44 protein-coding genes and 1 rRNA gene (1 of these 45 running past the window's edge) are annotated in these 57,671 nt (G+C 74.2%); 10 read left to right on the top strand and 35 right to left on the bottom strand.

The genetic code is table 11. The annotated features are described in order from the left end of the window. Positions 1 to 1,784, top strand: partial view of a type VII secretion protein EccCa gene (eccCa, locus tag AB0R04_RS29995; protein ID WP_363376706.1) — the final stretch only. It extends 2,161 nt beyond the left edge of the window; the window shows 1,784 of its 3,945 coding nt (coding positions 2,162-3,945); its start codon lies off the left edge, out of view; it ends in the stop codon at positions 1,782 to 1,784. A 481-nt stretch (positions 1,785 to 2,265) separates the two neighbouring features. After that, positions 2,266 to 3,678, top strand: coding sequence for an APC family permease (locus AB0R04_RS29990; RefSeq protein WP_363376704.1), 1,413 nt, complete (start codon positions 2,266 to 2,268; stop codon positions 3,676 to 3,678). A gap of 70 nt (positions 3,679 to 3,748) precedes the next feature. Here AB0R04_RS29990 and AB0R04_RS29985 read toward each other — a convergent pair whose 3' ends face one another. The 6 genes from AB0R04_RS29985 to AB0R04_RS29960 all read right to left on the bottom strand — a co-directional run bounded on the left by AB0R04_RS29985 (position 3,749) and on the right by AB0R04_RS29960 (position 9,694). Next, on the bottom strand, positions 3,749 to 5,026 hold the full coding sequence (locus tag AB0R04_RS29985) for a hypothetical protein (RefSeq protein ID WP_363376702.1): 1,278 nt from the start codon (positions 5,024 to 5,026) through the stop codon (positions 3,749 to 3,751). 79 nt (positions 5,027 to 5,105) lie between these two features. Next, positions 5,106 to 5,648, bottom strand: a complete 543-nt coding sequence (locus AB0R04_RS29980) for a SigE family RNA polymerase sigma factor (protein ID WP_363376701.1) — start codon at positions 5,646 to 5,648, stop codon at positions 5,106 to 5,108. Positions 5,649 to 5,777: 129 nt separating this feature from the next. Next, positions 5,778 to 7,010: a type VII secretion-associated serine protease mycosin gene (mycP, locus tag AB0R04_RS29975; protein ID WP_244293356.1), complete on the bottom strand. Its 1,233-nt coding sequence runs from the start codon at positions 7,008 to 7,010 to the stop codon at positions 5,778 to 5,780. 100 nt (positions 7,011 to 7,110) lie between these two features. Beyond that, positions 7,111 to 7,407, bottom strand: coding sequence for a WXG100 family type VII secretion target (locus AB0R04_RS29970; protein WP_063351107.1), 297 nt, complete (start codon positions 7,405 to 7,407; stop codon positions 7,111 to 7,113). A gap of 102 nt (positions 7,408 to 7,509) precedes the next feature. Then, on the bottom strand, positions 7,510 to 7,815 hold the full coding sequence (locus AB0R04_RS29965) for a WXG100 family type VII secretion target (protein WP_063347614.1): 306 nt from the start codon (positions 7,813 to 7,815) through the stop codon (positions 7,510 to 7,512). Between the two features lie 181 nt (positions 7,816 to 7,996). Next, the gene (locus AB0R04_RS29960) at positions 7,997 to 9,694 is read right to left on the bottom strand and encodes a type VII secretion protein EccB (protein WP_363376699.1); all 1,698 of its coding nucleotides are present in this window, start codon (positions 9,692 to 9,694) and stop codon (positions 7,997 to 7,999) included. Between the two features lie 179 nt (positions 9,695 to 9,873). Here AB0R04_RS29960 and eccE point away from each other — a divergent pair, with 179 nt between their 5' ends. The 3 genes from eccE (at position 9,874) to AB0R04_RS29945 (ending at position 14,426) form a co-directional block, all read left to right on the top strand. After that, entirely contained in the window at positions 9,874 to 11,304 is a 1,431-nt protein-coding gene (gene eccE, locus AB0R04_RS29955) for a type VII secretion protein EccE (protein WP_363376697.1), read from the top strand. Next, entirely contained in the window at positions 11,304 to 12,071 is a 768-nt protein-coding gene (locus tag AB0R04_RS29950; RefSeq protein WP_063347616.1) for a hypothetical protein, read from the top strand. The genes eccE and AB0R04_RS29950 overlap by 1 nt, the downstream gene beginning before the upstream one ends. A gap of 129 nt (positions 12,072 to 12,200) precedes the next feature. Beyond that, positions 12,201 to 14,426 carry a MinD/ParA family protein gene (locus tag AB0R04_RS29945; RefSeq protein ID WP_363376696.1) on the top strand — a complete coding sequence of 742 codons (2,226 nt, stop codon included), beginning with the start codon at positions 12,201 to 12,203 and terminating at the stop codon, positions 14,424 to 14,426. Between the two features lie 55 nt (positions 14,427 to 14,481). Here AB0R04_RS29945 and AB0R04_RS29940 read toward each other — a convergent pair whose 3' ends face one another. The 10 genes from AB0R04_RS29940 to rimP all read right to left on the bottom strand — a co-directional run bounded on the left by AB0R04_RS29940 (position 14,482) and on the right by rimP (position 28,031). Continuing rightward, positions 14,482 to 15,426, bottom strand: coding sequence for a bifunctional riboflavin kinase/FAD synthetase (locus AB0R04_RS29940; RefSeq protein ID WP_063347618.1), 945 nt, complete (start codon positions 15,424 to 15,426; stop codon positions 14,482 to 14,484). Between the two features lie 65 nt (positions 15,427 to 15,491). Continuing rightward, positions 15,492 to 19,112 carry a serine protease gene (locus AB0R04_RS29935; RefSeq protein WP_363376695.1) on the bottom strand — a complete coding sequence of 1,207 codons (3,621 nt, stop codon included), beginning with the start codon at positions 19,110 to 19,112 and terminating at the stop codon, positions 15,492 to 15,494. Between the two features lie 314 nt (positions 19,113 to 19,426). Then, a complete protein-coding gene (truB, locus tag AB0R04_RS29930) occupies positions 19,427 to 20,356 on the bottom strand; it encodes a tRNA pseudouridine(55) synthase TruB (protein ID WP_363376693.1) in 930 nt (309 codons plus the stop codon). 34 nt (positions 20,357 to 20,390) lie between these two features. Continuing rightward, positions 20,391 to 21,494, bottom strand: coding sequence for a bifunctional oligoribonuclease/PAP phosphatase NrnA (locus AB0R04_RS29925; protein WP_363376691.1), 1,104 nt, complete (start codon positions 21,492 to 21,494; stop codon positions 20,391 to 20,393). Between the two features lie 2 nt (positions 21,495 to 21,496). Beyond that, positions 21,497 to 21,937 carry a 30S ribosome-binding factor RbfA gene (gene rbfA / locus AB0R04_RS29920; protein ID WP_063347621.1) on the bottom strand — a complete coding sequence of 147 codons (441 nt, stop codon included), beginning with the start codon at positions 21,935 to 21,937 and terminating at the stop codon, positions 21,497 to 21,499. 153 nt (positions 21,938 to 22,090) lie between these two features. Next, positions 22,091 to 22,387, bottom strand: a complete 297-nt coding sequence (locus tag AB0R04_RS29915; protein ID WP_063347622.1) for a DUF503 domain-containing protein — start codon at positions 22,385 to 22,387, stop codon at positions 22,091 to 22,093. A 183-nt stretch (positions 22,388 to 22,570) separates the two neighbouring features. Next, a complete protein-coding gene (gene infB, locus AB0R04_RS29910) occupies positions 22,571 to 25,765 on the bottom strand; it encodes a translation initiation factor IF-2 (protein WP_363376689.1) in 3,195 nt (1,064 codons plus the stop codon). Between the two features lie 249 nt (positions 25,766 to 26,014). Then, complete coding sequence (locus AB0R04_RS29905; protein ID WP_079135592.1) at positions 26,015 to 26,314, bottom strand: YlxR family protein; 300 nt, start codon at positions 26,312 to 26,314, stop codon at positions 26,015 to 26,017. A gap of 94 nt (positions 26,315 to 26,408) precedes the next feature. Continuing rightward, complete coding sequence (gene nusA, locus AB0R04_RS29900; RefSeq protein WP_063347626.1) at positions 26,409 to 27,419, bottom strand: transcription termination factor NusA; 1,011 nt, start codon at positions 27,417 to 27,419, stop codon at positions 26,409 to 26,411. Between the two features lie 57 nt (positions 27,420 to 27,476). Further along, on the bottom strand, positions 27,477 to 28,031 hold the full coding sequence (rimP, locus tag AB0R04_RS29895; RefSeq protein ID WP_363376686.1) for a ribosome maturation factor RimP: 555 nt from the start codon (positions 28,029 to 28,031) through the stop codon (positions 27,477 to 27,479). A gap of 305 nt (positions 28,032 to 28,336) precedes the next feature. Between rimP and AB0R04_RS29890 the strand changes: the two genes are divergently transcribed. Together AB0R04_RS29890 and AB0R04_RS29885 are read left to right on the top strand one after the other, a co-directional pair. Next, positions 28,337 to 29,431, top strand: a complete 1,095-nt coding sequence (locus tag AB0R04_RS29890) for a ferritin-like domain-containing protein (protein ID WP_363376684.1) — start codon at positions 28,337 to 28,339, stop codon at positions 29,429 to 29,431. An 87-nt stretch (positions 29,432 to 29,518) separates the two neighbouring features. Further along, entirely contained in the window at positions 29,519 to 30,442 is a 924-nt protein-coding gene (locus AB0R04_RS29885) for an aminoglycoside phosphotransferase family protein (RefSeq protein ID WP_363376682.1), read from the top strand. 20 nt (positions 30,443 to 30,462) lie between these two features. Here AB0R04_RS29885 and AB0R04_RS29880 read toward each other — a convergent pair whose 3' ends face one another. The 8 genes from AB0R04_RS29880 to AB0R04_RS29845 form a co-directional block, all read right to left on the bottom strand. Continuing rightward, positions 30,463 to 31,014, bottom strand: a complete 552-nt coding sequence (locus AB0R04_RS29880) for a GNAT family N-acetyltransferase (protein ID WP_063347629.1) — start codon at positions 31,012 to 31,014, stop codon at positions 30,463 to 30,465. A 70-nt stretch (positions 31,015 to 31,084) separates the two neighbouring features. Next, positions 31,085 to 31,960: a GNAT family N-acetyltransferase gene (locus AB0R04_RS29875; protein ID WP_350885688.1), complete on the bottom strand. Its 876-nt coding sequence runs from the start codon at positions 31,958 to 31,960 to the stop codon at positions 31,085 to 31,087. Between the two features lie 179 nt (positions 31,961 to 32,139). Further along, positions 32,140 to 33,300 (bottom strand): flavodoxin-dependent (E)-4-hydroxy-3-methylbut-2-enyl-diphosphate synthase, encoded by a 1,161-nt coding sequence (gene ispG, locus AB0R04_RS29870; protein ID WP_063347631.1) that lies wholly within the window; start codon positions 33,298 to 33,300, stop codon positions 32,140 to 32,142. Between the two features lie 143 nt (positions 33,301 to 33,443). Next, complete coding sequence (locus tag AB0R04_RS29865) at positions 33,444 to 34,748, bottom strand: M50 family metallopeptidase (RefSeq protein WP_107452864.1); 1,305 nt, start codon at positions 34,746 to 34,748, stop codon at positions 33,444 to 33,446. A 119-nt stretch (positions 34,749 to 34,867) separates the two neighbouring features. After that, on the bottom strand, positions 34,868 to 36,097 hold the full coding sequence (dxr, locus tag AB0R04_RS29860; protein WP_063347633.1) for a 1-deoxy-D-xylulose-5-phosphate reductoisomerase: 1,230 nt from the start codon (positions 36,095 to 36,097) through the stop codon (positions 34,868 to 34,870). Positions 36,098 to 36,387: 290 nt separating this feature from the next. Further along, the gene (locus AB0R04_RS29855) at positions 36,388 to 37,830 is read right to left on the bottom strand and encodes an aldehyde dehydrogenase family protein (protein WP_063347635.1); all 1,443 of its coding nucleotides are present in this window, start codon (positions 37,828 to 37,830) and stop codon (positions 36,388 to 36,390) included. A gap of 199 nt (positions 37,831 to 38,029) precedes the next feature. Then, entirely contained in the window at positions 38,030 to 39,595 is a 1,566-nt protein-coding gene (locus AB0R04_RS29850) for a PucR family transcriptional regulator (protein ID WP_363376679.1), read from the bottom strand. Positions 39,596 to 39,782: 187 nt separating this feature from the next. Beyond that, positions 39,783 to 41,861, bottom strand: a complete 2,079-nt coding sequence (locus AB0R04_RS29845) for an ATP-binding protein (RefSeq protein ID WP_363376677.1) — start codon at positions 41,859 to 41,861, stop codon at positions 39,783 to 39,785. 240 nt (positions 41,862 to 42,101) lie between these two features. Between AB0R04_RS29845 and gabT the strand changes: the two genes are divergently transcribed. Together gabT and AB0R04_RS29835 are read left to right on the top strand one after the other, a co-directional pair. Continuing rightward, positions 42,102 to 43,442 (top strand): 4-aminobutyrate--2-oxoglutarate transaminase, encoded by a 1,341-nt coding sequence (gene gabT, locus AB0R04_RS29840; protein ID WP_363376675.1) that lies wholly within the window; start codon positions 42,102 to 42,104, stop codon positions 43,440 to 43,442. Positions 43,443 to 43,932: 490 nt separating this feature from the next. Further along, entirely contained in the window at positions 43,933 to 44,601 is a 669-nt protein-coding gene (locus tag AB0R04_RS29835; RefSeq protein WP_363376673.1) for a phosphatase PAP2 family protein, read from the top strand. Here the strand turns inward: AB0R04_RS29835 and AB0R04_RS29830 are convergent. After that, entirely contained in the window at positions 44,574 to 44,906 is a 333-nt protein-coding gene (locus tag AB0R04_RS29830; RefSeq protein ID WP_063347639.1) for a DUF2218 domain-containing protein, read from the bottom strand. The genes AB0R04_RS29835 and AB0R04_RS29830 overlap by 28 nt on opposite strands. A 167-nt stretch (positions 44,907 to 45,073) precedes the next feature. Between AB0R04_RS29830 and AB0R04_RS29825 the strand changes: the two genes are divergently transcribed. Next, positions 45,074 to 45,688 (top strand): MarR family transcriptional regulator, encoded by a 615-nt coding sequence (locus AB0R04_RS29825; protein WP_363376671.1) that lies wholly within the window; start codon positions 45,074 to 45,076, stop codon positions 45,686 to 45,688. A 78-nt stretch (positions 45,689 to 45,766) separates the two neighbouring features. Here the strand turns inward: AB0R04_RS29825 and AB0R04_RS29820 are convergent, their stop codons facing one another. From AB0R04_RS29820 to rrf, 10 genes are all read right to left on the bottom strand, one after another. Then, entirely contained in the window at positions 45,767 to 46,495 is a 729-nt protein-coding gene (locus AB0R04_RS29820) for a ZIP family metal transporter (RefSeq protein ID WP_063351112.1), read from the bottom strand. A 328-nt stretch (positions 46,496 to 46,823) separates the two neighbouring features. After that, positions 46,824 to 48,560: a restriction endonuclease gene (locus AB0R04_RS29815; RefSeq protein WP_363376669.1), complete on the bottom strand. Its 1,737-nt coding sequence runs from the start codon at positions 48,558 to 48,560 to the stop codon at positions 46,824 to 46,826. Positions 48,561 to 48,674: 114 nt separating this feature from the next. Then, complete coding sequence (locus tag AB0R04_RS29810; protein WP_363376667.1) at positions 48,675 to 50,573, bottom strand: hypothetical protein; 1,899 nt, start codon at positions 50,571 to 50,573, stop codon at positions 48,675 to 48,677. 268 nt (positions 50,574 to 50,841) lie between these two features. Then, positions 50,842 to 51,156, bottom strand: coding sequence for a cupin domain-containing protein (locus tag AB0R04_RS29805; RefSeq protein WP_079135597.1), 315 nt, complete (start codon positions 51,154 to 51,156; stop codon positions 50,842 to 50,844). Between the two features lie 124 nt (positions 51,157 to 51,280). Then, positions 51,281 to 51,937 carry a YigZ family protein gene (locus tag AB0R04_RS29800; RefSeq protein WP_363376665.1) on the bottom strand — a complete coding sequence of 219 codons (657 nt, stop codon included), beginning with the start codon at positions 51,935 to 51,937 and terminating at the stop codon, positions 51,281 to 51,283. 167 nt (positions 51,938 to 52,104) lie between these two features. Next, complete coding sequence (locus tag AB0R04_RS29795) at positions 52,105 to 53,394, bottom strand: aldolase/citrate lyase family protein (RefSeq protein WP_363376664.1); 1,290 nt, start codon at positions 53,392 to 53,394, stop codon at positions 52,105 to 52,107. 152 nt (positions 53,395 to 53,546) lie between these two features. Continuing rightward, positions 53,547 to 55,154 carry a DUF2637 domain-containing protein gene (locus AB0R04_RS29790; protein ID WP_363376663.1) on the bottom strand — a complete coding sequence of 536 codons (1,608 nt, stop codon included), beginning with the start codon at positions 55,152 to 55,154 and terminating at the stop codon, positions 53,547 to 53,549. 201 nt (positions 55,155 to 55,355) lie between these two features. After that, positions 55,356 to 56,021, bottom strand: a complete 666-nt coding sequence (locus AB0R04_RS29785; protein WP_063347646.1) for a response regulator transcription factor — start codon at positions 56,019 to 56,021, stop codon at positions 55,356 to 55,358. After that, positions 55,973 to 57,382, bottom strand: coding sequence for a histidine kinase (locus tag AB0R04_RS29780; protein ID WP_363376662.1), 1,410 nt, complete (start codon positions 57,380 to 57,382; stop codon positions 55,973 to 55,975). The genes AB0R04_RS29785 and AB0R04_RS29780 overlap by 49 nt, the downstream gene beginning before the upstream one ends. Positions 57,383 to 57,584: 202 nt before the next feature. Continuing rightward, positions 57,585 to 57,671: ribosomal RNA gene (gene rrf, locus AB0R04_RS29775) — 5S ribosomal RNA — on the bottom strand; the annotation flags it as partial.

Raw genomic sequence — 57,671 nt, 5'->3', positions numbered from 1 at the left:
CGGTGGAGGAGGAGGCGCCGCTCGCCCCGGAGCAGGACGACGCGCTGGTCGACACCGTGCTGGACGTGTTCGTGCAGCGGATGACGGGCCAGGGCCCGGCCGCGCACCAGGTGTGGCTGCCGCCGCTGGAGGAGGCGCCGAGCATGGACCACCTGCTGCCGCCGCTCCAGGTGGTGCCGGAGCGCGGGCTGACCGCGCCCGGCTTCCCAGCGGGCCGGCTGCGGGTGCCGATCGGCATCGTGGACAAGCCGCGCGAGCAGAAGACCGACGTCCTGGAGGTCGACTACGCGGGGGCGGCCGGCCACGGCCTGGTCGTGGGCGGCCCGCGCTCGGGCAAGTCGACGGTGGTGCGCACCACGGTGGCCTCGTTCGCGCTCACCCACACCCCGCGGGAGGTGCAGTTCTACCTGCTGGACTTCGGCGCGGGCAGCTTCCAGTCACTGGCCGGGCTGCCGCACGTCGGCGGGGTGGCCGGGCGCCTGGACGTCGACAAGGTGCGCCGGATGGTCTCCGAGGTGCACGGGGTGCTGAACCGGCGCGAGGAGCTGTTCCGGGCCGCCGGGATCGACACCATCGGCACCTACCGGGCCCGCCGGGCGGCCGGGCAGCTGCCGGACGAGGCGTTCGGCGACGTGTTCCTGGTGATCGACGGCTGGAACACCTTCAAGCAGGAGTTCGAGGTGCTGGAGGCGGTGATCGGCGACATCGCCCAGCGCGGCCTCGGCTACGGCGTCCACCTGGTCATCACCGCGGCCCGGTACGCCGAGGTGCGCCCGGCGCTGAAGGACCTGCTGCAGAACCGGACCGAGCTGAAGCTCGGCGACCCGATGGAGTCCGAGGTGGACCGCCGGGTGGCGCAGAACGTCCCGTCGCTGGCCGGGCGCGGCATCACCCCGGAGCGGCTGCACTTCCTGTCCGGCCTGCCGCGGCTGGACGGCTCCTGCGCGGTGGACGACCTCCAACACGGGGTGGCCGGCCTGGTCGCCGCCGTCGACGGGGCCTGGAGCGGCCCGCGCGCGCCGCAGGTGCGGATGCTGCCGGCCGTCCTGGACGGGAACTCGCTGCCGAAGGGCTCCGAGCGCCCGGAGCGCGGGATCGCCTTCGGCGTGGACGAGGCCGAGCTGGCACCGGCCTTCGTGAACTTCGAGACCGACCCGCTGTTCATCGTCTTCGGCGACACCGAGTCGGGGAAGTCGGCGCTGCTGCGGATGCTGATCAAGCAGATCACCGAGCGGTACACCCCGGACCAGGCGGGCATCGTGGTCGGCGACTACCGGCGCGCGCTGCTGGGCACCGTGCCGCCGGAGTACCTGGTGGAGTACGCGGCCGCGCAGCCGGCCATGGCGGCCATCGTGGACATGCTGCGCGGGGCCTGCGCGCGCCGCCTGCCCGGCCCGGACGTCACCGCCGAGCAGCTGCGCAACCGCAGCTGGTACAGCGGCAAGGACATGTTCGTGGTCGTGGACGACTACGAGCTGGTCGCGACGAGCTCGGGCAACCCGCTGGCGCCGCTGGCGGAGTTCCTGCCGTTCGCCCGGGACATCGGCCTGCGGGTGATCGTGGCCCGCAGCGCGGGCGGCGCCGGCCGCTCGCTGTACGAGCCGGTGCTGCAGCGGATGCGCGAGCTGGGCGGGCAGGGCGTGATCCTCTCCGGCAACCGGGACGAGGGCGCGCTGCTGGGGACGGTCAAGCCGATGCCGCTGCCGCCGGGGCGCGGGGTGTACGTGTCGCGCCGGGCGACCGGTGGGCAGATGGTCCAGACGGGCTGGCTGCCGCTGGTGTGAGGGCGCCGGCGCACCGCGCCGGCGGCTACGGACAGTGATCGAGGGGTCGGGCTCACGGGAGCCCGGCCCCTTTCGCGTCCCAGGTGTCGAAACGTTACCTAGATCTTTCCGGGGCGGGGCTGCGGTTCCCGCACCCCGCCCGGGGGTTGCGGCCGCACAAAGGGGCGCCTGGGCGTATCGCCGTCCGACTCCACGGACACCTTTGAAAGGCGGCTTGCAACACTCTGTTTACCTTGGATTCAGTTGCAATGTGGCAGAGGTAACAAGTCGGGCAAAGCTCACAATGACCGTACGTGATCATCGGATCGCATGTCCATACCCTTCCGCGCAACGGATTCCGAAGCATTTCGGCCATTGACGCAATCAATACGCCCAGGTTCCATTGCGACCCAGGAGCGACCCCACCAGAACCCGAGCAGACAGCCAGCGGAGGCGATACCGCTCCCACCCACAGGACCGCACAGAGCCGATCGGAAGCCACATGACCGACACGCTTCGCCCGCCACGCGCCGCGACCCCCGCGACGGCCGACACCGCCGCCGCCGCAGCGCCCCAGCAACTCAAGCGCTCGATCGGCGTGGTGGGCGGCACCCTGCTCACACTGTCCTGCGTCACCCCGGCCTCCACGCTCTTCGTGATCGTCCCGGAGCTGTTCTCCAGCATCGGCAGCGCCACCGCCCTGGCCATCGCCATCGGCACCGTGCTGTGCGTCGCCGTCGCGTTCTGTTACTCCGAGCTCGGCACCCTGATCCCCAGCGCCGGCGGCGAGTACGCGATGGTCGGCACCCTCGCCGGGCGGCTGGCCGGCTGGCTGGTCTTCGTGCTCTCGCTGATCGTGGTGATGATCGTCCCCTCGGTCATCGCCCTCGGCACCGCCGACTACCTCGCCCCCGTGCTGCACCTCGACAAGGCCATGACCGGCGCCGCCGTGATGCTCGCCGCCACCCTGGCCGGCCTGCTCGACCTGCGCGCCAACGCCTGGATCACCGGCGTCTTCCTGGTCCTGGAGGTCATCGCGGCCGGCGTCGTCTCGGTGCTCGGGTTCTCCCACGCCAACGCCGACGCCCCCAGCCTGCTGCACGGCGTGGTCACCGGGGACGGCGGCGCCACCACCACGGTGAGCATCGGCGCCATCGTCGGCGCGCTCGGCATCGCCCTGTTCATCACCCAGGGCTTCTCCACCGCCGTCTACCTCTCCGAGGAGCTGGAGAACCCCCGCCGCAACGTCTCGCGCACCGTGCTGTGGACGCTCGGCATCTCCTCCGCCGTCATCCTGGTCCCGGTCGTCGCCATCACCATGGGCGCCCCCGACCTGCAGACCCTGAGCTCCGGCGACATCTCCGGCATGGTCACCGCCTGGAGCAACTCCGCGGTCGGCACCTTCATCAGCCTCTGCGTCGCGCTGGCGATCATCAACGCCGGCATCGTCATGGTCATCCAGAACTCCCGGGTCCTGTTCGCCTCCGCCCGCGACAAGGCCTGGCCCGAGCCGGTCAACAAGGCCTTCGGCACCCTCGGCCGGTTCGGCTCCCCGTGGGTCGCCACCCTGGCCGTCGGCCTGCCCGGCGCCGCGCTCTGCTTCGTCAAGGGCGCGCTGCTCAGCAACATCACCGGCGTCGCCGTCACCGGGATGTACCTGCTGGTCGCGATCGCCGCACTGCTCTCCCGCCGCGCCCACCACAAGCACGCCGCCGCCTGGCGGATGCCGCTGTGGCCGGCCGTCCCGGTGGTGCTGATCGCCGTCCTCGTCTACGTGATGACCCAGCTGGACGCCGAACCCCTGCTGTGGACCGGCGGCATCACCGCCGCCGCCACCCTCTACTGGCTGTTCTACCTGCGCCCCCGCCAGGACACCCGCTGGGTGATCAGCCTCCCCGAGGACCAGCAGCCCTGACCCCCACCCCTCCCCCACACGGCAGTGCCCCGGGCTCCCCCTAGCCCGGGGCACTGCCATGTCCGGACCGCTACTTCCTCAGCTTCCACACCGGCGCGGTGGCGATCGCCTTCAGCTGGTCGGTGCTCAGCGCCGGGGTGCTGCGGGTCGCCGGGGTCTGCTGGGTGCCGCTGTTGAACGCGCTGATCACCACCCGCAGGCCGTCCGCGTGCAGGGTGTCGACGGTCCACATGCCCGGGTTGGAACCCCGCTTGCCGACCACCACCCTGGTGCCGTCCGGCTGCACCTGGGCACTGCCGAACAACTCCTCCTTGGTCTTGTCGTCACGGGACCAGTCCTGCACGTTGATCTCCACCAGGGACTTGCCCTTGCCGTCGTTGACCACGAAGTTCGCGTAGCCCGGCTGGCCCCCGGTCTCCGTCTCGGTCAGCCCGGACGGCAGCAGCTTGGCGACGATCGCCAGGATCTCGTCCTCGCCGTACTCCTTGCCGTTGTCCCGCGGCTTGACCGGCACCGGGTCCGGGATCGAGGCGATGACCCGGTCCCAGGACTTGTCCGTGACGATCGCCTTGAGCTGCTCGGGGGTCAGCGGGGGCTTCGGGCGGCTGTCCGGCGAGCCCTTCTCCGCCGGGGAGTTCCACTCGGACAGCTCGACCTGGCGGCCGTCCTTGCCGATCAGCTTGGCGTTCCACCACTTGGTGGTGGCCCGCTTGTCCGGGTACTCGTAGCCCTGGAGGACGGTCAGCGTGCCGCCGTCCGGCAGGGTGGTGGCACTGCAGGCGTCGTACTGGACGAGCTTCTTGTCCGGGCAGTCGTTCTCCACCCGGTTCGGGTCGCCGTCCGCCAGGCGGCCGAGCGAGATGCCCATCGCGGACTTGCCCTTGCCGTCGTCGAAGACCAGCGAGGCGGTCGCGGCGGTGCCGCCGCCGTACGGCCGGCCCGGCTCGGCCCCCGTGCCGGTGCCGGTGCCGCCGGTGGTCTCGCCCTTGGGGAGCAGGGCCTGGAACATCGCCAGCACCTCGTCGCCGGAGACCGCCGGCGGCGCCGAGGCGGAGGCGGACGCCGAGGAGGCCGGGGCCGCCGAGCCGCTGCCGCCGGCGGTACTCGGGGCGGCCGCGGGCACCGTACTCGGGCGCGGCGAGGAGCCGGTGAGGTACACCGCACCTGTGCCCACCAGGGCCAGCGCGGCCGCGCCGCCCACCACCGCGGCGGTCGAACGGCGGCGCCAGCGGCGGCGGCCGCGCCGGTACCCGCCCGCGAGCAGGTCGGACGGCTCGGTGCGGAAGCCCTCACCCGTACGGGTGAGGGCGTAGAGAAGATCGTCCTCGAACTTGTCCGGTTCGGACATGGGTGGTCACCGTCTCCTTGCATCACGAAATTGCGTCACGGGGAGCGTCACGGGTTGCGTCACGGACTACGAGCAGTGGTCAGCGGGCGGCGAGCTCGGCCAGCGAGTCGCCGAGCAGGGTGCGCAGCCGGGCCAGCGCCCGGGTGGTACGGGTGCGGACCGCCCCCGGGGAGGAGCGCAGCATCTCGGCGGTCTCCGCGACGCTGCGGTCCTCCCAGTAGCGCAGCACCAGGACGGCGCGGTCCTTGGGCGGCATCCGGCCGAGGGCGTCGAGCAGGGTCATCCGCAGCGCGCCGTCCGCCTCCCGCGCCTCCGACTCGGGCACGGCCGCGATGGGGCGCTCGGTGCTGGAGCGGCGGCGCTGCTGGGCGAGGAAGGTGCGCACCATCACCGTGTGGGTGTAGGCGGCCGGGTTGTCGATCCGGTCCCGGCCGCCGGTCCAGGCGCTGCGCCGCCAGAGCACGTACATCCGGCTGAGGGCCTCCTGGACGAGGTCCTCGGCGTAGTGGGTGTCGCCGCTGGTCAGCAGGCAGGCCGAGCGGTACAGGTGGCCGGTGCGGCCGGACACCAGTTCCAGGAACTCGGCGTCCTCGGCCTCCCGGCCCGCCCCGATCCACCCCATGCCTGCCGCCCCCCGTGTCCGCGCTCCCTGACACTTCTTGGATGCGGCGAGCGACCCACGACGTTACAGCCGTTCCGGAGGATTCTCCTACGCACTCCCCGGGCACCGGGCAGGTGCTGCGTACCCGGATCAGTCCGCGGACCTGCGGCGCAGGTCGCGCAGGACGACGCCGCCGCCGATGAGCAGCGCGACCAGCAGCGCCCCGATGCCGAGGACGTACGTCGCGGTGCGGCCGTCGCGGTCGGCCTGGGTCTCGCCGAGGCCGACCGGCCGGGGCACGATCGGGGCGGCGGCCAGTTGGACGGGGGCGTCCGGGGTGGCGGTGAACGGCGCGCTCTCAGGGGCCTTGGTGACGGCCCTGACCGGGTCGACCACGCCCCAGCCGATGAACTGGTTCGGATCGCGCTGGGTGCGCTGGGCGGTCTGCTCGATCCAGGCCCGCACCTGGGCCGGCTTCCAGTTCGGGTGGGCGCCGACCAGCAGCGCGACGAGCCCGGACACGTACGGGGCGGAGAAGCTGGTGCCGTTGTCGACGCACTGGCCGCCCCGGGGGACGGTGGAGAGCATGTCGACGCCGGGTGCGGCGACCTTCACGAAGGAGCCGTACTGGGAGAACGGGGCGCGCTCGTTGTTGCGGTCGGAGGCGCCGACGGCGAGCACGGTCGGGAACGCGCCGGGGTAGGTGTCGCCCTCCTTGCCGTCGTTGCCGGTGGAGGCGACCACCACGACGCCGCTGTCCTCGGCGGCCTGGACGGCGGCCTTCAGCTCCTGGTACCCGCCGAAGCCGGCGGCGCCGGCGCCGCGGACGTCCTGGGAGATGTTGATGACCTTGGCCTTGGCCCTGACCGCCTCGTTGACGGCCTGGACCAGGGTGGAGACGTCGCCGTTGCCGTCGCTGTCGTTCTGGCGGATCGACAGGATGGCGGCGTCGGGGGCGAGCCCGACGAAGCCCGTCCGGTCGTAGCGGCGGGCGGCGATGATGCCGGCCACCTTGGTGCCGTGGCCGACCGGGTCCTCCTTGGAGCTGCCCGGGACCTTCTCCTTGGTCTCCCGGTTGACCACCAGGTTGGAGCCCTCCAGGACCTTGCCGGCCAGCTGCGGGTTCTGGTCGTCCACGCCGGTGTCGATGACCGCGACGGTCACCCCCGCGCCGGTGGTCCGACCGCCCTGCCACAGCTCGTCCAGCAGCAGGCGCTGCAGCGACCACGGCACGGTCGGCACGTCGGGCGCGTTCTTCGGGCAGTCGCCCGCGGCGGCCAGCCCGGGTCCGCTGTCCGCGCGCGCCGGGGCGGCGAGCGGGCCGCCCAGCACGGCGAGCGCGGCCAGTGCCGCGGCCGCCTTCCGGTACCCGCGTCCGGACACCCTGCCACCCCTCATGTCGTCCACCCGTGCCGCGCGCCGAAGGGCGGGTGCCCGGAGTCCGAGCACCCGCCCCCTCACGTTCCCGCTGGGGAACGCGTGGTCAGTTGTTCCCCCACAGCTTGGCGTTGTTGTTCTCGGTCGTCTTGTAGCTCTGCGCGGCGCTGTCCAGCGAGGAGGCGATCTGCGTGCAGACCTTCTGCAGGTCGGCGGCGCGCGCGTCCCACTGGGTCTGGTGGGCCTGGTAGCCCTGCTGGGCCGCGCCCTGCCAGCTGGACGCGATGCGGTTGACGTCGCCCTTGAGGTCGTTCAGCAGGTGGTCGATGCGACCGGCCGAGGCGCGCACTTCCTCGGCCGCGTGGTGGACGGTCTCGAAGTTGACGAGGATGTGGTCGGACACGATGTCTCCCTTGACGAGGATGCGGAGCACCCCGCGCTCAGCCGCGGGCGCCCCACCGAGCGGAAGGTCGGAACAGAACGGTGATCAGCGCGGTGCGGCTGATCAGCCCTGGGCGTTGGAGAACAGCGCCTTCTGCTCTTCCTCGGTGCTCGCGTAGTGCTTGGTGGTCAGCTCGATCGCGTGCTGGATCGCGGTCAGCGACTCCTTCAGCTTCGCGATGTCGGTGTTGACCTGGTCCTGCAAGGCCTTGTAGGCGCTCGCCGCCTGGCCCTGCCAGCCGCCGGTGATGCCATCGACCGTGCTGATGAGCTTCTGCCGCTCAGCCTCGATCTTCCCGATCGCGTCCTCGATCCGCTTGGCGAAAGCCAGCATCTCCTGAGCGGTCATCGTGAACTGACCCTGAGCCATGCTCCACCATCCCCCATGAGACAGACATTGCGTGTACGGAGGGCAGCGCGGCCCGACCGTCCCATCACCCTAGTGATGTCCAGGAGCACTGTAGTCGGCACACGCAGCTCGCCCAACACCGAACTCGGCGCAGTTACCAGACCATGACACGGAGGCCAAGTCCGTTGCCTGGCTTGGCCGATCAGGCGTTCTGCGGCTGGGCGGCGCTCTTCGCCGTCAGCGGCGGGCCGGCCGGGACGAGGTCCGACCACTCGTGCGGCACCGGGAGCGGCTGGAGCTCCTTGTAGCCCAACCGGGCCTGGTTGGCGCCCGATTCGTCCTGCGGCGGCTGCTGGTCCGGCGCGGTGGCGCCCGGCTGCGGGGTGGGCGTCTTCGGGGCACCGCCCTGGCCGGGCTGCCCGCTCTGGCCCGGCTGCGGGGTAGCCGGAGTGGTGGCGCCGCGGCCGCCGTCGCCGTTGGCCGGCACCGAGTAGCGCAGACCGGTCTCGGTGATCAGGAAGTCGGTGCCGGAGCCGCCCGCCGCGTTGTCCAGCGCGCGGTAGAAGAGGCCGTGCCCAGGCGTCACGTACGCGGCGCCCGCGCCGTTGTTGTACGGCGCCGGGTAGGACGTCCCGGCCCAGACGCTGCGCCGGGGCGTGCGGCCGTCCTCGGCGACGCCGTCGAAGGTGCTGCACACGACCAGGCGCGCGTCCTGCCGGTCCTGCCAGTTGTTGGTCGGCGCACCGGACTTCAGCGGCCAGTCGTCCCCGGTGCTCGGCAGCCGGACGTCGTTGCCCAGCTTGGCGTGGTCGGCCGGGGTCATCTCGTCGCTGCGCGGCCGCTTGTCGCCGTCGTACTTGTAGAGGTCCTGGTAGTCCGGGTTCTGCCGGATCAGCTCCGCCTGGAACGGCGTCACCAGGTAGAGCCGGTCCTTGCCGACCACGTAGTGGCGGTCCTGGTAGTGCACCAGCCGGCCGATCCGGCGGTCGGCCTGGTTGCCCAGCTCCACCGAGGAGTTGGGGCTCGGGCTGTCCGCCACCCCGTCGACCTTCGGGAAGGTGATCGGGCTGCCGGTCACCAGGGTGTCCAGCCACTCGCGCTTGACGCGCTGCGGCACCGCGTTGGGCCCGAAGACTGCGGTGATCAGCGACTTGCGCTCCTTGTCGTCCGCCTGCGGCGAGCCGATGCCGTGCTTGCGGCCCTGCGCGTCGACCAGGAACACCTTCGCGTCACCCGGCCTGGCCGCGGGCTGGCCCGGCGCCGGCTGCGCGGAGACCTGCTGCTCGTCCGCCTGCTGCACCAGCAGCAGCTGGTCCTGGCCGAGCATCCGGTCCTTGGCCGCCAGCGCCGCCGCGTCCGGGCCGGCCGCCACGAACACCGCCTGGTTGACGGTCTCCTGCTTGTCGTCCGAGCCCGGGCGGTCGCAGACCGACCACTTCATCGGCTTGTCCGCGTTGTCCCTCGTCGGCAGCTTGTCCGGCGCGTACGGGATGCCGATCGTCGGGCCGTGGTTGGGGTAGCTGTCGAGCACCCCGTCGTCGACCACCACCACCTTGGCCTCGGCCGGCAGCACCAGCCGCGCCGAGGACATGTTGAGCACCTGGTGCAGCCGCCTGGTCCGGCCGTCCGGGTCGGTCAGCACCACGTACCGGGTGGTCGACTTCTTGCCCTGGACGACGTTCTTGCCGTCGTCCCAGTGCAGCGGCGCGCTCGGCTTGAACACCCCCCACAACCCGAACCCGGCGACGATCACCGCCCCGGCCAGCACGCTCGGCAGCACCGCCTTCACCGGGCGCGGCGCGTCCTCGTCGCTGCCACCGCCACCGGGCAGCAGGAACGCCCCCACCGTGCGCTTGCGGGCGAAGGTGTACGCGTTCAGCTCGTCCCGGCGCGATGCCATCCTCGTCGTCCCCCTCGTCAGACATTGTCGGACCGCCCTGCACCGCCCCCCGCACCCGCCGGGCGGGAACCCGCACGAACCCTCTACGATGCGGCAGCAGACGGTGAGTACGGTACGGGTACGGTCCGCGCACCGGCCAGCCGGGCCGCGGCAACTGATCAGAGAGGGTCACCCGGGGGATGCCAAGCCAGACCGCTCCAGGACGCCGCGGACCGGCAACGGGCGGGAGGTCGCGCCGCTCCGGCCGGGCGCAGCGCGGCGGCCCCGCGTCCGGGACCGCGCCCGGGCAGCCGCTGCCGCCCGCCGGCGAGAGCAGTGGCCGTGACGAAGGCGGTCGCGGGCCCGTCCTGCTCCGGATCAACCCCCGGCCCGGGCTGCTCGGCGGCCGGCTGAGGCTCCAACAGCTCGTCCTGGTCGAGGTCGCGGCCGCGCTGGTCGCAGTGGGCTGGACGATCAGCCGACCGGTCACCGCCGGCTTCGGCGCGGTCGCGCTGGTCCTGGTGGTGCTCGCCGTGATCCCGCTGCGCGGCCGGACCATCCCCGAACTGCTACGGGTGCGCGCCGCCCTCAAGTCCCGCCGCCGGCAGGCCCGCAGCACGCTGCCGCCGGCCGGCACCGACCCGGCGCTGGCCCCCGCCCTGGAACTCGAACCGGCACTGCGCACCTGCACCCACGCCACCGAGGCCGACCTGGGCGGCCGCCCCGTCCGCCGGGAGACCGGCATGGTCGGCGACGGCACCTTCCTCAGCTCGGTGCTGCTCGTCCAGGCCAAGGACCAGCCGCTGCGCCCGGTGCGCACCGCGCTGCCGCTGCCCCTGGACGTGATCTGCTCGGCGCTCCAGGTCGACGACATCACCCTGGAGTCGGTGCAACTCGTCCAGCACACCCAGCCGGCCCCGGCCCCGCACCTGCCCGAGCAGTCGCTGGCCGCCCGCGCCTACCGGGAACTGCCGGACGGCACCGCCACCCCCGGGCTGCGGCTGACCTGGGTGGCGCTCAAGCTCGACCCGGAGCGCGCCGCGGCCGCCGTCCGGGCCCGCGGCGGCGGCGAGGAGGGCGCCCGCAAGGCACTGCAACGGGTCACCGACCAGCTGGCCGGGCGGCTCAACAGCGCCGGGTTCAACGCGACCGTGCTGGACGAGCGCGAGCTGATCGCCGCGCTGGCCATCTCCACCTGCGCCAACCCGCTCGCGGTGGCCGGGCGCCAGGGCACCGGCAGCGGCGGCGGCACCACCCGCCGCACCCAGGAGGGCAGCCGGTTCTGGCGGATCGACGACCGCTGGCACAGCACCTACTGGATCTCCCGCTGGCCGCAGCTCAGCCGCCCCGGCGGCTCGCCCGGCCGGATCGCCGCACCCGACCTGGTCAACCTGGTCACCGGCTCCCCCGCGCTGGCCAGCACCTTCAGCCTGACCGCCGGGCGCGGCACCGGCGGCTCGGTGACCGTCAGCGGGCACCTGCGGGTGACCGGGCGCAGCGAGAGCGAGGTGACGCAGGTCGGCCGCCAGGTGGAGGCCCGGGCGCAGGGCGCCGGACTCGGCCTGGTCCGGCTCGACCTGGAGCAGGCCCCCGGGGTGCTCGCCACCCTGCCGCTGGGAGGAGCGTCCTGATGGCGTACCAGACCTATCCGGCCCCCGGCCCGCAGCACGGCGCCGAACAGCCCCGGGCGCGGTCCCGGATCCTGCCCGGCTTCGGGCTGCGCGGCCCGCGCCGGGAGAAGCACGTGCTGGACGCCGCGGACCTCGGGGCGCTGGCCTTCCCGGTCGGCGACGACGGCGTGGTGATCGGCGCCGACCCGCAGGGGCTGCCCGCGGTGCTCGGCCTGTTCCGGCCCAGCGCGTACGACCTGGTGCTGGTCGGCGGCGTGTGGACGGCGCAGGTCATCGCGCTGCGGGCGGCCGCGATCGGCGCCCGGGTCGCGGTGGAGACCGCGCGCGGGCAGCTGTGGGGCCCGCTGGCGCAGGCCGCGGGCGGCGGGCAGCCGTGCGTGACGGTCCACCAGGTCGGCCGACTCGGCCCGCAGGGCGCCTCGGTGGCCTCGCCGGTCCTGGTGGTGCGCGACCTCGGCGCCCGCCCGCCGCGCAGCCGGCTCTCCGCCGCGCCCTGGCAGACCACCCTGACCCTGCTGCCGTACCTCGGCCCGCACGCGGCCCGGGTACTCAACGCGGCCGACCTGGTGGGTGTACAGCGGGTCTCCCCGCAGGAGGCGGAGCTGACCGGCCGGGTGCTGTCGCTCCCGCCGGAGGACGTCGCCGCGCTGCCCACCCTCGGCGACGACCTCACACTGTGGGCCACCCGGATGCGGCGCCAGTACGTGCGGGCCGTGGCCGGGCAGGCCGAGCAGCAGGTTCTCGGCGGTCCGCGCCGGATGGACTGAGCGGCGGCGCCGGGCCCGGGGGGCCGCTCCGGATCCGACGCCGCCTTCAACGGGGGTTGCCGCACGGCCTAGTCTTTGATGCGGCAACGGCACCGCTGAACAAGCGGCGGCGAACACGAGGGAGCCCTAGTGAGCAGCGATCGGGACGGCGTCTACGTCGGCGACAACGCGGCAGAGGACGACGACGACTGGTCCGACGCGCCCGACTACACTCCCCCGTCCTGGTACGTGCAGACGGACGCCTCGGCGGCCCCGGCTCCGGCCCCGGCGGTGCAGGCTCCGACGGCGGTGCAGGCTCCGGCAGTTCAGACTCCGACGGCGGTGCAGGCTCCGCAGGCCACCGCTCCGGCGCCGGTGCCCGTCCAGGCTCCGGCCCCGACGCCGGCTCAGGCGCCCGTACCCGCCCAGCCCGTGCCGCCCGCACAGCCCGCACAGCCCGTCCAGGCCGAGGCGCAGCACGTCCCGTTCCCGGCGTCCGCCCCTGCCCAGGCCCCCGTCCCCGCTCCTGCCCCCGCCCCTGCCCCTGCCCCTGCGTTCGAGCAGCCACAGGCCGTCGCCCCGGGCTGGCCGGCGCAGGCCCCGGCGCAGCCGCAGCCCGCCCCGCAACCGCCGTACCCGGCCCCGGCCCCGCCGCCGGCGCAGCCCGCCCAGCCGGTCCCACCGCAGCCGTACCCGCAGCCGTACCCTCAGCCGCCCGCGCAGCACCTGCCCCCGCAGCAGCCACTGCCGGCGCACGACCCGCAGGCCGCCGCCGCGTGGGCCGCCCAGCAGGGCGCCGCCCAGCCGCAGCCCGCACAGCCGCAGCAGCCGTACCCTCAGCCGCCCGCGCCGGTGGATCCGCGCCAGGGCGGCTGGCCGCAGCCCCCCGCCTACCCGCAGTCGGCCCAGCCCCAGCCGCACGAGTACCAGCCGTTGCTGCCGGGCTCGCCGCACGAGCAGTCCGGCGGGGTGCAGCCGTGGCCGCCGCAGGGCGCCGTAGCGCCGCCGCCGGTCGCGTTCCCGCACTCCGCCGCCCCGCAGCCGCCCGTGGCGCACGGCGCGCCACTCGGCTACACCGCCGCGGTCGAGCTGTCCTCGGACCGGCTGCTGCGCAGCCAGCCCAAGCAGCAGCGCCAGCAGCCGCGGTTCCAGTTCGGCGGCAAGGCGGCGGCCGCCGAGAAGTCGCGCAAGCTGGAGATCATCCGCACCCCGGTGCTGAGCTGCTACCGGATCGCCGTGATCAGCCTCAAGGGCGGGGTCGGCAAGACCACGACCACCACCGCGCTCGGCGCGACCCTGGCCAGCGAGCGCCAGGACAAGGTGATCGCGATCGACGCCAACCCGGACGCCGGCACCCTGGGCCGCCGGGTCAAGCGCCAGACCGGCGCGACCATCCGCGACCTGGTGACGGCCATCCCGCACCTGCGCAGCTACATGGACATCCGTCAGTTCACCTCGCAGGACCTCAACTCGGGCCTGGAGATCCTGGCGAACGACGTCGACCCGGCGGTCTCGACCACGTTCAACGACTCGGACTACCGCCAGGTCATCGACGTGCTGGGCCGCCAGTACCCGATCATCCTGACCGACTCCGGCACCGGCCTGCTGTACAGCGCGATGCGCGGGGTGCTGGACCTCGCCGACCAGCTGATCATCGTCTCCACCCCCAGCGTGGACGGCGCCTCCAGTGCCTCGACCACCCTGGACTGGCTCTCCGCGCACGGCTACGCGGACCTGGTGCAGCGCAGCATCACGGTGGTCTCCGGGGTGCGCGAGACCAGCAAGCTGATCAAGGTCGAGGACATCGTCGCGCACTTCCAGACCCGCTGCCGCGGGGTGATCGTGGTGCCGTTCGACGAGAGCCTGGCGGCCGGCGCCGAGGTCAACCTCGACATGATGCGGCCCAAGGTCCGCGAGGCCTACTTCGAGCTGGCCACCCTGGTCGGCGAGGACATCGTCCGGGCCCAGCAGGCCGCCGCCCAGCAGTCCGGGTGGCAGCAGCAGGTGCAGGCCACGCCGTACCCGCCGCAGCCACAGCCACAGCCGTATCCGGGTCAGGCGGGTCAGGCGGGTCAGGCCGCTCAGCCCGCCCCCGGGGCGCCGTGGGCACCGCAGCCCGGCCAGGCCCCGCCGCCGCCACCACCCGGCTACGGCTACCCGCAGCAGCCGCCCGCCCCCACGGCCTGGCCACAGCCGGGCGCCCAGCAGCAGCCGGCCCCGCAGCCCGCCCCGCAGCCGGGCCCGGGCTACGGCTACCCGCCCGCCCAGGGCCAGCCGCCGCAGCCCGCCCCGCCCGCCTCGCCGTCCCAGCCGTCCCCGCCGGACGGCTACCAGCCGCCGCCCGGCTACGGCCACCCGCCGCAGCCCCCGCAGTGACGCCGAAGGGCCCGCCGACCAGGTCGGCGGGCCCTTCCCCGTGCTGCGGCAGTGCTCAGACGCCGTCGGTCAGCTCGCGGGCCTGCTTGACGTCGTCGGCCATCCGGTCGAGCAGCGCGTCGATGGAGTCGAACTTCTCCATCCCGCGCAGGTAGGCCAGGAAGTCCACGGCCACGTGCAGCCCGTACAGGTCCAGGCCGACCCGGTCGATGGCGTACGCCTCGACGGTGCGGGCGGTGCCGTCGAAGGTCGGGTTGGTGCCGACCGAGATGGCGGCGGGCATGCGCTCGCCGTCGGCGGTCAGCCAGCCCGCGTACACGCCGTCGGCCGGGATCGCGCTGTGCGGCACGGTCTCGACGTTGGCGGTCGGGTAGCCGAGCTCACGGCCGCGCTGCGCGCCGCGCACCACCACGCCCTCGACCCGGTGCGGGCGGCCCAGCACCTCGCCGGCGCCGGCCATGTCCCCGGTCGCGACCAGCCGCCGGGTCAGGGTGGAGGAGAACGGCTCGCCGGACCCGGCGGCGCCGCTCACCTGGAGGTCGACCACCTCGACGTCGAAGCCGGCCGAGCGGCCCAGCTCGGTGAGCAGCGCGACGTCCCCGGCGGCCCGGTGCCCGAAGCGGAAGTTGGGGCCCTCGATGACGGCCCGGGCGTGCAGGGCGTCGACCAGGACCTGCTGGACGAAGGTCTCCGGCGACTCCTGGGACAGCTCCGGGGTGAACGGCAGCACCAGCACCGCGTCCACGCCGAGGCCCGCGATCAGCTCGGCGCGGCGCGCCTGCGGTGCGAGCAGCGGCGGGTGGCTGCCCGGGCGGATGACCTCGCGCGGGTGCGGGTCGAAGGTCACCACCACCGCGGGGAGGCCGAGTTCGCGGGCCCGCTCGACCGCCCGACCGATGATCAGCTGATGCCCGCGGTGCACCCCGTCGAACGAGCCGATGGTGACGACGCTGCGTCCCCAGTCAGCGGGGATCTCCTCCAGGCCACGCCAGCGCTGCACCCTGACCGCTCCTTGTTCCGTACGGCGCGTACCCTCTGTACGCTCAAACGCTCAAACCCGAACCCCTATAGCGTGCCATGCGCCTGCTCCTGCTCCGGCACCGGAATGCGGGTTGGGCGCACCGACGGGTGCGCGGCCCGCCCGGGCACGGTCCGCTCCGCCTCGGCGGCCGCGTACTGCGGGTCGCGGCCGGCCGCCGCCAGGGCCCGCATCCGGGCCAGCCGGGGCCCGTCCGGCGCGGTCGGGGCGGCGTCCCGCGGCCACTGGGCGAGCAGCTGCGCGAACGCCGCCGAGCGGCCGGCCCAGCGCACCAGCAGTTCGTCCGCGGCCGGCAGGCCCGGCGTCGCCCGGGCCAGCACCGCGCGGGCCCGGGCCGGATTCTCGGCCGCGCAGTGCTCGGCCAGCCGCTCCACGGCCGCGGTCAGCACCGCCGGGTCGGTCTCGACGGCGAGCAGGGTGTCCAGCAGTTCGCAGCGCAGCGCGTCCGCCGCCGGGTCGGCCACCGGGACGGACAGCACCTGGGCGAACGGCCGCCGCACGCCCGCCGCCCGGGCGGCCAGCGCGCCGCCGAGCAGCACCCGCAGCTCCAGCCGGGCGGCCGGGCCGCCGGTCGCGGCGCGCTCCAGGCGGCGGCCCAGGTAGTCGACGGCGACCGGGCCGGCCAGCGCCGGGTGCTCGCGCAGCAGCCGGGCGGCGAGTTCGGCGCCCCGCCGGGTGGCCACCGGGGTGCGGGCGTCGGCGAGCATCCGCAGGGTCTCGGCGGCGGCCGCGCCGGGGGCCGCCAGCCGGTCGGCGAGCGCGGCCAGGACGGGTTCCGGGTCGCTCTCCAGGGCGGGGGCCAGCGCCCTGGGGGTGAGGAAGGCGTCGCCGCCCGCCCGGTGCAGGGCCAGCGCGGCGGGGAGGTGCTCGGCCCTGGTCGCCGGGTCGCCGACCAGCAGGGCGAGGGCGGCGCCGTGCAGGCCCGGTTCGTCCTCCCGGGCGAGCAGGGTCAGCGCGGTGAACCGCAGCAGTCCGGCGGCGGCGCCGACGGCGTACGGGGCGGCGTGCAGGGCGTGCACGGCGGCGGCGACGTGCCGCTCGGGCCGCCCGTCGTGGCTCCAGCGGTCCACCGCCCGGCAGAGCGCGGAGGGTTCCTCGGTGGCGAGCACGGTGAGCAGCGCGTCCGCCCTCGGGTGCGCGGCGTCGGCCAGGGCGTCGGCCAACTCGTCCAGGGCGAGCCGGCGGTGGGCGTGCAGCAGGTCGTGGGCGAGGTCGGCGACGGTGTGCCCGGGGCGGCCGGGCAGGCCGCGCGGATCGTCGAACCAGGCGCAGAGCAGCGGGAACACCGCGACGGGGTCGGCGCGCAGCCGCTCGGCCACCGCGCCGAGGAACGGCTGCCCGGGCCCGTCGGCGGCCACCAGGCGGCGCAGCAGGGCGAGTTCGGCCTCGACGGGCAGACCGAGGCCGGTCCAGAACGCCGGGCCGAACGCGCCGAGCCCGTCCGCCGGGAGCGCGTCCAACCCGCCTTCGGCGACCGCCCGTTCGGCGATCCTCCCGGCCAACTGGTCGAGCAGCGCCCGGTGTTCGGCCGGTTCGGGGCTGGCGGCCAGCCCGGCGGTGAGCAGCCGGCCCGCCCACCAGGCCGGTTCGCTGCCGGGCGGGCGCAGGTCCAGGGCGCGCCAGAGCCGGTGCAGCCACGGGTCCAGGGCGGGTGCGCCCCAGGTCTCGGCCAGCCGGCGCAGCGCGGCGGCGACCGGGCCGATCCGGTGCCGGGGGACGCCGCGCGGGGGGCCCTGCGCAGGCGCGCCCTCCAGCCCGTTCGCGGGCGAGGACGGCGTGTCCGCGGCCTCGCCGAGCAGCAGCCGCAGCGCGGCGTCCAGGTCCAGGTGCAGGCCCTGCAGCCAGTCCGCGAACTCCCCGTGCGCGAACCGGAATCCGGGCCCGGCCGGGACGAACAGGCCCTCGGCGAGGACGGCCGTGGCCCAGCCGCCGGCCGCCGGGAACAGCTCCTCGAAGACGGCCCGGCCCAGCCCGCCCGGCCCGGCGCCGAGCATCCGCCGGGCCGCCTCGTGCACCCGTCCGGCCACCGCGGCCGCCAGCCGCCGCACCCGCCCGTGGGAGGGCCCGGCCGGGCGGGCGGAACTCCGGCGGTGGGCACCTGGCCGGCGCTGCCGGCCGTCCTCGGCCAGCCGCCGGGCCACCCGCAGGCAGCGCAGGTCCAGGTAGGCGGCGAACAGTTCGCCCCGGCGGCCCGGCTCCCCGCGCAGGCCCTCCGCCCACAGCTCGCCGGCCAGCCGGACGGCCAGCGGGTGCCGCGCGTCGGCGTCGGCCGGCCAGCCCGGCGGCAGCCCGTAGCGGCGGCGCACCCGCTCGGCCGCCTCGGCGGGGAGCGGGCCGAGCCGGTGCCCGGCGAGGCTGGGGGCGCCCGGGCCGCCGCCGTCCATCCGGACGGTGGGGGCGCTGGCCAGGTCGCCGGCCGGCTCCGGCGGGTCCGGGTACCGGGCGGGGCCGGGGCCGCTGCCCCACTTCTCGGCCGCCAGCCGCACCCAGGCCTCCTCGCCGCAGGCGGTCAGCAGCCGCGCCCCGCAGCCGGTCAGCCAGTCCCCCGCGCCGCGCAGCCAGCGCGGGTCCAGCGGCGCGGGGGCCTCCTCGGGGCCGTCCAGGACCACCAGCAGCGGCCGCCCGGCCGCCGCGCACAGCGCCGCCACCGGTTCCGGCGCGGGCGCCGGGGTGCCCAGCTCGGCCGCGACGGCGGCCAGGGCCCGTTCCACCGGGGCGGCGAGCGAGCGGTCCTCGGCGCGCAGGTCGGCGCCGCGCAGCCAGAGGGTGGGCAGCGGCCGGGCGCCGCCGGCGCGGCGGGCGGCGAGGGCGGCGAGTTCGGTGGAGCGCCCACTGCCGGGGGCGCCGACCAGAGCGGTGACGGTGGCCTGCGGCTCGTCCCCGGCCAGTCCGTCGGGCCGGTCGACCCGGTCGGCGGCGAGCCCGGCGACCCGGTCCGGGCCGGCCCCCGCGGCGGCCAGCTGGGCGGCGGTCAGCCGCAACACGCCGGCCAGGTTGAGCGCGGGCCCGTAGCCGGGCACGGCCGCGCCGTTGCGCGCCAGCAGTTCGGCCAGCGCCGGGGCGACCGCGACCGCGCCGCCGCCGGCCGGCACCGCCGGGAGCGCGCCGCCGTGCCGCGGCCCGCGCAGCGCGGGCACGGCCAGGGCCACCACGGCGCCGCTGCGGGCGTCCAGCACCGGCGAGCCGGCCGGCACCGCGACGCCGGCGACCACCGGCGGGTCGAGCAGCAGCACCCCGCCGACCCCGCCGTACCCGGCCCCGGCGGCACCCAGCAGACCGCAGCGCAGCGCCACCACGCGCCCGTCCTCGCCGGCCAGCGCGGGCAGCAGCACCTCGCGCCCAGCCCCGAGGGCCGCGACGGGCAGCGGCGGCACGGGCAGCCCGCCGACCGCGTCGGTGCGCAGCAGGGCGAGCCCGTGCCCGGGCAGCGGCAGTACGGCGTCCGGGCCCAGCACCCTGGTCTGCCCGCCGGGGGTGTGCAGGACGATCCGGTCCAGGCCGGTGACGCTCTCGTGGGCGGTGAGGACGGTGCCCTGCGGGTCGGCGACGAACCCTAAGCCGTGCAGTCGCCCGTTGAGGTCGCGGATCCGCAGCAGGTACCGCCCCGGGTCTCCCGCCACGCCGTCGCCGTCCAGGAATCCCGGCATTCGCACTGCCCTCCCCGCAGGCCGGACGGCCCGGGAGCGGGCTCGTCACGGCGACCTGCTCGCCGTCGGGGAGCCTGCCCGCCCGGGAGGCGGCCCCACCGCGCCTGCGCCGCTCACCACGGGCGTTCACCTCGCGCGCTCCCCCGGGCGGGTGACCTCTCCCTCGCCGGAACGAGCCTCCGGACCTCACCCGGAACCCCGGACCTCGCCGAAACACCCCCCGAACGAGCGAAACCCCTCCCGGGACGACTCCCGAACGAGCGAAACCCCCGCCGGAAGACTCCCGACGGGGGTGACGCGTGCGCTGCGGGGCGTCAGCCGACGAAGACCGCGACCGGCTTCGCCTGCCCGCCCGTCTCCTCGACCAGCGCGAGGAAGCGCCCGTCCGGCCCGAACACCGCGATCGGCCCGTCCACGCCCAGCCCGGGCGCCTTGAGCCGGGCACCGTGCGACAGCTTCTCCGCCTGCGACTCGTCCAGGTCCCAGCGCGGGAAGGCGGCGGCCGCGGCCTCCCCGATCGGCAGCACCTGCAGCCCCATCGGGGACTCGCCGGTGACCGCGGCCTCCAGCTGCTCCAGGGTGTGCGCCGACTCCACCGAGTACGGCCCGACCCTGGTGCGCCGCAGCGCGGTGAGGTGGCCGCCGACGCCGAGCCCGGCGCCCAGGTCGCGGGCCAGCGCCCGGATGTAGGTGCCGGAGGAGCACTCGACGGTCACGTCCAGGTCGATCACCGGCGTGCCGTCCTCGGCGAGCGCCGCGCGCTGTGCGTGCACGGTGAAGGAGTGGATCGTGGTGGGCCGGGCCGCGAGCTCGAAGTCCTCGCCCTCGCGCACCCGCGCGTACGACCGCTTGCCGTCGATCTTGATCGCGCTGACCTTGGAGGGCACCTGCATGATCTCGCCGGTGAGCACGGCGATCCCGGCGTCGATCGCCTCCCTGGTCACCCCGTCGGCCGGGGCGGACGCGGTGACCTCGCCCTCCCGGTCGTCGGTGACGGTGGTCTGGCCGAGCCGGATGGTCGCCTCGTACGTCTTGGCGGTGAGCATCAGGTGGCCGAGCAGCCGGGTGGCCCGCTCGACGCCGATCACCAGCACGCCGGTGGCCATCGGGTCGAGCGTGCCGGCGTGCCCGACCTTCCGCGTCCCGGCCAGCCATCGCAGCTTGGCGACGACCCCGTGGGAGGTGATGCCCTCGGGCTTGTCGACGATCACCAGGCCGTCCGGGCCGGTGCCTTTGCGCTTCATCAAGTTCTTTCTCTAAAAAGCGGTCAAGAGATGATCAACGTACCGGTCGCAGCGCGCCCCGGAACCGTTCGACCACCGCGGCCACGTCCTCCCGGGCGCTGAACCCGGCCGCGAAGACGTGCCCGCCGCCACCCAGCTCGGCGCAGGCGGCGGCGACGTCCACCGCGCCCTTGGAACGCGAGGAGCCCCGCAGCGTGCCGTCCGGGTCCTGCTTGAGCACCAGCGCCACCTCGGCCTCGGCCGGGCGGCGCAGGATGTCGATCAGCCCCTCGATCTCCTCGACCGTGACGCTGAACAGCACCAGGTCCTGGTACGGCACCCAGGTCCACACCAGGCCCAGCCCGCCGGCCGCGTCCGGCTCGTAGACGGCCCGGTCGAGCGCGCCCGCGAGCACCTTGAGGTAACCGAAGGAGGAGGTGTCCCACAGCTGCCGGGAGATCAGGTCGTGCCGGATGCCGGTGGCCAGCAGCCGCCCGGCGAGTTCGTGGGTGGCGGGCGTGGTGGCCCGGTACTTGAACGAACCGGTGTCGGTGGCGACGCCGGTGTACAGGCAGGTGGCCAGGTCCTGGTCGAGTTCGACGCCGAGCCGGCGCAGCAGTTCGTCGACCAGGACGGCGGTGGCCGGCGCGGTCGGGTCGATCAGCTGGTGGGTGCCGAAGCCCGGATTGGAGGCGTGGTGGTCGATCACCACCAGCACCGGCGCGGCGAAGGCCTTGCCGTGCAGCAGGCCGAGCCGGCTCTCCGCGGCCACGTCGAAGCAGAGCACCAGCTCGGGGACGTCCGGCACCTCGGCGGCCGGCACGATCAGCTCCTGGCCGGGCAGGAAGGCCAGCGACTCGGGCACGATCTGCGGGTCGTCGCCGAAGGAGACCCGCACCCGCTTGCCGAGCCCGCGCAGCGCCAGCGCGGCCGCCAACGAGGAGCCCAGGGCGTCGCCGTCCGGGCAGATGTGGCAGATCAGGTCGATCGACCGGGCCCGCCCGATCTCCGCCACCACCTGCTGCCAGAGCAGTTCGAAACCGCTCTCCTCGGTGCGCGGCCCCGGGAGCGCCACGAGGGCGTCCTCCACCGTGCTGGTGGAAGACGCCCCCGTGGTCGAACCGGCTCGCGAGGCGGCCTTCGCCGGCTCACCCGCCATGACTACTCGTCCTCGTCGTCACGCTCGGCCGCCGGAACCTTGTACGGGTCCGCCTCGCCGGCGTAGGTCGCGCCCGCGGCGGTGGTGCGCACCGCCGCGTCGATGGCCTTGGCCCGGTCGAGCAGGTCGTCGATGTTCCGGGCGTTGTCCGGCAGCGCGTCCGCGACGAAGGTCAGCGTCGGGGTGAAACGCACCCCGATCTTGCCGACCTCGGAGCGGATCACGCCCTTGGCACTCTCCAGCGCGGCGGCCGTGGCCTCGCGCTCGGTCTCGTCGCCGAAGACGGTGTAGAAGACGGTGGCCTCGCGCAGATCCCCGGTCACCCGGGTGTCGGTGATGGTCACGAACCCCAGTCGCGGGTCCTTGACCCGCCGCTCCAGGGTCTGGGCGACGACCACCTGGATGCGGTCGGCGAGCTTGCGCGCCCTTGCGGTGTCGGTCACGTTGCCTCCTCGTGCAGTGGGTCCGGCATTCGGGTGAGCTGCGCACCCTTCGGGGCCCACGCCCCAAAGTACCGGCCCGCGCCCGGCCTTGCGGGCGCTCTGGGTCCTGATCCGTGTGAGAACGGCGACTTCCGCCGACCGTCTCCACGGCTCTCATTCATCGTCGTCGTTGTGGTACCTCCTCCTCGCGGAGAGGAGCTGCACCTCGGGGCGGCCGGCGACCAACCGCTCACAGCTGTCCAGGATCTCGGTGACGTATCCGGCATCGCCGGCCACCACCGCGAGGCCGATCTCGGCCCTGCGGTGCAGATCCTGGTTCCCGGTCTCGGCAGCGCACACGCTGTACTTGCGCTGCAGTTCGGCCACGATGGGCCGCACGATCGAACGCTTCTCCTTGAGCGAGTGGACGTCGCCCAACAGCAGGTCGAAGGTGAGTGTTCCCACGAACATGTATGACAGGTCTCGCCGACCTGGAAGGCCTCGGGGGGCAGCCCGGAACCGGGCTGCCGGTACTAGGTCTGAACGCCGCTGCATCTGAACGCTGCCACATCAGAACTACCCCGGACCCTACACAGCGAGACCGGGGCCGGTCGACGGAAATACCACCCGTCGACCGGCCCCGGCTTTCACCGACTACGAACGCGGCTTCTCGCGCATCTCGTAGGTCTCGATGATGTCCTCGACCTTGATGTCGTTGAACGACCCCAGGGTGACACCGGCCTCGAAGCCCTCGCGGACCTCGGTCGCGTCGTCCTTGAAGCGGCGCAGACCCTCGATGTTGAGGCTCTCCGCCACGACCTTGCCGTCGCGGATGAGGCGGGCCTTGGCGTTGCGGCGCAGCAGGCCCTCGCGGACGATGACACCCGCGATGTTGCCGAACTTGGAGGAGCGGAACACCTCGCGGATCTCCGCGGAGCCGAGGCGCACCTCCTCGTACTCGGGCTTGAGCATGCCCTTGAGGGCGTTCTCGATCTCCTCGATCGCCTGGTAGATGACCGAGTAGTACCGGACGTCCACGCCTTCCTTGTCGGCCGCGGTACGCGCACGGCCTTCGGCGCGCACGTTGAAGCCGATGATGATGGCGTCCGAACCCATCGCCAGGTTGACGTCGGACTCGGTGATCGCACCCACACCGCGGTGCAGGATGCGGAGCTCGACCTCCTCGCCCACGTCCAGCTTGACGAGCGCGTCCTCGAGGGCCTCGACCGAACCGGAGACGTCACCCTTGATGATGAGGTTGAGCTGCTCGATCTCGCCGGCGGCGATGGCCTTGTCCAGGTCCTCCAGGGACACCCGGACCCGACGCTGCGCGAAGGCGGCGTTGCGGTCGCGGGCCGAACGCTTCTCGGCGATCTGACGGGCGGTGCGGTCCTCGTCGACGACGATGAAGCTGTCGCCGGCGCGGGGCACCGAGGTCAGACCGAGCAGCAGCACCGGGCGGGACGGGCCTGCCTCGGCGAGGCTGTTGCCGTTCTCGTCCAGCATCGCGCGGACGCGGCCGTAGGCGTCGCCGACCACGATCGAGTCGCCGACGCGGAGGGTACCGCGCTGCACGAGCACGGTCGCCATGGCGCCGCGGCCCTTGTCGAGGTGGGCCTCGATGGCGATACCCTGCGCGTCCTGCTCGGGGTTGGCCCGCAGGTCGAGCGAGGCGTCCGCGGTGAGGACCACGGCCTCCAGCAGCTGCTCGATGTTGAGGCCCTGGCGCGCGGAGATGTCGACGAACATGGTGTCGCCGCCGTACTCCTCGGCCACCAGACCGAACTCGGTCAGCTGACCGCGGACCTTGGTCGGGTCGGCGCCCTCGACGTCGATCTTGTTGACGGCGACCACGATCGGCACACCCGCGGCCTTGGCGTGGTTCAACGCCTCGACCGTCTGCGGCATGACACCGTCGTTGGCCGCGACCACCAGGATCGCGATGTCGGTGGACTTGGCACCACGGGCACGCATGGCGGAGAACGCCTCGTGACCCGGGGTGTCGAGGAAGGTGATCGGGCGCTGCTCGCCGTTCACCTCGGTGACGACCTGGTAGGCACCGATGTGCTGGGTGATGCCACCGGCCTCGCCGGCCACCACGTTGGACTTGCGGATGGCGTCCAGCAGGCGGGTCTTACCGTGGTCGACGTGACCCATGACGGTGACGACCGGCGGGCGCGGAGCCAGCTGGTCCTCGTCGCCCTCGTTCGCACCGAAGTCGATGTCGAACGACTCCAGCAGCTCGCGGTCCTCGTCGTCGCGGCTGACGATCTCCAGGATGAAGCCCATCTCGCCGGCCAGCAGCTCGAGGGTCGCGTCGGAGACCGACTGCGTCGCGGTGACCATCTCACCGAGGTTGAACATGACGGAGACGAGCGCGGCCGGGTTGGCGTTGATCTTCTCCGCGAAGTCCATCAGCGAGGCGCCGCTCGACAGGCGAACGGTCTGGCCGTTGCCGCGAGGCAGCATCACACCGCCGACGGACGGGGCCTGCATGGCCTCGTACTCCTGGCGCTTCGCCCGCTTCGACTTGCGGCCACGCGCCGGGCGACCGCCCGGGCCACGACCGAAGGCGCCCTGCGTGCCACCACGGGCACCCGGGCCGCCGGGACGACCACCGAAACCACCGGGACGCGGGCCGAAGCCGCCGCCGCCACCGGGGGCACCGCCACCGGGACGCGGACCGCCGAAGCCGCCGCCACCGGCCGGACGCGAGCCCGGACCGGCCGGACGACCCTGGAAGCCCGGACGGGCGCCACCGGCACCCGGACCACCCGGACGGCCACCGGGGCCACCGGGGCCACGGCCGCCGGGGCCCGGACGCGGGCCCGGAGCCGGACGCTGCGGCATCATGCCCGGGTTCGGGCGCGGCATGCCGGACGGGGACGGGGCGCCGGGGCGCGGACCGGCCGGACGCGGCATGCCGTCGGGACGCGGACGGTCGCCACCGGGACGCGGGGCGCCACGGTCAGCGCCGGGAGCACCAGCGGGACGCGGACGGTCGCCACCGGGACGCGCGGCGCCACGGTCAGCGCCGGGAGCACCAGCGGGACGCGGACGGTCGCCGCCCGGACGCGCGGCGCCACGGTCGGCACCGGGAGCACCAGCGGGACGCGGACGGTCGCCGCCCGGACGCGGACGGTCGCCACCCGGGGCGCCCTGACCGGCGGGACGCGCACCCGGCGCGCCCTGACGGCGGTCGCCGGGGCGGGCCATACCGGTCGCGCTGCCCGAGGTGAACGGGTTGTTGCCCGGACGCGGGCCGGCCGGACGCGGACCCGGACGGGCACCGCCGCCGGCGGGACCGGCCGGACGCGAGGCCTGCGGGGCCTGCGGGGCCTGCGGGGCCTGCGGGGCCTGACGCGGGGTGTCACCGGCCGGAGCCGGCGAGGAGAACTCGGCCGCGGGAGCGGCCGGGGCCGCCGGAGCGGCGGGACGCGCCGCCGGGCGCGGGCCCGGGGTCGGGCCACCCGCCGGCTTGACGGCGGCGGGGGCCGCCGGGGCGGCGGGCGCGGCCTCGGCCGCAGGGGCCGCGGCCGGGGTGGGACGGGGACCAGGGGTCGCGCTGGGGCGCGGACCCGGGGTCGGAGCACCCGGCTTGGGTGCACCCGCGGCGGCGGAGCCACCCGCGGGCTGGGGCGCCGCGCTCTTGCGCGGGCCCGGCTTGGCAGCGGAACCACCACCGGTGGGGGCCACACCAAGCGCGTCAGTCAGCTTTCGTACGACCGGCGCCTCAATCGTCGAGGACGCCGAACGGACGAACTCACCGAGCTCGGTGAGCTTGGCCATGACGGCCTTGCTCTCCAAGCCAAGTTCCTTGGCGAGTTCGTAAACCCGGACCTTAGCCACTTCACTCCTGTCTATGAGTCCGGGGTGTCTCGTCCGCCGGACCGTCGCTACTTCATGGGCGTACCCATCGCGTACTCATCGCGTACTCATCGAGAGCTCATCGCAATCTCGACCTACTTCCACATCGCGAGGTACCTGACTGGTGGCACGGCACGCGGCTGCCCGCGAACCGTGCTTGTTGCGGTGGTTCTCCCGCCGCACTGAGCGGCGGCCGTAGCGGGTGTCGCCCCACCGGGCGGCCTGATGGACTCAGGGCGCCGGGGTGTCGACGGTCCGCTCCCCGATGAACTCGCGGAGCCGCTCCGTGTCGAGCGTCCCCTGGAGGCGGAAGGCCCGGGGAAACGCCCGACGGCGGACCGCGAGGTCGAGGCAGGCCGGATCGGGGTGCAGGTGAGCGCCCCGGCCCGGCAGTGCACCACGGGGATCAGGGACGCAGACGCCCTCGACCGCCGTGACACGCAACAGCTGGTGCTTGGCCGCTCGCTTGCGGCAGCCCACGCAGGTGCGTTCCGGGCGTGCTCGGACGTGCGTCCGGCCAGACGAAGGCAAGTCTACCCCTCCGAAGGGACATGGCGCCGCCCCACCGATCCCGGGCGGAACGACGGGGGGCTTTGGCAGGGCGAACGACCGGTCAGCGCCGCACTCAGCGGTCGGTGTCCCGACCGCCGTCCTCGGGCTGGCCCTCGGTGTCCGGACGGATGTCGATCCGCCAGCCGGTGAGGCGGGCGGCGAGGCGGGCGTTCTGCCCCTCCTTGCCGATCGCCAGCGACAGCTGGTAGTCCGGCACGATCACCCGGGCGGAACGCTGGGCCAGGTCGACGATCTCCACGCTGGTCACCCGTGCGGGGGACAGCGCCGCGGCGACCATCTCCCGGGGGTCCTCCGACCAGTCGACGATGTCGATCTTCTCGCCGTGCAGCTCGCCCATCACCGCGCGCACCCGGCTGCCCATCGGGCCGATGCAGGCGCCCTTGGCGTTCAGCCCGGCCCGGCGCGACCAGACCGCGATCTTGGTGCGGTGGCCGGCCTCACGGGCGATCGCGGCGATCTCCACGCTGCCGTCCGCGATCTCCGGGACCTCCAGCGCGAACAGCTTCTTCACCAGGCTCGGGTGCGTCCGCGACAGCGTCACCGAGGCCCCGCGCACACCGCGGCGCACCGCCACGACGTAGCACTTCAGCCGGGTGCCGTGCCGGTAGTCCTCGCCCGGGACCTGCTCCTGCGGCGGCAGGATGGCCTCCAGCTTGCCGATGTCGACCAGCACGTTCTTCGGGTCGTTGCCCTGCTGGACGACACCGGTGACGATGTCGCCCTCCTTGCCCGCGTACTCACCGAAGGTCTGGTCGTCGGCGGCGTCGCGCAGACGCTGCATCATCACCTGGATGCCGATGCTGGACGCGATCCGGCCGAAGCCGTTCGGGGTGTCGTCGAACTCCTTGGGCTCGACGCCCTCGTCCAGCTCGGCCGGGTCCTCCGTCGCCCACACGGTGACGTGGCCGGACTTGCGGTCCAGGTGCACCCGGGCGCGGCGGCGCGAGCCCTCGGTGCGGTGGTACGCGGTGAGGAGGGCGGACTCGATGGACTCGACCAGCAGGTCGAAGGGGATGTTCTTCTCGTTGACCAGCGTGCGCAGGGCACTCATGTCGATGTCCACGGCTACGCCTCCTCGTCTTTTTTCGTCACGTTCGTCATGGTCCGGGCGGTGCGCAGGTCACAGCGCACCGTCGTCCCCCTCCTCGGAGGCGTCGTCGTCCGCGTAGTCCGCGGCCTCGTCGAGGAGCTTGTCGTCCTTGCGGTTGAACTCGACCTGCACGCGCGCCCGATCCACCTCGGCGTACGCCAGCCGGCGCTCCTTCGGACGGCCACGGCCCTTCACCGGCTGCACCTCGACCAGCGTGCCGTCCTCGTCCGCCTCCAGCACCCGGGCGACGATCTCCCCGCCGTCGACCAGGTGGATCTTGGCCAGTCGGCCCTCCGCGCGACGCCAGTGCCGGGGCAGGTCCAGCGAGCGCTCAGCGCCCGGCGAACCGACCTCCAGCAGGTAGGGCTCGGCGCCCATCAGGTCCGACTCGTCCAGAGCCTCACCGACCACCCGGCTGAACTCGGCGATGGCATCCATGTCCACGCCGCCGTCGGTGTCGACGTCGATCTGCACCTGGCGGCGGCTGCCGGCCTTGGTGACCTTGACGTCCTCCAGGTCCAGACCGGCCTGCACGGCCAGCGGCTCCAGCAACGCGCGCAGCCGGTCGGTGTGGGTGGTGCTCATCCGGGTGGACTCCTCGGCCGCGTCTGCTGTTGTCAGAAGGTCGCTCCGCGCCCTCCGGCGCCGGTCCGGCGCACACCGGGTCACGGCAGCTCGGCCCAAAGCCTAGCCGGTGAAGCCGCGAACCACCGATTCCGGACCACCCCCGACCGGGCGCACGCCACCCACTGCGAGCAAGCTCACACCCGCTCCCGGGGCGTCCCAAGATCCGAATCCCCGCCCGGAATCGTGGGGATTCTGTAATCATTCACGCCTACGAAGGGCAGGCGGGGAGGCCGCCCTCCCGCACACGCCCCGGAGTGACACCCATGCAGCCGCCCAGCCGACGCACGCTCCTGGCTCTCGGGCTGCTCGCCCTCACCACCCTCACCGCCTGCACCGGCTCCTACAACGGCAACGACGCCATGCCCGGCAACCGCGGCCCGCTGCCGAACCCGGACGAACCGGTCATCCTGCGCTCCATCGCCGCCACCGACACCCTGCTGGCCGGCTACGACGCCCTGCTCGCCGGCCCGGGCGGCGCCCAGGCCGCCGTGCTGCAGCCGCTCCGAGCTGAGGTGGCCCAGCACCGCGCCGCCCTCGCCTACGGGCTGCCGGCCGCCTCGGTCCCCCCGGCGCCCCCGGCCACGCCCTCCACCACGCCCCCCACCGCGCCCTCGACCAGCCCGAGCGGGACACCGAGCGGAACGCCGGTCGGCACCCCCGCCTCGCTCGCCGCACTCGAACGGCAGACCGCCCAGGCCCGCCTCGCCGACCTGGCCGCAGCCCGGCCGCCGCTGGCCCGGCTGCTCGCCTCGGTCGCCGCCTCCGACGTGCTGCACGCCGTCGCCCTCGGCGACACCACCCCGCTGGTCGCCCCGCCCCCGGCCGCCACCACCCCCACCGAGGCGCCGACCGCGCCCCCGAGCGACCAGCCCACCGGCTCCCCCTCCGCCGGCCTGTCGGCCGATCCCGCCGCCACCGCAGCGGTCACCGCCCTCCAGGGCGCCCTCGGCGCCGAACACGCCGCCGTCTACGGCTACGGCGTGGTCGGCGCCCGGCTCCCCGAGGACCAGCAGCGCACCGACGCCCGCACCGCCTACGCCGCCCACGAGGCCCGACGGGACGCCTGGCAACGGCTGATCGGCTCCCTCGGCGCCACCCCGGCCGCCGCGGCCGCCGGCTACCAGCTCCCGTTCGCCGTCACCGACGCGGCCGGCGCCACCAAGCTCGCCGCCCACCTCGAAACCCGGCTCACCACCGTCTACGCCGACCTGGTCGCCGCCGTCCCCGGCCCCCAGCGGGGCGCCGCCGCCGACGCCCTGCGCGACGGCGCCCTGCGCGCCCACCGCTGGGGCGCGGCCGACCCCGCCTTCCCCGGCATCCCCGAGCCCCTCCCCACCCCCACGGCCACCACGCCCTAGGGCCCCCAGCGCTGACCTGCGGTTTCCCGTTCATGGCCGACAATGGACGGGTAACACCAACGGGGGAACGTCAACCGGAAGGTCGGCATGTCGGGAGCAGCACCGCAGATCACCGTCCCCGCCTGGCTGGCGCGCGGCGTCGCGGCGAGCGAGGGCGAACCGGGCCGGCAGTGGCTGGCCGGGCTGCCCGCGCGGGTGGCCGCCCACCTGGCGCGCTGGGACCTCACCCTGGAGCGGGTGCTCGACCCCGGCGGCAGCCTGAGCCTGGTCGCCTACGTCCACCGCGACGACCTCTCCCCCGCCGTCCTCAAGACCGGCCTACGGACCCCCGAGACCGCGCTGGAGCACGCGGCGCTCGCCCACTGGGCCGGGCGCGGAGCCGTCCTGCTGCTGGACGCGGACCCCGCCGAGGGCGTCCTGCTGCTGGAGCGGCTGCACGGGGACATCCCGCTGCGCTCGCTCGCCGAGGCGAAGGCGATGCTGGAGGCGACCAGCCTGCTGCACCGGCTCTGGACCGCCCTGCCCGAGGACCACCCGTTCCCGACCCTCGCGGCCCGGACCGCCGACACCGCGGAACGGCTGCGCGGGCACCGCGCCCTGCCCGGCGCCGCCGAGGCCGAGCCCCTGATCGCCGAGGCGCTGGACACGGCCGACGGCCTGGCCGGCTCCGCCGCCGAGACCCTCCTGCTCCACGGGGACTTCCACCACGGCAACGTACTCGCCGCCGACCGGGCGCCCTGGCTGGCGATCGACCCCCGCCCGCTGGCCGGCGAGCGCGCCTTCGACCTGGCCCGGCTGGCGCTGGACCGGGCGGACACCCTGGTCGGCTCCCCCGGCGTGGCCGCAGCCGTCCGCCGCCGGCTGCACCAGCTCGCGGACGCGCTGGAGGTGGACCGGGAACGGCTGCGCGGCTGGACGCTGTTCCGGGCCGTCGACCTCGCCCTGCGGGCCCTGGCGGCCGGCCGCCGGGAGGACGCCGAGCTCTACCTGGAGTTCGCCGGGGCGCTGTAGCGCGAGCCCCGGGGCACGCCCTACGCCTCGCCCGGCCCGCGCAGCGGAAGCCGGGCCCCCATCACCGCGTACAGCCGGTCAGTGGCGGGAAAGCGCACCGCACGGGCGAGGTCCTGGTAGCCGAGCGCCCGGTAGAGCCGCCGGGCGGGGGTCTCCGCGTCGATCGCGGAGAGGATGCTGCGCTCCAGCCCGGAGCGCTCGCAGAGGGTGCGGATCAGCCGGGAGCCGACGCCCTGGCCCTGGTACTCGGGCAGCACGTGCAGTTCGGTGACGGCGAACACGTCGTCCAGCCAGGCATCGTGGCCGCGCGCGTCCAGGTAGGGCTCGATCACCGTGCTCCACCAGTGGTCGCGCTGGTTGGGCATCCCGTAGCCGAAGCCGACCAGCCGGCCGCCGCTCATCGCGCCGAGTGCGATCACCCCGGGCTGGTGGGCGTGCCGGCCGACGATGTGCAGCCGGACGGCGACCTCCTCGGCCGTCAGGCCGAACGCCACCGCCTGGACCTCCAGCGCCTGCGGCGCCCAGGCCGCAAGGTCGATGGCCTCGATCGTCACCCCGGTCAGCTGATCCATGCCTCGGACGTTACTACCCGTGGGCCGCCGGCGCGGGCGAAGATCGGAACCGAACTCCCGGGGGGCGGGCTCAGAACAGCACGCTCATGAACGCGCCGACCTCGCGGAAGCCGACCCGCCGGTAGGCGGCCCGGGCCCGCAGGTTGAAGTCGTTGACGTAGAGCGAGACCACCGGGGCGATCTCACGCAGCGCGAGGTCGAGGACGGCGGCCATGCCGGTCTCGGAGAGGCCCCGGCCCCGGTACCCGGGGGCGACCCAGACGCCCTGGACCTGGCAGGCGCCCTCGGTGACGGCGCCGATCTCGGCCTTGAAGACGACCTCGCCGTCCTCGGTGAAACGCGCGAACGACCGCCCGGCGGACACGAGTTCGGCGACCCGGGCCTGGTAGAGCAGGCCGCCGTCACCGGCCAGCGGGGAGACCCCGACCTCCTCGGTGAACATCGCCACGCAGGCGGGCATCAGCGCGTCGATCTCCTCCCGCCGCACCCGCCGCACCAGCGGGTCCGGCGCGATCTCGGCGGAGGGCACGGCGGTGGCCAACAGCGGCTGGTGGGCGCGGACTTCGCGGGCCGGGCCCCAACTGCGTTCCAGCAGCGCCCAGAAGGCGGCGGTGGCCCCGGCCGGGCCGACGATCGAGGAGCAGCGGCGGCCCTGCCGGCGGGCCCGCTCGGCGAAGGCCGCGACGGCCTCCGGCCCGGCGTCGACCAGGACGAGGTTGGCCCCGGCGTAGCAGAGCGCGGCGAGGGCCCCGTCCCCGTCGTACCAGCCCCACATCTCGCCGCCGAGCCGCCAGGGGTCCAGGCCGACGGCCTCGACCCGGGTGGCGACGAAGGAGTTGGCGACCGGGTCGCGGTGGAGGATCTCCAAGGCGTCCGCGAGGTCGGGGGGCTCCAGCACGCGGGTGGTGGCCAGGGCGCGGGCGGCCTGGAACGAGCCGGGGAGCATCACACCTCGATCGAGCATCGAGACAGCACCTCACTGAGACGAATCTGGCCGCACCCTACTCCGTGGCCCCACCCGGCTACGACCGTGGCCCCACCCGACTACGGCCGCGGGGCCGTCCGCGAACGGACGGCCCCGCTTCCGGAAGACTGCGCGCGGCGCACCGCGCGGACCCTGCGTGGTCAGTCGGCGGCGACGACGGTCGGCGTACCGGCCTCGACACCCGCCTCCTGCATCTGCTCGGCGAGCTTGAGCGCCTCCTCGATCAGGGTCTCGACGATCTTCGACTCGGGGACGGTCTTGATGACCTCGCCCTTGACGAAGATCTGGCCCTTGCCGTTGCCGGAGGCGACGCCGAGGTCGGCCTCGCGGGCCTCGCCCGGGCCGTTCACGACGCAGCCCATGACGGCGACGCGCAGCGGCACCTCCATGCCCTCCAGGCCGGCGGTGACCTCCTCGGCCAGCTTGTAGACGTCGACCTGGGCGCGGCCGCAGGACGGGCAGGAGACGATCTCCAGGCCGCGCTGGCGCAGGCCGAGCGACTCCAGGATCTGGTTGCCGACCTTGATCTCCTCGGCCGGCGGGGCGGAGAGGGAGACCCGGATGGTGTCGCCGATGCCCTCGGCGAGCAGCGCGCCGAAGGCCACCGCGGACTTGATGGTGCCCTGGAAGGCCGGGCCGGCCTCGGTGACGCCGAGGTGCAGCGGGTAGTCGCAGGCGGCGGCCAGCTGGCGGTAGGCGTTGATCATCACGACCGGGTCGTTGTGCTTGACCGAGATCTTGATGTCGCGGAAGTCGTGCTCCTCGAACAGCGAGCACTCCCAGAGCGCGGACTCGACCAGGGCCTCGGGGGTGGCACGGCCGTACTTCTCCAGCAGGCGCTTGTCGAGCGAGCCGGCGTTGACGCCGATCCGGATCGGCACGCCGGCGCCCCGGGCGGCCTTGGCGATCTCGCCGACCTTGTCGTCGAAGGCCTTGATGTTGCCCGGGTTGACGCGGACCGCGGCGCAGCCGGCGTCGATCGCGGCGAAGACGTACTTCGGCTGGAAGTGGATGTCGGCGATCACCGGGATGTGGGACTTCTTGGCGATGATCGGCAGCGCGTCGGCGTCGTCCTGGGTGGGGACGGCGACCCGGACGATCTGGCACCCGGACGCGGTGAGCTCGGCGATCTGCTGCAGCGTGGCGTTGATGTCCGCGGTCACGGTGGTGGTCATCGACTGCACCGAGACGGGAGCGTCACCGCCGACCGGTACGTTGCCGACCATGATCTGCCGGGATACACGGCGCTTGGCGAGCGGCTTGAGCGGCAGGGACGGAATACCGAGCGAGATCGCGGTCATGTGCGCAGGGTTCCCCGGGGTTGAGGTGTGGTCGACCGCCCGGCCAGTGGGACGGCCGAGGCCGGGCGCGCCTAGATCGCGCACCCGGCCTCCACGGTACGGCACGGCGCCGGACCCCAGCACACCCGCCGTACCCGAACGCTCTAGCTGATCTTCACCGGGTTCACCAGGTCGGCGACCATCACCAGCAGGGTGAAACCGATGAAGACGCTGGCCACGACGTACGCCACCGGCATCAGCTTGGCGACGTCGAAGGGCCCGGGATCGGGCCGCTTGAACAGCTGAGCGAATCGGCGGCGGACCGATTCCCAGACCGCGCCCGCGATGTGGCCGCCGTCCAGCGGGAGCAGCGGCAGCATGTTGAACAGGAAGAGCGAGAGGTTGATCCCGGCCAGGAGGTTGACGAACATCGCCACCCGCTGGCTGGCGGGCAGGTCCATGCTCACCAGTTCACCGCTGACCCGGGCGGCGCCGACCATGCCGATCGGCGAGTCCGGGTCACGCGGGGAGTCCCCGACGACGGCGTTCCACAGACCGGGGATCTTGCCGGGCAGCGCGGCCAGCGACTTCACCCCGTTCTCGGCCATGCCGACCATCCGGTCCAGGGACTGCCCGAAGCTCTGCTGGACGACCCCCTGCTTGGGGGTGAAGCCGAGGAAGCCCGCCTGCACGGTCTGGCCCTTGAGCGGCACGCCGTTGCCGTCGTACTTCTGCACGTCGTTGACGGCGATGACGGGCTTGAGGACGAGTTGCTGCCCGCCCCGGTCGACCAGGATCTCGACCTGCTGGCCGGCCGACTTCCGGATGTCCGCCTGGAGCTGGTCGTAGTCGCGGATCCGGTCCCCGCCGAAGGAGAGGACCTTGTCCCCCTGCCGCAGCCCGACCTCGTTGGCGGGGGTCTTGGGCGCGTCCGCGGGGCACACGTCGGTCGGCGAGCCGGCCTTGACCACGCACTGGGCGACCGAGCCGATGGTCGGCACCGCCGTCGAGACGCCGAAGCCCATCATGACCGTCAGGAACAGCCCGAAGGCCAGGACCAGGTTCATGAACGGCCCGGCGAACATGACGATGACGCGCTTCCACGGCTTGCGGGTGTAGAACAGCCGGTGCTCGTCGCCCTCCTGGAGCTCCTCGTAGGAGGCTTCCCGGGCGTCCTCGATCATGGTGCGCCAGGGGGAACTGCTGCGCTTGGTGATCCGGCCGTCCGCACCCGGCGGGAACATCCCGATCATCCGGATGTAGCCGCCCAGCGGGATCGCCTTGAAGCCGTACTCGGTCTCGCCCTTCTTCCGCGACCAGACGGTCGGGCCGAAGCCGACCATGTACTGCGGCACCCGGATGCCGAACAGCTTGGCCGTCGAGAGGTGGCCGAGCTCGTGCCAGGCGATCGAGACGAGCAACCCGACCGCGAAGACCAGGATGCCGACCACCGTCAAAACCATTGCCACCGCTGGCCCTCCGTCATGCCGCTCTGCTCGTCGTCTTGTCTTACCGCAGTCACGCCCAGCCGGACACCCGGTACGGGTGCACCCGGCCGGAAACGGCCCACGCCGTCAACCCGCCGCCGTCAGCCCGCCGCCAGCTCGCGGGCCCGGGCGCGGGCCCAGTCCTCCGCGTGCAGGACGTCCTCGACCGTCAGGGAAGTTCCCGGCACGGGCGTGCCGTGCTCGGCGACGACCTTGGCAACAGTGTCCACGATTCCCGTGAAAGCGAGGCGCCCCTTCAGGAACGCCTCCACGCACTCCTCGTTGGCCGCGTTGAAGACCGCAGGCGCGGTACCGCCCAGGGTGCCCACCTCGCGGGCCAGCTCCACCGCCGGGAAGGCCTCGTCGTCCAGCGGGAAGAACTCCCAGGTCGCGGCCTTGGTCCAGTCGCAGCCGGGGGCGGCGTCCGGCACCCGCTCCGGCCAGCCCAGACCCAGCGCGATCGGCATCCGCATGTCCGGCGGGCTGGCCTGCGCCAGCGTCGAACCGTCGGTGAACTCCACCATCGAGTGCACCACCGACTGCGGATGGACCACGACCTCGATCCGGTCGAAGGGCACGTCGTACAGCAGGTGCGCCTCGATCACCTCCAGGCCCTTGTTCACCAGGGTCGCCGAGTTGATCGTGACCACCGGGCCCATCGCCCAGGTCGGGTGCGCCAGCGCGTCCTGCGGCGTCACCCCGGCCAGCTGCTCACGCGTCCGGTTGCGGAACGGACCACCGCTGGCCGTCACCACCAGCTTGCGGACCTCGGCCCGGGTGCCACCCGCCAGCGCCTGGAACAGCGCCGCGTGCTCGGAGTCCACCGGCACGATCTGCCCCGGCCGCGCCACCGCCTTCACCAGCGGGCCGCCGACGATCAGCGACTCCTTGTTGGCCAGCACCAGCACCCGGCCCGCCCTCAGCGCGGCCAGCGTCGGCCGCAGCCCGATCGACCCGGTGATGCCGTTCAGCACCGAGTGGCACTCCATCGCGGCCAGCTCGGTCGCCGCGTCCGGCCCCGCCAGCACCGTCGGCAGCGCAGCGCCCGCCGCCTTCGCCGCCAGCGCCGCGCGCAGCGCCGGCTCGGCCGCCGGGTCCGCCACCGCCACCGTGTGCACGCCCAGCCGCAGCGCCTGCTCGGCGAGCAGCTCCACCCGGCCGCCGGCCGCCGACAGGGCGACCACCCGGAACCGGTCCGGGTTGCGGAGCACCACGTCGATGGCCTGGGTGCCGATCGACCCGGTCGAGCCGAGGATCACCAGCTCCCGGGGGCCGGAAGGGTCCTGCACGGTGGGCGTGAACCGCAGCTGCGGGTGGGCGAGCGAAGTCATGCGCCCATTGTGTCCTGCCCGGGGCCCTGCACAGGACGCCTCCCGGCAGGACGCCGCCCCGCGCCCCGGGCTACCGTCGGAGCCATGCGCACCGTCATCGCCGGGGGCCACGGACAGATCGCGCCGAAGCTCGAACGGCTGCTCGCCGGCGACGCCACGGTCGAGGAGGCCGTCTCCGTCGCGGGCGGACACAACGGCTGACGCGGGCGGACAGCGAGGCTGAGCCGACCTGGCCCCGGAACGGGCGAAGGGCCCGGTCACCGGACCGGGCCCTTCACTCACGGGTTCGCTCAGAGGTCGAGGCCGCTGAGGACCAGGACCTTCTCGACCGTGTAGTCGTCCATCGCGTACCGGACGCCCTCACGGCCGACACCGGAGTCCTTGACGCCGCCGTACGGCATCTGGTCGGCGCGGTAGGACGGCGCGTCGCCGATGATCACACCGCCGACCTCCAGCTCCCGGTGGGCACGGAACGCGGTCTGCAGGTCGTGCGTGAACACGCCCGCCTGCAGGCCGAACGCCGAGTCGTTGACGGCCGCGAAGGCCTCGTCCACGCCGTCCACCCGGTGCAGCGACAGGACCGGGCCGAACACCTCGGCCTTGGCCAGGATCGCGTCCGCGGGCAGCTCCGCCAGCACGGTCGGCGCGTAGGTCGCACCCTCGCGGCCCCCGCCGGCGAGCACCTTGGCGCCCTTGGCGACCGCGTCGTCCACCCAGGACTCCACCCGCTTCGCGGCGTTCTCGTCCACCAGCGGGCCGACGTCCGTCGCGTCGTCGTTCGGGTCACCGGTGACCTGGGCCTTGACCTTGGCCACGACCTTCTCCACCAGCGCGTCGTACACCGACGCGTCGGCGATCACGCGCTGCACCGAGATGCAGGACTGGCCGCCCTGGTAGTTGGCGAACATCGCGATCCGGGTGGCCGCCCAGTCCAGGTCGGCCTCCGAGGACCAGTCGGCGAGCACCACGGCCGCGGCGTTGCCGCCCAGCTCCAGGGTGCAGTGCTTGCGCGGCACCGAGTCCATGATCTGGTAGCCGACCTTGTCCGAACCGGTGAACGAGATCACCGGCAGGCGCTCGTCCTGCACCAGCGCCGGCATCCGGTCGTTCGGCACCGTCAGGATGCTCCACGAACCGGCCGGCAGGTCGGTCTCGGCCAGGATCTCGCCCAGCACCATCGCCGACAGCGGCGTCGCCGGGGCCGGCTTCAGGATGATCGGGGCACCGACCGCGATCGCCGGGGCGACCTTGTGGGCGACCAGGTTCAGCGGGAAGTTGAACGGGGCGATCCCCAGCACCACACCGCGCGGGAAGCGGCGCACCACCGCGAAACGGCCCACGCCGCCCGGGTCGGTGTCCAGCCGCATCGTCTCGCCGTTGGTCCGGCGGGCCTCCTCGGCCGCCCAGCGGAAGACCGACACCGCGCGGCCGACCTCACCACGGGCCCACTTGATCGGCTTGCCGTTCTCCGCGGTGATCAGCTGGGCGAGCTCCTCGGTGCGCTCGGCCAGGCGCTTGGCCACGTGGTCCAGCGCGGCGGAGCGGACGTGCGCCGGGGTGGCGGCGAACACCGGCAGCGCGGCGACGGCGGCGTCCAGCGCCTCCTCGACCTGGGCCTCGGTCGGGATGCTCACCTTGCCGACCAGACGGCCGTCCCAGCTGTTGTGCACCTCGAAGTCGGCGTCGCCGCTCGCCCGTCGGCCGGCCAGCCAGAAATCGTACGTGGTGGTCACCGTGGTACCGGCCCTCTCCTCGTCGTCATCGGGCCCACGGGTGTGGGACCCGAACCCGAGGGTAGGTGGGGCGGCGCACCGACCGGATTGGCCGACTCGGAGCGTTCGCCCCCGACGCTGCTCCATCCCGTCCAGGGCCTCCCGGGCCGGGCCGCGCCCGGGCACAGCCCGGACGGCCCCGGTGCGGCCAGGGTGCGACCTACTCCTCGCCGGAGCGCAGCGCCAGCCACAGCTCCATCCGCACGTCGGTGTCGTCCAGCGAACGCCCCAGCAACTCCTCGACCCGCCGCATCCGGTAGCGCAGCGTGTGCCGGTGCACCCCGAGATCGGCCGCCGCCGCGTCCCACTGCCCGTGCCGGGACAGCCACGCCCGCAGCGAGGCCACCAGATCGCCGCGGGCCGTCCGGTCGTGCTCGCGCAGCGGCCGCAGCAGCCCCTCGGCGAACGCCGTCACCGCGTCCTCGCCGAGCAGCGGCAGCAGCGACCCCGCGCCGACCTCCTCGTGGTCCACCGACCGCCGGCCACCGCGCAGCGCCACCGCCAGCGCCCGCTCGGCCTGCGCGTGTGCCGTCCCCGCGTCCTCCAGCGCGGCCGGCGCCGACACGCCCAGCGACAGGCCCTCGTGCTCCTCCACCACGCCCAGACAGGCCCGGTGCACCGCCCCGTTGTCCAGCGCCAGCACCATCAGCCGCGCCCCGTGCGCGCCGTCCTCCCGCGCCACCAGCAGCTTCTCGCCCACCCGGGCGCCCGCCTGCTCGGCCCGGTCGCCCAGCTCCCCGAGCGCCTCCGCGGCCTCCGCGTTCGGCCCGGCCCCGGCCACCAGAACCCGTATCGTCCCCTCCGGCATACCGCCGAACAGCCCCACCGCCACCTGGCGGGCCGTCGCCACCTCGCCCGCCAGCACCATCCGCAGCAGCGCCGCGCCCATCCGCTCCTCGGCCTGGCGCAGCTCGCGCGAACGCTCCAGCGTCAGGGTCAGCAGCGCCACCGCCGCGTTCAGCACGTACCGCTCGGTCGGGGTGATCCGGTCCTCGGTGCCCACCGCCAGGAAGCCCCGGGCCCGCCGGTCCGCCCCCAGCGACTGGACCACCACGTAGTCCTCGTCCGCCGTGTCGATCCCCGGCGCCCGCCCCTGCAACGCGGCGCTCGACGGCGCCGGACGCCGGCGCAGCCGGTCCACCTCCGCCGCCAGCCGCCCCGCCCGGCGCGCCGCCCAGTCCGGCGCCACCACCGACAGCGCCCCCGACCCGTCGTACAGCGCCGCCCAGCCGCCCAGCCGGGCCGCCAGCCGGCGCACCACCGCCGTCGTGCCGTCCTTGCCCAGCGCGGCCCGGGTCAGCTCCTCCTGCGCCTCGAAGGAGGTCGTCACCGCCTCGTACTGCTCCGCGGCCAGCGCCGCCGACACCACCTTGCTGATCGCGATGAACGGCGTCGGCTCCGGTACCCGCAGCAGCGGCAGCCCCCGCTGCGCGGCCGCGTCCACCAGCGGCTGCGGCACCTCCGTGTGCGACAGCCCCACCCCCAGGCCCAGCCCCACCACCCCGGCATCGGCCAGCCGGTGCACGTACGCCTGCAACTGGGCCGCCGTACGGCCCAGCTTGATCCCGGTGGTGAGCAGCAGCTCGCCACCCTCCAGGAACGGCGTCGGGTCGTCCAGCTCGCTGGTGTGCACCCAGCGGACCGGCCGCTCCAGATGGTCCGCGCCGGCGAGGACCGTCAGATGGAGCGAACTGTTACGGACAACGGAGGCGAGTGTGGGGGGCATGGCACCTTCGGGGGATCGACCTGACCGCGCCGTTGCGGCCGGGCGAGGAGAGGGCAATGGGACAAGTGAGAGTCTCTCCCCCTCATTATGGACGCTCCGGACAACCGGCACTGCCGAATCCACCGTGAAGGCGAGCTTCCGCCCCGCGCCCGGTCAGCCCCGTCAGCCCTGTCAGCCCGTCAGCCCGTCAGCCCCGAAGATCCACCAGCAACGGCGGCACCTGCTCCCCCGACACCGCGGTCAACGACACCACCGCGTGCCCCGCCGGCAGCGCGTGCGCCAGATCCGACGGCGACCAGCGCAGGCGCTCCACGTCCCGCGTCGTCACCGACTCCGTCTGCGCCGCCGTCCCCGACAACGCCCGCCGCCCCAACCGCCCGGCCCGCCGCACCACGCCGCCCGAGGTGTCGGGCGTGTGGGTCACCGCGGTCTCCTGCACCAGGTGCGTCCCCCAGGCCTCCGAGAACAGCCGGCCGTCCCACGGCGCGATCCCCGGGAACGCCATCCGGCAGCCGACCGCGCCGAACAACGGCGCCCGCAGCGCCTCCGGCAGATCCACCAGCGTGCGCAGCAGCAGCACCGCGCCCGCGTTCGCCCCCCGCATCCGCTGCACCCCGCGCACGGCGGTCGCGTCCAGCGCCGCCGAGGCGTCGTCCACCACCAGGCCGGCGAACAGCGAACGGTCCGTACGAGCCCCCGCCGCCTGCACGAACTGACCCACCACCAACCGGGACAGCATCCGCGCGGCCTCCGGATGGCTGCGCTCCGGCAGCTTCACCCGCACCCGCAACGGATGGTCCAGCACCCGCATCGCGAACGGAGGCCGCCCCGTGCCGTCCGTCGCGAAGGCACCCTCGAAGGCCGGCCGATCCAGCAGCGCCAGCCGGTCCGCCAGCAGCGCCCCGGGATCGTCCGCCCGGCCGCGCTGACGCTCCCGGTGCTCCAGGTCCCGCTCGTACACGGCCAGCCGGCCCGCCACCCCGAGCGCCTTCACCAGAGCCGCCAGCACGTCCGGCTCACCGGCCAGCAGCGCCCGCAGCTCCCGCACCCCCGGATAGCGGGCGTACGCGGCGTGGAACGGACCCACCACCTGCTGCAGCGCCGTCCGGGCGTTCTCCGCGCGCGCCGTCAACTCATCCGGCAGCAGCGCCTCGGCCAACCGGGCGGCCGCCTCGTCCGGATCCTGCGCCGCACCGTAGAGGTCCAGCCCGTACACCGACGCCGGATCACCGGGCGCGATCACCACGTCGTACCAGGCGTCCGGGCCCAGATCCGCGTCCGCCGCCCCCACCACCACCACACACGCGGTACCGGCCAGCGCCTGCAGACACAACGCCTCCGCCACCGGCCGCGCCAGCCGCGCCGTCTTCCCCGTCCCCGCCGGACCCACCGCCAGCAGCGACGTGCCCAGCACCGCCGGATCCAGCGCGAACCCGGCCGCCCGATGGCTCAGCGGGTTCTTCGGCACGTCCTGGGCCGTCCCCAGGCAGACCTGACCCAGCAGCAGATCGTGCCGCTCAGCCCGGTCCGCCAGCTCCCGCGACTCCGAAGGGTGCGCGAAGGCCGCCCCACCGCGCGCCACCACCTGCTCGACGAAGGCCGGCACGAACGCCGGATCCGCCTGCGCCGACTCCCACGCCCGCTGGATCCGCACGTAGTCGACGTCCCCGACCGCCTCCCGCTCCAGCCGCCCCGCCGCCTCGGCCGCGCCGCCCTGCCGCAGCCCGCCCCACGGGTCCAGCCGCCGCACCACCTGGGCCACCGCCACGCCCTCCTCGGCAGGCTGCTCCTGCGTCACCGCCCGCGACAGCAACGGCGACACGTACCGCCGCCACACCTCGGGCCAACGGCCCATCCGGCCGAAGAGCTTGATGACGACGCCGATCACCAGGACGTTCAAGGTGAGCACGACCGACGTCGCCACCAGCGCCGATTTCGACGGGAGGACGCCGATCATCGTCGTCCCGGCCTCCGCGAGTTCGACACCGTAGACATAGACCAACCACCCCACCACCGCGTTGAGTCCCGCCCGCAGGAGCAGCGGCCAGGCCGCGACCTGGGCCGCCTCCGCCCGTTCCGGGTCGAGCGGGCGGTAGCCCAGCCGGTAGACGCCGGGTTCGGCTTCCGGGCGCGGGGCCGCGGCCCAGGTGGGGAGGTCGAAGGCGGGGGCCCCGTCGGTGCGGGTGCCGGGCCGTTGGCGGGGCATGGGGGCCGGGGGTCCGGTGGTGGTCCGATCGGTGTGGTGGTGTGCCCCGTCGTGCGCCATGTACGGCCCCGCTCCCTCGCCCGCCCGGCCCGATCGCCGTCGGTGCCGCCATACCCATGCCGCCGTACCGGCGACACGCCCGCGCTCAATGTAGTGGAGCGGGGCCTGCTGGTAGTCGCACTACCCGCGCTGGCCGTGCCGGACAAGTCGGACGGCTCAGTGCTACCGAGTGGCGCATGCCCGGCCGGGGAGGGCGGCCGTAGCCTGCGAAGCACCGAGCCGAGAAGTCTGGAGAACCCCATGAGCGCCGCAACGCCGCTCCCGCAGGAGCGCCGCCTGGTCACTGCGATCCCCGGTCCGAAGTCGCAGGAGCTGCAGGCCCGCAAGCTGGGTGCGGTGGCGGCCGGTGTCGGCACCACCCTGCCGGTGTACGTGTCCCGTGCCAACGGCGGCGTGCTGGAGGACGTGGACGGCAACTCGCTGATCGACTTCGGCTCCGGCATCGCCGTGACGAACGTCGGCAACAGCGCCGAGGCCGTGGTGGCGAAGGCGAGCGAGCAGCTGGCCGCCTTCACCCACACCTGTTTCATGGTGACCCCGTACGAGGGTTACGTGGCGGTCGCCGAGCAGCTGAACGAGCTGACCCCGGGTGACCATGACAAGCGCACCGCGCTGTTCAACTCGGGCGCCGAGGCGGTCGAGAACGCGGTGAAGGTGGCCCGCGCCTACACCAAGCGCACCGCCGTCGTGGTGTTCGACCACGGCTACCACGGCCGTACGAACCTGACTATGGGCCTGACGGCGAAGAACATGCCGTACAAGCAGGGCTTCGGCCCGTTCGCCCCGGAGATCTACCGAGTGCCGGTGGCCTACCCGTACCGCTGGCTGACGGGTGCGGAGAACTGCGCCGCCGAGGCCGCCGCGCAGGCGATCGAGATCATCAACAAGCAGATCGGCGCCGAGAACGTCGCCGCGATCATCATCGAGCCGATCCAGGGCGAGGGCGGCTTCATCGAGCCGGCCAGGGGCTTCCTGCCGGCGATCGTGGAGTACGCGAAGGCGAACGGCATCGTGTTCGTCGCGGACGAGATCCAGACCGGTTTCTGCCGTACCGGCCAGTGGTTCGCCTGTGAGGACGAGGGCATCGTCCCGGACCTGATCACCACCGCGAAGGGCATCGCCGGCGGTCTGCCGCTGGCGGCGGTGACCGGTCGCGCCGAGATCATGGACGCCGCGCACGCGGGCGGCCTGGGCGGCACCTACGGCGGCAACCCGGTGGCCTGTGCGGCCGCGCTGGGCGCCATCGAGACGATGAAGGAGCAGGACCTCAACGGCAAGGCGCAGCGGATCGGCGAGATCATGCTGGGCCGCCTGCGGGCGATGCAGGAGAAGTTCGACATCATCGGCGAGATCCGCGGCCGCGGCGCGATGATCGCCGTCGAGCTGGTGAAGCCGGGCGGCAAGGAGCCGAACGCGGAGGCCACCGCGGCCATCGCGAAGGCCTGCCACGCCGAGGGCCTGGTGGTGCTGACCGCCGGCACCTACGGCAACGTGCTGCGCTTCCTGCCGCCGCTGGTCATCGAGGAGCACCTCCTGGCCGAGGGCCTGGACATCCTGGAGGGCGCTTTCACCGCCGTCTGAGCGGTGTCGCCCGTCAGGTCGTGAACCCCCTCCGGAGGGTTGTCCGGACAGCGCTGAACGGCCCGTGGGGACCTCTGGTCCTCGCGGGCCGTTCGGTTGTCACCGGCCGGTCGGACGGGCCCGACGCCCGGTCGGGCCAGGTCGTCGGGGCTCCCGGAGGGCCGCCCGGGGCGGGGTGAAGATGATGTGGGGAATCGCTGAAGGCGCTCGGCGCGGAAGGGCTGTTGACGTAGTGTCATCACCGATGGACAGCGAGCCGCAGCCATGGGCGGAGCCGCTTGCGGGGTCGCCCCCGACGGCGGGTCCGCATGCGTGCCGCGAGGACAACCAGGCCGCCCCGGGAGGGGTGGCACCCACCGAAGACCGATCGACCGACCGTCCGACCCACACCCCCCGGGGCGCACGGAACGGCGATCATCAGAGCCGCCCCGGAGCTCTCCCCCCTGCTCCGGGGCGGCTGTCCGGCGTTCCGGGCCGGGTGGCCCGTTCGGTGGCCGTGCCGCTGACGGCGGCGGTCGTCCTGTTGTTGGTCTCGTGGCAGGTGGCGGTGGACGGCCCGCTGCTCGGATGGGACCGCGCGGTCCGCGGAGCCGTCCGGAGCGCCCACCGGGACCACCCCAGCGCGCTGCTGGACCAGCTGGGCCAGGTCCTGTCCGACCTGGGCGACAGCGTGCCGGCGATCCCGGTGCTGCTGGCGGCCGGCGTGCTGGCCGCGTGGCGGTGGCGCCGGACGGGGGCGGCGGGGCGCTGGTGGCTGCCGCTGCCGGTGGCGGCGCTGACCGCCGGACTGATCCCGCTGCTGGTGGTGCCGGCCAAGGCGGCGTTCGCCCGGCCGGGCCCGCTCGGTGATCCGCTGACGCCGGGGCAGTGGGGCTGGTACCCGTCCGGGCACACCGCCACCGCGTCGCTCTCGTACGGGGTGGCGGCGCTGCTGCTGGTGCGGGTGGCGGGACCGTGGGCGGCGCGCCTGCTGACGGCGGGCGCGATGCTACTGGCGGTGGGCGTCGGCGCGGGGCTGGTGTGGAGCGACTTCCACTGGCTGCTGGACGTGGTGGCCAGCTGGTGCCTGGCCGCCCTGGTGCTGTGGGGGCTGGCCCGGTGGCTGCCCCGGCCGGGCGGCGGGGGCGGCGGTCAGGCCTCGGGGTCGTCGTTGCGGTGAACGAGGCCGGTCTCGCCGTTGTCGCGGTGCCACTCGATGACGAGTTCGTCGCGGGCGCCGAAGCGGACGAGGTGGCGGCCGACGACGTCCTCCAGGCCGGGCAGGTTCTCCCGCTCGCCCTCGACGGTGAGCAGCAGCGCGTCGGGCCGGGCTTCCAGGGTGGCGGTGCCGGCGCCGAAGACCAGGGTGCCGCGGCCGGTCTCCTCGGAGAAGGTGGCCTCGATCTTGCGGCCCATGTGGGCGGCGAGCTGCTTGGCGTAGCGGGTGGGGCGGTCGGTGGTGACGCGGGCTTCGGAGCGGGGCACGGGCCCTCCAGGATCCGGGGAGAGAACTTAGGGTCCCCTCAGTCGGGGCTACGCTAACCCAGGTACTGAGCCAAGCTCAACATTTTTCTCCGGGTGCCGTCCGCTGTCGGCCGCCGGCCCCGGACCGGCCGATACCCTGGGACGGACGCCTGCCGAGGAGACCGCCGATGACCACCACGCCGACCGACCCGGCGGACCCCTCCCCCGGCCCGCCCGGCGCCCCTGCCGAGGCGACCGCCTCGGACACCACGACCTCGGACACCACCGCTTCGGACACGGCCTCGGACACCACGGCCTCGGACACCGCCGCCGAGCTGGCCGACACGATGACCAGGGCGATCAAGCGGATCCGTCGGCAGACCGGGTGGCGGCTGGAGCCGTACGGCATCACCCCCGGCCAGGCCCGGGCGCTGAACACCCTGGCCCACGCGCCCGGCTGCGAGCTGCCGGACCGCGCGATGCGGCTGAGCGACCTCGCCGAGCGGCTGCACATCGCCCCGCGCTCGGCGACCACCGTGGTCGACGCACTGGAGGAGGCCGGCCTGGTCGAGCGCAGGCCCGATCCGGCCGACCGGCGGGCGGTCCGGATCCTGCTGACCGAGGCGGGCCGCGCAGCGGTGGAACGGATCGGGCAGGTCCGGCACGAGGTGGCCCAGGAGTACTTCGGCGAGGTCGGTCCCGACGAGCAGGAAGTGCTGCTGCGAGTGCTGCGCGCCGCCGAGGCCCGCTTCCTCGCAGCCGGTCCACCACCGCGGACGGCGCCCCCGGGCGCAGCGCGGTGACGCGGGAGCGGTCGGCCGCGCTGGGCGGCCCGCCGCGTTAGACCCCGTCCCGGCCCGTCCCGGCCTGCCCTGCCGGGCCTAGGTGGCGAGGCCGATCACCAGCCACATGAACCCCACCCCGGCGACGGTGCAGAGCAGGGTGCTGCGGGAGGGGTGCGGGCTGTGGGCTTCCGGGAGGATGTCGGAGGTCGCCAGGTAGAGCAGGAACCCGGAGAAGAAGCCGAGGTAGAGGCCTAGCAGGTGCTCGGGGATGGTGAAGGCCAGGGTGATCGCGGCGCCGGACACCGGGGCCAGCGCGTCCGCCGCGAGCAGCGTCAGCGCCCGCCGCCGGTTGTTCCCGTAGAGCCGGGTGATCGTGTACGTGTTGAAGCCGTCGGCGAAGTCGTGGGCGACGACGGCGATGGCGACGACCGTTCCGACCGTGGTGCCGGCCTGGAAGGCGGCGCCGATCGCGAAGCCGTCCATCACGCTGTGCCCGACCAGGGCCAGCGCGGCGGTCAGGCCGACGCCCTGGCGCCCGGCGTGGTGGGCGTGCGCGTGCTGGTGGCCGTGGGTGTGCTCGGCGTACTCGCTCTCGTGGCCGCGGTGGATGGCGACCGCGCGTTCGACCACGTGGATGGTGAGGAAGCCGACCGCGAACATCAACAGCGCCTGCGGCACGCCGTGCACCTCGTCCGGTGCCTGGCGCATGGCCTCGGGCAGCAGGTCGAAGGCGACCACGCCGAGCATGAGGCCGGCGGCGAAGCCGAGCACGAGGTGGCGGCGGTCGCCGGTGCGCTGGGCGACGAAGCCGCCGATCAGGGTCATCAGGAACGCCCCGGCGGCGACCAGGACGGCGGTCACCGGGCCGCCTCCGGGTGGGTCGATCCGCCGTGTGGGCGCCGGCGGGTGCCGCCGTGTGGTCTGCCGGGCGCTCTGCCCATTCCTCTCCCCCTGGGGTCCGCCCGTGGCCGGGCCGACCGCCGACCGTATCGGACGACCGTTCGACGGTGATCGCCCGGGGTGCCGCTGCTCCGCCGGTGCCCGTTCCCCAGCCTCGGGTCGGGTACGGGGGCGCGCCCGCCGGGCGGTCCGTCGGGGTGAGCTGCGAAGACGGGGACGGGGACGAGGGTGGGGGCGGGGACCGGAGGTGGAGTCAGCGGCCTGCGGCGAGGGGCAGGCCGAGGTGGGTGCGGGCGAGTTCGCTCACGCCTTCGCCGTCGACCAGGTGGATGTGGCGGTGGCTCTCCTCGCCCGTGAGGTCGAGGGCCTCGTCGGCGAAGCGGCCGGTGGTCAGCCGCAGTCCGCGCTCGGCGGACTCCTCCTGAACGGCCTCGGCCAGGGTGACGATCTCCTCCGCGCTGACCGGCGCGGCGCCCCGGGAGGCCCAGACCACCCAGCGGCCGGGCAGCGCGCTGCCCGGGGCCCCCTCGCCGGTGGCGACCAGTCCGGCCGGGCCGCGCAGCCGCACGCTCCACTCGGCGAGCCCGCCACGGGTGAGCAGGTCGCGCACCAGCTGGGCGAACTCGTTCGCGGACAGGTCGGGTGCGGCCGGTACGGCGGCACCCGCCTGCGCGGCGGGCTGCACGCCCACCCGGCCGTACGGGTTCGGGGTGACGGCGGCGCCGAGCTGGCGCAGCCGGACGAGCGCCTCGTCCTGCTCCGCGTCGGCGTAGACGCCTTCGTCGTCACGCTCCTCGTACGGGGTGGCGGGCGGCAGCAGCCGGGTGCGGGCCAGTGCGTCGCGGTCGGCGTCCACGCTGACCAGGCAGAGCGGCTCGGCGGTGCCGGGCTCGCGCAGCCAGCCGTTGAGCACGACGCCCGCGAGTATCTCGTCGGTGTCGACGGCGTCGGCGGCCTGGAGGGCGCGCAGGGCGAGCCGGGCGACCAGGCGCAGATAGTCGGTGGCCCGGTCCGCCGGCGGGCGCGGGACCGGGACGATGTCGCCGTCCGGGGCGAGCCGGTAGCCGGTGAGCGAGGGCACCAGGTCGAGCGGCGGCAGGTCGAGGTCCAGCACGGCGGTGCGGGTGAGCGGGCGGAAGACCGCCCGGCAGGGGGCGGGCAGGTCCTGGGTGGCGGTCTCGGCCGCGGCGAGCGCCCGCTCCAGCAGTGACTCCACGGCGGCCGGCTCGGACAGCCGGTAGGCCCGTCGGCACTCCTCCAGGCTCTCGTTGTACTCGCGCACGGCGCGGGCCCGGGCCTCCTCGGCCGCCTCGTGGACGCGCCGGGACTCGTCTGCGGCCGGGTTGTCGGCCTCGGCCCGGCGGGTGCGCCACTCGCGCAGGGAACGCTGGTGGGCCAGCCGGGCCTGGGCGAGTTCGCGCTGGTAACCGGAGTCGAGCAGGCGACGGGCCGGGGCGCCGTCGGGGTCGGCGGTGGCCGGCCCGGCGGGCGCGAAGTCCGCCCAGCGGGGCTCGGCCTCGCTGCCGGTCTCCGGCCCGTCGGCCTGGTAGGGGCGGGGCTCGTAGTGGCGCAGCTGGCTCTCGAAGTCCATGGCCGAGACGGGCAGTGCGGCCCGCCGGAGCAGGTCGGCCAGCCGGTCGTGCTCGGCCTGGACGGTGAGCGTGCGGTGGTGGGTCAGGGCGGCAGCCCGGCCGTGGGCGGCGATGGACTCCTCGGGCTCGGCCGGGCCGCCGCCGGACGCACCATCGCCGGACCCGCCACCACCGGACGCGCCGTCATCGGGCATGCCACCACCGGACGCGCCGTCATCGGGCATGCCGTCACCGGGCGTACCGGGGGCGGCCGGGCCGGGGTCGGCGGCGTCCGGGTCCAGGCCCTGGCCCTGCCCCTGGCCGGTGTTGAACTCTCTGAAGACCGAGGCGAGGAAGCCCGGCCGGGGGAACTGGACGGTGGCGGTGCCGTCGGGCTGGCCGTCTGCTGAGTGCTGCATCGGTCGTCGTTCCCCCATGCTCGTCCGGCGCCTGCCCGGGGCGGCCGGCGACCCTGCGGCCCGCCCCTGCCGGACATTGTCCACCGAACGGGCGGCAGTGGTCAGCCCAGCCTCTCAGTTGGTCCGGGTGTTGGTCAGGTGCAGGCCGATGTAGCCGACATAGATCCGGCCACTGCCCGAGCAGTCGTCCAGGTAGTGCAGCCGGGGCGCGGTACGGCCACCGCCGATCCGCAGGTGTGCGCCCATGAAGGCGCGCCGGGAGGCGTCCACGCTCTCCGGGACGGGCAGCATCCGTTCGCGCTTCCACTTGGTGTGGCTGAACACCGTCCGGGACTCCCCGCGCACCGCCTTGCGGGGCGGGAAGTGGTGGCAGCCCTCCGGGGTGTGCTCGCACCACTGCTTGAAGTCGCCGCCGGCCGCGCCGCGGACCGCCGCCTCGGCGTACTCCTGAAGGGCGGTCAGCCCGTCCCAGGCGAGCCGGGCCCAGCCCGCGCCGGAGCACCGGAGCCCGTCCAGGGCGAGCGCGTTCTTCTGGTCACCGGTGAAGGTCAGCAGCGTGAACTCGTCGATCCTGGCCATGAGTTCGGTGAAGGTCTCCGGTTTTCCGGGCCGGGCAAACGGCTTGGCGGCGAAGTGCCCGGCGGCGCCCTGGAGGATGCAGTGGCGCCCGGTGAGGGCGCGGGAGCCGGCCCGTACGTGGCCGTCCCGGCCGTCGTGGCGCTCGCGGAGCTCCGGACGGTCGCGGCCCTCATGACCCTCGCGGCCGTCCTGCTTGTCCCGGCTGTCCCGACCCACGCGGTTGTCCCGGCGCTCGTGCCGCAGGGTGCGCCGGACCCGCTCCAGCTCGTCGGCCCTGGCCTGCTGCTCGGCGCGGTCCTGCTGCTCCTCCCGGACGAGCGCGGCCAGCTCGGCGCGGGCGGCCGCCTGGTCCCCGGCCGGGCTGACGGCCGCGCGGGGCGGCGCCGGGGCGACCCGCAGCACCGGGACGGCCGCCAGCGTGGGCGGCAGCGGCAGGTCGGCGGCGAGCCGGCGCGGCTCGCGGGCGAGCAGCCCGGCCGCGCGGCGGAGGTCCTGCTCTATTCGCCCCCGGGCGAGCACCGGGTGCCGGGCGCCGTCGCACCGGGAGGCGGGGTCGACCTCGGGCAGGTAGGTGCGCACCGCTCCGCCGTAGACGCTGTGGTACTCCAGCGCGACGTTGAACCCGGTCCGGGCGCCCGGGTCCAGGACGTAGGCGGTGGCCAGGCCGGGCAGCTGGTGGCAGAGCGGGCGGACGACGTCCTCGACCCAGCGGTCGAGCGGGAGGTTCACCGGGACGCTGGCGACCACGACGGGCAGCCGGCGCTCCGGGTCGCAGAGCTCGTCGATCAGGCCGTCGACCTCGCCGGCGGTGATCACCCGGGGGGCCGGGTGGACGGCGGCCGGGCCGTCGGTGGCGTCGAGCAGCGGCAGGAGGGTGCGGGCGAGTTCGGGCACCGGCACCCGGCAGGGCGTCCGCACGCCGTTGCCGGTGCTGTGCGTCTCGGCCTCCAGCCGGACCCAGGTGGGGCCGTCGGCCGCGGTGGCCACGGTCAGGGTGAGCTGCTGGGTGCCGTGCGGGGTCGGGGTGCGCAGGCGCCGGCGGTCGTAGCGGCCGGCGGCCGGGCCGCCGCGCAGCGGGCCCTGGTCGCGGTCGAGCAGGACGCGGTCGCCCAGGCGCAGTCGCTCGGCGGCGGGGGCCGATCGGGGCTGCGTCGGTCCGGACGTCGTCAGCCCAGGGGGCGTCAGTTCGGGCAGTTTCGGTCGGGTTGGAGCCGTCCCCGTCGAGGCCGGTCCGGCCGGGGGCGGCCCGGTGAGGGCACGGGGAGCCGGCGGGGGCTCCTCGCAGCCTTCCTGTTTCAGCCAGGCGGCGAGCTGCTCGTCGGCCAGGGCGACGGCCTCGCGGTGCGGGAGGGTGGTGGTGACGGTCATCCGGTAGGGCGTCGCGGGGCCGGTCAGGTCGGCGCCGGCGGGCGACGAAAAGCGGTCTGAGGTCATGCGCATACCTCCGTGGTGCGGGGTGGGGTCTGGTGTCCTCCATCGATGGGTTATTCGTCCGGTTCGGCCGGATCCTTGCCCAGGAAACGCCACGGCCCGGAGCGGAAGTTCCAACTCCGGGCCACGTCAATACGTTCGGGTGAATCTGCTCAAGCCGTGCACCGCGTGGCGCGGCTCCCGGGCCCGCCCCCTCGTCGCCGGACGGCGGACGGCGGGCGACGGGGCACGGGTGACAGCGCCGGAGCAGCCCTGGTCAGACCTCGGCAGGTCAGGCCTCGGCGGGCCGGGCGCCGCTGCGACTCCACGCGGGCTCCGCGACCGGCACCGCCAACGGGCAACCGGCCGGGGCGGCATAGCTCGCGATCAGCACCACGGGCTCGTCCCCGAGGTTGCGCCCCACGTGGACGTGGACCGGTCCGGCCTCCTCGACCAGCGAGTCCCCGGCCCGGCTGACCTCGACCCGGCCGTCGTGCAGGGTCCGGGTCAGCGTCCCGGACAGCACCACCACGTCCACCCGGCCCGGGTGGTAGTGCCAGCCGGTGCTGGCCCCCGGCGGCAGGGTGACGGTCTGGACGACGGGCATCTCGGGGCGGCTTCCTGCTCGACGACCGGACCAGGCTAGGCACGCCCCGCAAGGCTCCGAAACGGATCGGCCGCGATCTGGCCGAATAGGTGGCCGAAAGCGCCGCCGCCCGCCTGCTCCGGCATCAGACCGGCACCTCGACGTACGTCCGGCCGGCCGGGACCGCGACGGCGGTACCGCCGGTCGCCTCGGCCAGCCAGGCGTGGAAGGCCGACACCTCCGGCTGCGGCACACCCACCTCGATCCGCACCCCGGCCGGCTCGTAGGCCAGGTCGCTCACCGTGTAGCCGGCCGCCCGCAGGTCGTTCTCCACCCGCCCGGCGCGCACGTGGTCGGCCGTCACCGCGAGCAGGGCCACCGGCCGCCGCTCCAGCAGACCGATCTCGTCCACCGTCTCGGACACCGCGTTCCCGTACGCCCGCACCAGGCCGCCCGCGCCGAGCTTGATGCCGCCGAAGTACCTGGTCACCACGGCGGCGGTGTCGGTCAGGCCGCGCCGGCGCAGCACCTCCAGCATCGGCACCCCGGCGGTGCCGCCGGGCTCGCCGTCGTCGCTGGAGCGTTCGCGGCGCTGCTCGTCGCCGACCACGAAGGCGGTGCAGTTGTGCCGCGCGTCCCAGTACTGCTTGCGGATGCCGGCGATGAAGGCCTGCGCCTCCTCCTCGTCGGCGACCCGGGCGAGGTGGCAGATGAACCGGGACTTCTTGATCTCGGTCTCGTGGCTGCCGGCCCGCCGGATGGTGAGGTACGGCCTGGCGGTCGGTTCCGGCGTGGCGGACATGACGCGGTGGTTCTCCCGGAAACGGCGACGGCTGGCGGCGCACACCCCGGGCGTCCCGGGGCGGCACCGCCAGCCTACGGCGTGTCTTGTGAATCAGGCCGAGACCGCGACCTGATCCACAAGACACGCCCTAAGCCCTGGCCGGGCTTCGTCGGCCGGTCGCGGGGTCAGCGCCCTGCCAGGGCGTCCAGCCGGGCGCGGTCCAGGCCGGTCAGCGCGGTGACCTCGGCCGGGTCGACGGCGCCGCAGTCCAGGCCGCGCAGCAGGTAGCCGCTGAGCGCCCGGGCGGTGGCCGGCTCGTCCATCACGTCGCCACCGGCCTTGGCGACGTACGCGGCCAGCCGGGCTGCGGCGGCCGCCAGGCCCTCGCGGTAGAAGGAGTACACCGCGACGTAGCGGGTCGGCAGGTGCGCCGGGTGCATGTCCCAGCCCTGGTAGTAGGCGCGGGCCAGCGAGCGGCGGACCAGGTCGTGATGCAGCTTCCAGGCGGCGTGCACCTGTTCGGTGGAGCCGGTCGGGATGACGTTGGTCGAGCCGTCGGAGAGTCGGACGCCGGTGCCGGCCGCGGCCACCTGCATGACCGCCTTCGCGTGGTCGGCGACCGGGTGGTCCATGCTCTGGTGGGCCGCGCTGACGCCGCAGGAGGCGCTGTAGTCGAAGGTGCCGTAGTGCAGCCCGGTGGCGCGGTCTTCGGCGGCCTCGATCATCCGGGCCACGGTGGCCCGGCCGTCCGGGCCGAGGATGGCCTGGGTGGTCTCGATCTGGATCTCGAAGCCGATCCGGCCGGCGGGCAGCCCGGCGCGGCGCTCGAAGTCCTCCAGCAGCCGGACCAGCGCGGTGACCTGCTCGGCGTAGGTCACCTTGGGCAGGGTGAGCACCAGGCCGTCCGGCAGGCCGCCGCCGGCCAGCAGGGTGGCCAGGAACAGTTCCAGGGTGCGGATGCCGCGGTCGCGGACGGCCGCCTCCATGCACTTGATCCGGATGCCGAGGTACGGCGGCGCGGCGCCCTCGGCCACGGCGGCGGCGACCAGTTCGGCGGCGCGGACGGCGGCGGCGTCCTCCTCGGCGTCCGGGCGGGGTCCGTAGCCGTCCTCGAAGTCGATCCGCAGGTCCTCGACCGGCTCGCGCTCCAGCTTGGCGCGGACCCGGGCGTGCACGTCGGCGAGCAGCTCGTCGTCGGCCAGGCCGAGGGCGCGGGCCAGCTCGGCGGGGGTACGGGCGTGGGTGTCGAAGGCCTCCAGAGCCTGGCGGCCCCACTCCCGTACGGTGTCGGCGGCGAAGGCGTCGGCCGGGACGTAGACGGTGTGCACCGGCTGCCTGGTACCGGTGTCGCCGGGGTAGCGGCGCGCCAGGTCGGCGTCGACCGGGGCGAGCAACGCCTCCACGGCGGCGCGGGCGGCGGCGGAGAAGGAGGCCCCGCCCGTCGGTCCGTTACCGTCGACCTCGACCTGCGACATCCGCACTCCTCCACGCCGGACCAACACTTCAACAATTTGTTGAGGAGAAGGTAGCTCCGGCCGAACCGGGCGTCAACGGCCGACCGAGCGGTGGACGGAGAAGCGTTCGACGGAGGAACGTTCCACGGGGTGTCCGGCCGAGGCGGCCCGGGTCAGTCCCTCCCGGCGGCGGCGTAGCGGTCGCGCAGCTGCGGGTAAAGCTCGGCGACGTCCTTGGGGTGGACCGAGCCGTCCGGACGGTTGCCGGTGACGCCATACTGCTTGGTCAGCCACTCGGCGAGGCGCTGCGGGTCGGGCTGGTGCTCGTGGTTGTCCATGTAGCTGACCAGCGCGTCATAGGCCAGGTCCGGATCCAGCCGGGACGGGGCCGAGCGCGGCGCGGACTCCTCGTCATGGACGGGGGGCTGCTCGGCCGCAACGAACTGCTCGCCGTGGACGGGCTGCTCGGCCGGAGCGGGCTGCCCAGCCGGAAGGGGCTGCCCCGGGTGACGGGGCTGCGGCTCGGCGGCGAACCCCGCCTCCTGGGCGACCTGGGCCTGGGGCTGCTGCGGGAGGACCGGCTCCTCGGCGACCGGACGCGGGGGCTTGAACCACGGCGAGGCCTGGCCGGGCACCCGCCCGCCGGGGGCGGCGTCGGACGGGTGTCCCGTGGTGCGCACCGGGCGCTCGGTCCACACGTTCAGCTCCTCGCGGTGCGGCTGCGGGGCCTCCTCCGCCACGCCGTCCGGCTCCTGCGCGGCACGCAGCCGGACGGCCGCCAGCTTTGCCAGCATCGGCGCGGCCACCTCGGCGGACATCGGCGCGACGGCGACCGGAGCCGGGGCCGCGGCCGGTTCGGGCTGGGGCTGGGGCTGGGGCTGGACCTGGGTCTGAGCCTGGGCCTGGGATTGGGGCTGGACCTGCGGTATCTGCTGCGCCTGCCGGGCCGGCTCCGGGCGGGCCGAAGCGGGGGCGGCGGCGACGGGAGCCGCGGGGGCGGCGGCCTCGGCCGGGGCGATGGCCGTGGCGGCGCGGCCGTCCTGCCGCTGGAGCTCCAGTGCCTCCTTCTCCGCCAGAGCCTCCCGGGCCTCGCGCTCGCGCGCCTCCTCGTCCAGACGGTCGAACAGCGCCGGGTCCAGCGGCACCCCGTACTTGGCCAGCTTGAGCGGCAGCAGAGCCTGGATCGGCGCCGAGCGGCGCCAGCCGCGGCCATACCGGAAGCGCAGCTGCGCCCGGTAGACCAGGCGGTTCTGCTCCAGCCGGACGACCTCGTCGTAGGAGCGCAGCTCCCACAGCTTCATCCGGCGCCAGAGCTTGAAGGTCGGCACCGGGGAGAGCAGCCAGCGCATCATCCGGACCGAGTCCATGTGCCGGTCGACCGTGATCGCCGCGATCCGGCCGACCGCGTGCCGGGAGGCCTCGACCACGACCACGAAGAGCACCGGGATGACGGCGTGCATCCCCATGCCGAGCGGATCGCCCCAGGAGGCGGCCGCGTTGAAGGCGATGGTGGCGACGGTCAGCACCCAGGCGGTCTGCCGCAGCATCGGGAAGGGAATCCGCAGCCAGGTCAGTACCAGGTCGAGCGAGAGGAGCACGACGATGCCGGCGTCGACGCCGATCGGGAAGGCGTAGGAGAAGGCCCCGAAGCCCTTCTCCTGGGCCAGTTCGCGCACCGCGTTGTACGAGCCCGCGAAGCCGATGCCCGAGATGATGCAGGCGCCGGCCGCGACCAGGCCGAGCAGGCCCCGATGGGCCTTGGTGAGCGTTGGGCGTGCCATTACGTCTATCAACCCCTGGATGTCGGCTGCTGCCGTACGCTGCCTCGGCTGCCGGTTCCCGCTTGTCGGGGCGCCGGACGGCTGAGCGACCTCCGGGCTCGGCCCACCGGAGTTTACTCGTACACCTGTTTCAGCGTTTCCGCAGCCTGGCGTGTCACCGTCCGGGGCTGACGACCCGCCCGCCGTGGACCGGGCGGATCGTCAGCCCTTCGGCCCGGCCGTTCCGTTGAGGTAGGTCAGCACCGCGAGCACCCGGCGGTTGGCGTCCTCGGCGGGGGCCAGTTCGAGCTTGGTGAAGATGTTGGCGATGTGCTTGGCCACCGCCCCGTCGCTGACCGCCAGACGGGCGGCGATCGCCGAGTTGGAGCAGCCCTCGGCCATCAGCTCCAGCACCTCGCGCTCGCGCGGGGACAGCCGCAGCAACGGGCCGGGCCGACGCGAGGTGATCTGCATCAGCTTCGCGATCACGTCCGGGTCCATCGCCGTTCCGCCGGCCGCCACCCGGCGGACCGCGTCGATGAACTGGTCGGCGTTGAACACCCGGTCCTTCAGCAGGTATCCGATCCCGCCGGTGCCGTCGGCCAGCAGCTCGCGCGCGTACAGCTGCTGAACATGCTGCGACAGCACCAGCACCGGCAAGCCCTGGATCTCCTTGCGGGCCTTCAGCGCCGCCTGCAGCCCCTCGTCGGTGAGCGTCGGGGGCAGCCGGACGTCGACCACGGCCACGTCCGGCCGGTGGGTCAGCAACGCCTCCAGCAGCTCGGGGCCCGTCTCCACGGCCGCGGCGATGGTGAAACCGTGCGCCTCCAGCAGTCGGATCAGGCCTTCGCGAAGGAGGTAGAGGTCCTCGGCGAGGACAACTCGCACGGCAGCTCCAAGGTGATGGTGGTCGGACCGCCCGACGTGCTGTCGATGGCGAGGACACCGTCGAAGGTACCCAATCGCCGCTCGATCCCGCGCAGGCCGGTGCCCCGGGACGGATCCGCCACGCCCACCCCGTCGTCCGTCACCGTGATCCGTAGGAGCCCGGCCCGGTACAGGATGTCCACCCACACTTGCTCCGCCCCGGAGTGCTTGGCCGCATTGGCCAGCAGCTCACAGATGCTGAAGTAGACCGCCGCCTCCACCGGCGCCGGCGGACGGTCCGGCAGGCTCACGCACACCTCGGTCGGCAGGGCGCTGTCCAGCGCCAAGGCGCGCACGGCGTCGCCCAGTCCACGCTCGGCGAGCACCGGCGGGTGAATGCCGCGGACCAGGTCCCGCAGCTCCTGGAGCGCCCGGGCCGAGGACTGCCGCGCCTCGGAGAGCAGTTCCCGGGCGGCCGCCTGGTCGGTGTCCATCAGGTGCTCAATGGTGCCCAGCGTCATCCCTATCGCGACCAGTCGCGCCTGCGCGCCGTCGTGCAGGTCCCGCTCGATCCGCCGCAGCTCCGCCGCCTGGTCGCCGACCGCGTCCGCCCTGGTCTCGGTCAGCTCGGCCACCCGCCTGGTCAGCTGGGCGTGCGTCGCCCGGCCGTCCTGGTCCAGCACCCGGCGGGCCGCCTCGGCGTACCCCCGCACCGCGTACGGCGCCACGAGCACCCCGACCGCCACCATGCCGAGCCCGAGCACGGCGCTCAGCAGGACCGACACCAGGCGTGCGGGCACCGGCCCGAACCCGTCCACAGGCAGCGGCGTCAGGGTGCAGGCCACGCCCAGCACCATCAGGACGGCCACCGGGCCCGCCAGCGCCACCACCAGGGCGGGGCTGATGGCCAGCCAGGTCACCTCCGACCGGGTCGTCCGGTCCCGGGCGCCCCAGTGCAGCAGTTGCGCGTACTTCGCGACCGTCCGGGAGCGGTGGTACGAGTAGCCCGTCCACCAGTGCCCGCGTTCGTCCAGCTCCAACGCGGGCCGGGGCTGGTACACCGCCGGCAGGCGGATGCCGTACCAGCGCTCCAGCTGCTGGCGCGTCCGGCTCGCCGTGCGGCGCACGAACAGAGCCGCCACCAGGGCGCCGGCGATGGCCGCCACCGCGAGGCCGAACAGGACCACCGGGTAGTACGAATCCTGGAAGACCGAGGCCGTGACCCCACCCGCCGCCATCGCCGCCCCCACCGGCAGCACTAGCCCCGGCACCGCGCCCACCACCAGGAGAGCCAGCCGCGCCAGCCCCTGGCCGCCCGACGCGACGGCCGCCTCGGTCTGCGCGCGCACCGTCGCGCCGCTCGTTCGACTCGCTGTTGCCACGGAAGCTCCTGATGCCGGTCTCGATCGTCCTCCACAAGTGTTCACGAACGACCCGCTCCAGGCACTGGCCATGCCACCCCAATTGCGAGGTGGTCCTAGCACCACCTGCGGGTGGACATAGCCCGAGCGGATTGTTGAGATTGTCTGGAAATGCAAAGAACCCCCATCCGGTTTCCCGGATGGGGGTTCTCTGTGAATAATTGTTCGGCGGCGTCCTACTCTCCCACAGGGTCCCCCCTGCAGTACCATCGGCGCTGTAAGGCTTAGCTTCCGGGTTCGGAATGTAACC

The organism is Kitasatospora sp. NPDC056731, from assembly GCF_040687675.1.
Lineage (GTDB): Bacteria > Actinomycetota > Actinomycetes > Streptomycetales > Streptomycetaceae > Kitasatospora.
The sequence above is the reverse complement of the archived record's forward strand: the minus strand, read 5'-3'. Positions and strand labels throughout refer to the sequence as shown.

Coding starts and splice junctions, on each gene's coding strand:
- AB0R04_RS29990 (WP_363376704.1), top strand. CDS start 2,266: ATGACCGACACGCTTCGCCCGCCACGCGCCGCGACCCCCGCGACGGCC.
- AB0R04_RS29985 (WP_363376702.1), bottom strand. CDS start 5,026: ATGTCCGAACCGGACAAGTTCGAGGACGATCTTCTCTACGCCCTCACC.
- AB0R04_RS29980 (WP_363376701.1), bottom strand. CDS start 5,648: ATGGGGTGGATCGGGGCGGGCCGGGAGGCCGAGGACGCCGAGTTCCTG.
- AB0R04_RS29965 (WP_063347614.1), bottom strand. CDS start 7,815: ATGGCTCAGGGTCAGTTCACGATGACCGCTCAGGAGATGCTGGCTTTC.
- AB0R04_RS29960 (WP_363376699.1), bottom strand. CDS start 9,694: ATGGCATCGCGCCGGGACGAGCTGAACGCGTACACCTTCGCCCGCAAG.
- eccE (WP_363376697.1), top strand. CDS start 9,874: ATGCCAAGCCAGACCGCTCCAGGACGCCGCGGACCGGCAACGGGCGGG.
- AB0R04_RS29950 (WP_063347616.1), top strand. CDS start 11,304: ATGGCGTACCAGACCTATCCGGCCCCCGGCCCGCAGCACGGCGCCGAA.
- AB0R04_RS29935 (WP_363376695.1), bottom strand. CDS start 19,112: ATGCCGGGATTCCTGGACGGCGACGGCGTGGCGGGAGACCCGGGGCGG.
- truB (WP_363376693.1), bottom strand. CDS start 20,356: ATGAAGCGCAAAGGCACCGGCCCGGACGGCCTGGTGATCGTCGACAAG.
- AB0R04_RS29925 (WP_363376691.1), bottom strand. CDS start 21,494: ATGGCGGGTGAGCCGGCGAAGGCCGCCTCGCGAGCCGGTTCGACCACG.
- AB0R04_RS29915 (WP_063347622.1), bottom strand. CDS start 22,387: ATGTTCGTGGGAACACTCACCTTCGACCTGCTGTTGGGCGACGTCCAC.
- rimP (WP_363376686.1), bottom strand. CDS start 28,031: ATGAGCACCACCCACACCGACCGGCTGCGCGCGTTGCTGGAGCCGCTG.
- AB0R04_RS29890 (WP_363376684.1), top strand. CDS start 28,337: ATGCAGCCGCCCAGCCGACGCACGCTCCTGGCTCTCGGGCTGCTCGCC.
- AB0R04_RS29885 (WP_363376682.1), top strand. CDS start 29,519: ATGTCGGGAGCAGCACCGCAGATCACCGTCCCCGCCTGGCTGGCGCGC.
- AB0R04_RS29880 (WP_063347629.1), bottom strand. CDS start 31,014: ATGGATCAGCTGACCGGGGTGACGATCGAGGCCATCGACCTTGCGGCC.
- AB0R04_RS29875 (WP_350885688.1), bottom strand. CDS start 31,960: ATGCTCCCCGGCTCGTTCCAGGCCGCCCGCGCCCTGGCCACCACCCGC.
- ispG (WP_063347631.1), bottom strand. CDS start 33,300: ATGACCGCGATCTCGCTCGGTATTCCGTCCCTGCCGCTCAAGCCGCTC.
- dxr (WP_063347633.1), bottom strand. CDS start 36,097: ATGACTTCGCTCGCCCACCCGCAGCTGCGGTTCACGCCCACCGTGCAG.
- AB0R04_RS29850 (WP_363376679.1), bottom strand. CDS start 39,595: ATGCCCCCCACACTCGCCTCCGTTGTCCGTAACAGTTCGCTCCATCTG.
- AB0R04_RS29845 (WP_363376677.1), bottom strand. CDS start 41,861: ATGGCGCACGACGGGGCACACCACCACACCGATCGGACCACCACCGGA.
- gabT (WP_363376675.1), top strand. CDS start 42,102: ATGAGCGCCGCAACGCCGCTCCCGCAGGAGCGCCGCCTGGTCACTGCG.
- AB0R04_RS29825 (WP_363376671.1), top strand. CDS start 45,074: ATGACCACCACGCCGACCGACCCGGCGGACCCCTCCCCCGGCCCGCCC.
- AB0R04_RS29820 (WP_063351112.1), bottom strand. CDS start 46,495: ATGACCCTGATCGGCGGCTTCGTCGCCCAGCGCACCGGCGACCGCCGC.
- AB0R04_RS29815 (WP_363376669.1), bottom strand. CDS start 48,560: ATGCAGCACTCAGCAGACGGCCAGCCCGACGGCACCGCCACCGTCCAG.
- AB0R04_RS29810 (WP_363376667.1), bottom strand. CDS start 50,573: ATGACCTCAGACCGCTTTTCGTCGCCCGCCGGCGCCGACCTGACCGGC.
- AB0R04_RS29805 (WP_079135597.1), bottom strand. CDS start 51,156: ATGCCCGTCGTCCAGACCGTCACCCTGCCGCCGGGGGCCAGCACCGGC.
- AB0R04_RS29800 (WP_363376665.1), bottom strand. CDS start 51,937: ATGTCCGCCACGCCGGAACCGACCGCCAGGCCGTACCTCACCATCCGG.
- AB0R04_RS29795 (WP_363376664.1), bottom strand. CDS start 53,394: ATGTCGCAGGTCGAGGTCGACGGTAACGGACCGACGGGCGGGGCCTCC.
- AB0R04_RS29790 (WP_363376663.1), bottom strand. CDS start 55,154: ATGGCACGCCCAACGCTCACCAAGGCCCATCGGGGCCTGCTCGGCCTG.